This window comes from Bradyrhizobium sp. LA6.1 (assembly GCF_040547805.1).
GTDB lineage: Bacteria > Pseudomonadota > Alphaproteobacteria > Rhizobiales > Xanthobacteraceae > Bradyrhizobium > Bradyrhizobium barranii.
This window is the reverse complement of the sequence record NZ_JBEPQK010000029.1, coordinates 1-55,465: the sequence shown is the minus strand read 5'-3', so window position 1 is coordinate 55,465 and position 55,465 is coordinate 1. Positions and strand designations below refer to the sequence as shown.

At 60.6% G+C, this 55,465-nt stretch carries 54 protein-coding genes and 4 pseudogenes; 31 read left to right on the top strand and 27 right to left on the bottom strand.

All coding sequences use genetic code 11. From position 1 onward, the window contains the following. Positions 1 to 31 precede the first annotated feature (31 nt). Positions 32 to 753: pseudogene (gene phbB, locus ABIB99_RS41530) on the bottom strand (acetoacetyl-CoA reductase). A 127-nt stretch (positions 754 to 880) separates the two neighbouring features. Between phbB and ABIB99_RS41525 the strand changes: the two are divergent. Genes ABIB99_RS41525 through ABIB99_RS41515 form a run of 3 tightly spaced genes read left to right on the top strand, consistent with a single transcriptional unit; the run spans position 881 to position 2,673 of the window. Then, positions 881 to 1,714: a universal stress protein gene (locus tag ABIB99_RS41525; protein WP_354181589.1), complete on the top strand. Its 834-nt coding sequence runs from the start codon at positions 881 to 883 to the stop codon at positions 1,712 to 1,714. Next, on the top strand, positions 1,714 to 2,055 hold the full coding sequence (locus ABIB99_RS41520; RefSeq protein ID WP_354181587.1) for a c-type cytochrome: 342 nt from the start codon (positions 1,714 to 1,716) through the stop codon (positions 2,053 to 2,055). The genes ABIB99_RS41525 and ABIB99_RS41520 overlap by 1 nt, the downstream gene beginning before the upstream one ends. Positions 2,056 to 2,061: 6 nt before the next feature. Further along, positions 2,062 to 2,673, top strand: a complete 612-nt coding sequence (locus tag ABIB99_RS41515; RefSeq protein ID WP_354181585.1) for a hypothetical protein — start codon at positions 2,062 to 2,064, stop codon at positions 2,671 to 2,673. Positions 2,674 to 2,806: 133 nt separating this feature from the next. Here ABIB99_RS41515 and ABIB99_RS41510 read toward each other — a convergent pair whose 3' ends face one another. Beyond that, on the bottom strand, positions 2,807 to 3,025 hold the full coding sequence (locus ABIB99_RS41510) for a DUF6894 family protein (RefSeq protein ID WP_354181583.1): 219 nt from the start codon (positions 3,023 to 3,025) through the stop codon (positions 2,807 to 2,809). A 450-nt stretch (positions 3,026 to 3,475) separates the two neighbouring features. On the opposite strand from ABIB99_RS41510, the gene ABIB99_RS41505 reads away from it, so the two are divergent. Continuing rightward, entirely contained in the window at positions 3,476 to 4,003 is a 528-nt protein-coding gene (locus tag ABIB99_RS41505) for a hypothetical protein (RefSeq protein ID WP_354181581.1), read from the top strand. Positions 4,004 to 4,049: 46 nt separating this feature from the next. Here the strand turns inward: ABIB99_RS41505 and ftsH are convergent, their stop codons facing one another. Beyond that, positions 4,050 to 5,855, bottom strand: a complete 1,806-nt coding sequence (ftsH, locus tag ABIB99_RS41500; protein WP_354181579.1) for an ATP-dependent zinc metalloprotease FtsH — start codon at positions 5,853 to 5,855, stop codon at positions 4,050 to 4,052. Between the two features lie 569 nt (positions 5,856 to 6,424). Between ftsH and ABIB99_RS41495 the strand changes: the two genes are divergently transcribed. The 3 genes from ABIB99_RS41495 (at position 6,425) to ABIB99_RS41485 (ending at position 7,948) form a co-directional block, all read left to right on the top strand. Beyond that, on the top strand, positions 6,425 to 6,946 hold the full coding sequence (locus ABIB99_RS41495; RefSeq protein ID WP_354181577.1) for an Hsp20/alpha crystallin family protein: 522 nt from the start codon (positions 6,425 to 6,427) through the stop codon (positions 6,944 to 6,946). Positions 6,947 to 7,032: 86 nt separating this feature from the next. Next, entirely contained in the window at positions 7,033 to 7,755 is a 723-nt protein-coding gene (locus tag ABIB99_RS41490) for a CBS domain-containing protein (RefSeq protein WP_354181575.1), read from the top strand. Positions 7,756 to 7,777: 22 nt separating this feature from the next. Next, entirely contained in the window at positions 7,778 to 7,948 is a 171-nt protein-coding gene (locus tag ABIB99_RS41485; protein ID WP_354181573.1) for a hypothetical protein, read from the top strand. 48 nt (positions 7,949 to 7,996) lie between these two features. On the opposite strand, the gene ABIB99_RS41480 is transcribed toward ABIB99_RS41485, so the two are convergent. Continuing rightward, positions 7,997 to 8,632 (bottom strand): trypsin-like peptidase domain-containing protein, encoded by a 636-nt coding sequence (locus tag ABIB99_RS41480; protein ID WP_354181571.1) that lies wholly within the window; start codon positions 8,630 to 8,632, stop codon positions 7,997 to 7,999. Positions 8,633 to 8,922: 290 nt separating this feature from the next. Here ABIB99_RS41480 and ABIB99_RS41475 point away from each other — a divergent pair, with 290 nt between their 5' ends. From ABIB99_RS41475 to ABIB99_RS41465, 3 genes are all read left to right on the top strand, one after another. Beyond that, positions 8,923 to 9,138 carry a hypothetical protein gene (locus ABIB99_RS41475; RefSeq protein WP_354181569.1) on the top strand — a complete coding sequence of 72 codons (216 nt, stop codon included), beginning with the start codon at positions 8,923 to 8,925 and terminating at the stop codon, positions 9,136 to 9,138. A gap of 20 nt (positions 9,139 to 9,158) precedes the next feature. Then, positions 9,159 to 9,317: a hypothetical protein gene (locus ABIB99_RS41470; protein ID WP_354181568.1), complete on the top strand. Its 159-nt coding sequence runs from the start codon at positions 9,159 to 9,161 to the stop codon at positions 9,315 to 9,317. A 112-nt stretch (positions 9,318 to 9,429) separates the two neighbouring features. Beyond that, on the top strand, positions 9,430 to 10,479 hold the full coding sequence (locus tag ABIB99_RS41465) for an Acg family FMN-binding oxidoreductase (RefSeq protein WP_354181566.1): 1,050 nt from the start codon (positions 9,430 to 9,432) through the stop codon (positions 10,477 to 10,479). A 114-nt stretch (positions 10,480 to 10,593) separates the two neighbouring features. Here ABIB99_RS41465 and ABIB99_RS41460 read toward each other — a convergent pair whose 3' ends face one another. From ABIB99_RS41460 to ABIB99_RS41450, 3 genes are read right to left on the bottom strand one after another with little or no spacing between them, the layout of a single operon-like run. After that, positions 10,594 to 11,373 carry a sulfite exporter TauE/SafE family protein gene (locus tag ABIB99_RS41460; protein ID WP_354181564.1) on the bottom strand — a complete coding sequence of 260 codons (780 nt, stop codon included), beginning with the start codon at positions 11,371 to 11,373 and terminating at the stop codon, positions 10,594 to 10,596. 28 nt (positions 11,374 to 11,401) lie between these two features. After that, the gene (locus ABIB99_RS41455) at positions 11,402 to 11,950 is read right to left on the bottom strand and encodes a rhodanese family protein (RefSeq protein WP_354181562.1); all 549 of its coding nucleotides are present in this window, start codon (positions 11,948 to 11,950) and stop codon (positions 11,402 to 11,404) included. A 24-nt stretch (positions 11,951 to 11,974) separates the two neighbouring features. Continuing rightward, positions 11,975 to 12,304 (bottom strand): ArsR/SmtB family transcription factor, encoded by a 330-nt coding sequence (locus ABIB99_RS41450; RefSeq protein ID WP_354181560.1) that lies wholly within the window; start codon positions 12,302 to 12,304, stop codon positions 11,975 to 11,977. Positions 12,305 to 12,396: 92 nt separating this feature from the next. On the opposite strand from ABIB99_RS41450, the gene ABIB99_RS41445 reads away from it, so the two are divergent. Further along, complete coding sequence (locus ABIB99_RS41445) at positions 12,397 to 13,284, top strand: MBL fold metallo-hydrolase (RefSeq protein ID WP_354181558.1); 888 nt, start codon at positions 12,397 to 12,399, stop codon at positions 13,282 to 13,284. A 199-nt stretch (positions 13,285 to 13,483) separates the two neighbouring features. On the opposite strand, the gene ABIB99_RS41440 is transcribed toward ABIB99_RS41445, so the two are convergent. Further along, positions 13,484 to 13,996: a DUF6064 family protein gene (locus ABIB99_RS41440; protein ID WP_354181556.1), complete on the bottom strand. Its 513-nt coding sequence runs from the start codon at positions 13,994 to 13,996 to the stop codon at positions 13,484 to 13,486. A gap of 282 nt (positions 13,997 to 14,278) precedes the next feature. Here ABIB99_RS41440 and ABIB99_RS41435 point away from each other — a divergent pair, with 282 nt between their 5' ends. From ABIB99_RS41435 to ABIB99_RS41425, 3 genes are read left to right on the top strand one after another with little or no spacing between them, the layout of a single operon-like run. Then, on the top strand, positions 14,279 to 15,811 hold the full coding sequence (locus ABIB99_RS41435; protein WP_354181638.1) for a thymidine phosphorylase family protein: 1,533 nt from the start codon (positions 14,279 to 14,281) through the stop codon (positions 15,809 to 15,811). Continuing rightward, positions 15,808 to 16,728: a ribose-phosphate diphosphokinase gene (locus tag ABIB99_RS41430; RefSeq protein ID WP_354181554.1), complete on the top strand. Its 921-nt coding sequence runs from the start codon at positions 15,808 to 15,810 to the stop codon at positions 16,726 to 16,728. Before ABIB99_RS41435 ends, ABIB99_RS41430 begins: the two co-directional genes overlap by 4 nt. Then, on the top strand, positions 16,725 to 18,320 hold the full coding sequence (locus ABIB99_RS41425; protein ID WP_354181552.1) for an MBL fold metallo-hydrolase: 1,596 nt from the start codon (positions 16,725 to 16,727) through the stop codon (positions 18,318 to 18,320). The genes ABIB99_RS41430 and ABIB99_RS41425 overlap by 4 nt, the downstream gene beginning before the upstream one ends. A 29-nt stretch (positions 18,321 to 18,349) precedes the next feature. Here ABIB99_RS41425 and ABIB99_RS41420 read toward each other — a convergent pair whose 3' ends face one another. The 3 genes from ABIB99_RS41420 to ABIB99_RS41410 all read right to left on the bottom strand — a co-directional run bounded on the left by ABIB99_RS41420 (position 18,350) and on the right by ABIB99_RS41410 (position 20,488). Next, positions 18,350 to 19,462, bottom strand: a complete 1,113-nt coding sequence (locus ABIB99_RS41420) for an OpgC domain-containing protein (RefSeq protein ID WP_354181550.1) — start codon at positions 19,460 to 19,462, stop codon at positions 18,350 to 18,352. Positions 19,463 to 19,498: 36 nt separating this feature from the next. Next, positions 19,499 to 19,966, bottom strand: coding sequence for a CBS domain-containing protein (locus ABIB99_RS41415; protein WP_354181548.1), 468 nt, complete (start codon positions 19,964 to 19,966; stop codon positions 19,499 to 19,501). A gap of 75 nt (positions 19,967 to 20,041) precedes the next feature. Beyond that, entirely contained in the window at positions 20,042 to 20,488 is a 447-nt protein-coding gene (locus ABIB99_RS41410) for a host attachment protein (RefSeq protein WP_354181546.1), read from the bottom strand. A 730-nt stretch (positions 20,489 to 21,218) separates the two neighbouring features. On the opposite strand from ABIB99_RS41410, the gene ABIB99_RS41405 reads away from it, so the two are divergent. Further along, positions 21,219 to 21,668 carry a c-type cytochrome gene (locus tag ABIB99_RS41405; protein WP_354181544.1) on the top strand — a complete coding sequence of 150 codons (450 nt, stop codon included), beginning with the start codon at positions 21,219 to 21,221 and terminating at the stop codon, positions 21,666 to 21,668. Positions 21,669 to 22,066: 398 nt separating this feature from the next. Here the strand turns inward: ABIB99_RS41405 and ABIB99_RS41400 are convergent, their stop codons facing one another. The 6 genes from ABIB99_RS41400 to ABIB99_RS41375 form a co-directional block, all read right to left on the bottom strand. Then, positions 22,067 to 22,390, bottom strand: a complete 324-nt coding sequence (locus tag ABIB99_RS41400; RefSeq protein WP_354181542.1) for a DUF3240 family protein — start codon at positions 22,388 to 22,390, stop codon at positions 22,067 to 22,069. Next, positions 22,387 to 25,464: an efflux RND transporter permease subunit gene (locus ABIB99_RS41395; RefSeq protein ID WP_354181540.1), complete on the bottom strand. Its 3,078-nt coding sequence runs from the start codon at positions 25,462 to 25,464 to the stop codon at positions 22,387 to 22,389. Before ABIB99_RS41395 ends, ABIB99_RS41400 begins: the two co-directional genes overlap by 4 nt. Positions 25,465 to 25,466: 2 nt before the next feature. Then, positions 25,467 to 26,591 (bottom strand): efflux RND transporter periplasmic adaptor subunit, encoded by a 1,125-nt coding sequence (locus ABIB99_RS41390; RefSeq protein WP_354181636.1) that lies wholly within the window; start codon positions 26,589 to 26,591, stop codon positions 25,467 to 25,469. Between the two features lie 449 nt (positions 26,592 to 27,040). After that, positions 27,041 to 28,456 (bottom strand): sensor histidine kinase, encoded by a 1,416-nt coding sequence (locus ABIB99_RS41385; protein WP_354181538.1) that lies wholly within the window; start codon positions 28,454 to 28,456, stop codon positions 27,041 to 27,043. After that, positions 28,453 to 29,118, bottom strand: a complete 666-nt coding sequence (locus ABIB99_RS41380) for a response regulator transcription factor (RefSeq protein ID WP_354181536.1) — start codon at positions 29,116 to 29,118, stop codon at positions 28,453 to 28,455. The genes ABIB99_RS41385 and ABIB99_RS41380 overlap by 4 nt, the downstream gene beginning before the upstream one ends. Continuing rightward, positions 29,118 to 29,447, bottom strand: coding sequence for a PepSY domain-containing protein (locus tag ABIB99_RS41375; protein WP_354181534.1), 330 nt, complete (start codon positions 29,445 to 29,447; stop codon positions 29,118 to 29,120). The genes ABIB99_RS41380 and ABIB99_RS41375 overlap by 1 nt, the downstream gene beginning before the upstream one ends. 132 nt (positions 29,448 to 29,579) lie before the next feature. Between ABIB99_RS41375 and ABIB99_RS41370 the strand changes: the two genes are divergently transcribed. The 3 genes from ABIB99_RS41370 to ABIB99_RS41360 are packed head-to-tail and all read left to right on the top strand — an operon-like array spanning position 29,580 to position 31,166. Beyond that, complete coding sequence (locus ABIB99_RS41370) at positions 29,580 to 29,852, top strand: PepSY domain-containing protein (protein WP_354181532.1); 273 nt, start codon at positions 29,580 to 29,582, stop codon at positions 29,850 to 29,852. Positions 29,853 to 29,862: 10 nt separating this feature from the next. Beyond that, positions 29,863 to 30,429, top strand: coding sequence for a cytochrome b/b6 domain-containing protein (locus ABIB99_RS41365; protein ID WP_354181530.1), 567 nt, complete (start codon positions 29,863 to 29,865; stop codon positions 30,427 to 30,429). A 41-nt stretch (positions 30,430 to 30,470) separates the two neighbouring features. After that, positions 30,471 to 31,166 carry a VIT1/CCC1 transporter family protein gene (locus tag ABIB99_RS41360; RefSeq protein WP_354181528.1) on the top strand — a complete coding sequence of 232 codons (696 nt, stop codon included), beginning with the start codon at positions 30,471 to 30,473 and terminating at the stop codon, positions 31,164 to 31,166. A 152-nt stretch (positions 31,167 to 31,318) separates the two neighbouring features. Here the strand turns inward: ABIB99_RS41360 and ABIB99_RS41355 are convergent, their stop codons facing one another. Genes ABIB99_RS41355 through ABIB99_RS41345 form a run of 3 tightly spaced genes read right to left on the bottom strand, consistent with a single transcriptional unit; the run spans position 31,319 to position 36,695 of the window. Next, entirely contained in the window at positions 31,319 to 34,054 is a 2,736-nt protein-coding gene (locus ABIB99_RS41355; protein WP_354181526.1) for a cation-translocating P-type ATPase, read from the bottom strand. Continuing rightward, positions 34,041 to 36,338, bottom strand: coding sequence for a heavy metal translocating P-type ATPase (locus ABIB99_RS41350; RefSeq protein WP_354181524.1), 2,298 nt, complete (start codon positions 36,336 to 36,338; stop codon positions 34,041 to 34,043). The genes ABIB99_RS41355 and ABIB99_RS41350 overlap by 14 nt, the downstream gene beginning before the upstream one ends. Before the next feature lie 15 nt (positions 36,339 to 36,353). Continuing rightward, positions 36,354 to 36,695, bottom strand: coding sequence for a c-type cytochrome (locus ABIB99_RS41345; protein ID WP_354181634.1), 342 nt, complete (start codon positions 36,693 to 36,695; stop codon positions 36,354 to 36,356). Between the two features lie 452 nt (positions 36,696 to 37,147). Between ABIB99_RS41345 and ABIB99_RS41340 the strand changes: the two genes are divergently transcribed. The 4 genes from ABIB99_RS41340 to ABIB99_RS41325 all read left to right on the top strand — a co-directional run bounded on the left by ABIB99_RS41340 (position 37,148) and on the right by ABIB99_RS41325 (position 39,917). After that, entirely contained in the window at positions 37,148 to 37,600 is a 453-nt protein-coding gene (locus ABIB99_RS41340) for a pyridoxamine 5'-phosphate oxidase family protein (protein WP_354181522.1), read from the top strand. A 446-nt stretch (positions 37,601 to 38,046) separates the two neighbouring features. Next, positions 38,047 to 38,610: a hemerythrin domain-containing protein gene (locus ABIB99_RS41335; protein WP_354181520.1), complete on the top strand. Its 564-nt coding sequence runs from the start codon at positions 38,047 to 38,049 to the stop codon at positions 38,608 to 38,610. 154 nt (positions 38,611 to 38,764) lie between these two features. After that, a complete protein-coding gene (locus ABIB99_RS41330; RefSeq protein WP_354181518.1) occupies positions 38,765 to 39,076 on the top strand; it encodes a c-type cytochrome in 312 nt (103 codons plus the stop codon). A gap of 559 nt (positions 39,077 to 39,635) precedes the next feature. Then, entirely contained in the window at positions 39,636 to 39,917 is a 282-nt protein-coding gene (locus ABIB99_RS41325; protein WP_354181516.1) for a hypothetical protein, read from the top strand. Positions 39,918 to 40,248: 331 nt separating this feature from the next. Here ABIB99_RS41325 and ABIB99_RS41320 read toward each other — a convergent pair. Then, positions 40,249 to 41,084 (bottom strand): annotated as a pseudogene (locus ABIB99_RS41320) (universal stress protein). A gap of 141 nt (positions 41,085 to 41,225) precedes the next feature. Between ABIB99_RS41320 and ABIB99_RS41315 the strand changes: the two are divergent. The 5 genes from ABIB99_RS41315 to ABIB99_RS41295 all read left to right on the top strand — a co-directional run bounded on the left by ABIB99_RS41315 (position 41,226) and on the right by ABIB99_RS41295 (position 45,171). Continuing rightward, complete coding sequence (locus tag ABIB99_RS41315; protein ID WP_354181514.1) at positions 41,226 to 41,582, top strand: hypothetical protein; 357 nt, start codon at positions 41,226 to 41,228, stop codon at positions 41,580 to 41,582. A gap of 64 nt (positions 41,583 to 41,646) precedes the next feature. Next, positions 41,647 to 42,702 (top strand): AI-2E family transporter, encoded by a 1,056-nt coding sequence (locus tag ABIB99_RS41310; protein WP_354181512.1) that lies wholly within the window; start codon positions 41,647 to 41,649, stop codon positions 42,700 to 42,702. A 111-nt stretch (positions 42,703 to 42,813) separates the two neighbouring features. Then, the gene (locus tag ABIB99_RS41305) at positions 42,814 to 43,341 is read left to right on the top strand and encodes a Spy/CpxP family protein refolding chaperone (protein ID WP_354181510.1); all 528 of its coding nucleotides are present in this window, start codon (positions 42,814 to 42,816) and stop codon (positions 43,339 to 43,341) included. Positions 43,342 to 43,426: 85 nt separating this feature from the next. After that, positions 43,427 to 43,813, top strand: a complete 387-nt coding sequence (locus tag ABIB99_RS41300; RefSeq protein WP_354181508.1) for a DUF302 domain-containing protein — start codon at positions 43,427 to 43,429, stop codon at positions 43,811 to 43,813. 392 nt (positions 43,814 to 44,205) lie between these two features. Beyond that, positions 44,206 to 45,171, top strand: coding sequence for a metallophosphoesterase (locus tag ABIB99_RS41295; protein WP_354181506.1), 966 nt, complete (start codon positions 44,206 to 44,208; stop codon positions 45,169 to 45,171). On the opposite strand, the gene ABIB99_RS41290 is transcribed toward ABIB99_RS41295, so the two are convergent. From ABIB99_RS41290 to ABIB99_RS41280, 3 genes are all read right to left on the bottom strand, one after another. Further along, complete coding sequence (locus tag ABIB99_RS41290) at positions 45,152 to 45,640, bottom strand: CDP-archaeol synthase (protein WP_354181504.1); 489 nt, start codon at positions 45,638 to 45,640, stop codon at positions 45,152 to 45,154. The genes ABIB99_RS41295 and ABIB99_RS41290 overlap by 20 nt on opposite strands. 52 nt (positions 45,641 to 45,692) lie before the next feature. Then, entirely contained in the window at positions 45,693 to 46,259 is a 567-nt protein-coding gene (locus ABIB99_RS41285) for a cytochrome b (RefSeq protein ID WP_354181502.1), read from the bottom strand. A 147-nt stretch (positions 46,260 to 46,406) separates the two neighbouring features. After that, a complete protein-coding gene (locus ABIB99_RS41280; RefSeq protein WP_212305282.1) occupies positions 46,407 to 46,670 on the bottom strand; it encodes a helix-turn-helix domain-containing protein in 264 nt (87 codons plus the stop codon). Between the two features lie 262 nt (positions 46,671 to 46,932). Between ABIB99_RS41280 and ABIB99_RS41275 the strand changes: the two genes are divergently transcribed. After that, a complete protein-coding gene (locus ABIB99_RS41275; protein WP_354181500.1) occupies positions 46,933 to 47,403 on the top strand; it encodes a hypothetical protein in 471 nt (156 codons plus the stop codon). 950 nt (positions 47,404 to 48,353) lie between these two features. Here the strand turns inward: ABIB99_RS41275 and ABIB99_RS41270 are convergent. Beyond that, complete coding sequence (locus tag ABIB99_RS41270; protein WP_354181498.1) at positions 48,354 to 48,539, bottom strand: hypothetical protein; 186 nt, start codon at positions 48,537 to 48,539, stop codon at positions 48,354 to 48,356. Here ABIB99_RS41270 and tnpA point away from each other — a divergent pair. From tnpA to tnpC, 3 genes and pseudogenes are all read left to right on the top strand, one after another. Continuing rightward, a complete protein-coding gene (tnpA, locus tag ABIB99_RS41265; protein ID WP_354181496.1) occupies positions 48,538 to 49,422 on the top strand; it encodes an IS66 family insertion sequence element accessory protein TnpA in 885 nt (294 codons plus the stop codon). The genes ABIB99_RS41270 and tnpA overlap by 2 nt on opposite strands. Next, positions 49,419 to 49,772: an IS66 family insertion sequence element accessory protein TnpB gene (gene tnpB / locus ABIB99_RS41260; protein WP_354181494.1), complete on the top strand. Its 354-nt coding sequence runs from the start codon at positions 49,419 to 49,421 to the stop codon at positions 49,770 to 49,772. Before tnpA ends, tnpB begins: the two co-directional genes overlap by 4 nt. Before the next feature lie 69 nt (positions 49,773 to 49,841). Then, a pseudogene (tnpC, locus tag ABIB99_RS41255) lies at positions 49,842 to 51,379 on the top strand (IS66 family transposase). A 925-nt stretch (positions 51,380 to 52,304) separates the two neighbouring features. Here tnpC and ABIB99_RS41250 read toward each other — a convergent pair. Together ABIB99_RS41250 and ABIB99_RS41245 are read right to left on the bottom strand one after the other, a co-directional pair. Further along, positions 52,305 to 52,580, bottom strand: a complete 276-nt coding sequence (locus ABIB99_RS41250) for a DUF736 family protein (RefSeq protein ID WP_354181492.1) — start codon at positions 52,578 to 52,580, stop codon at positions 52,305 to 52,307. Positions 52,581 to 52,969: 389 nt separating this feature from the next. Continuing rightward, a pseudogene (locus ABIB99_RS41245) lies at positions 52,970 to 54,982 on the bottom strand (ParB/RepB/Spo0J family partition protein). Between the last annotated feature and the right edge of the window lie 483 nt (positions 54,983 to 55,465).

The following is a 55,465-nucleotide window of genomic DNA, read 5'->3' as shown; positions in this document are numbered from 1 at the left end:
CGACTTTGAAGCGATAGCAGTCGGTTAAAGCTCAAGTCATGTACTGGCCGCCATTGATCGAAAGTGTCGATCCAGTGATGAAGTCCGCCTCTTCTGCCGCCAAAAACACCACGGCGCGCGCAATCTCTTCGGGGCGACCAAGACGGCCGACCGGAATTTGCGGCAAAATGCTCTTCTCCAGAACATCTCGCGGCACGGCATCCAGCATCTCGGTATGGATATAGCCCGGGCAGATGGCGTTGACGGTGATTCCGAGACGGCCGTTTCCAGCGCCAACGCCTTGGCGAATCCGAGCTCACCGGCTTTCGCCGCAGAATAGTTGGTCTGACCGAACTGGCCCTTTTGTCCGTTGATCGAAGGGATGTTTATGATTCGACCGTATCGTCGCGTGCGCATACCGTCGATGACCTGACGGCACATGTTGAACGCACCGTCGAGATTAGTGCGGATCACAGCCTCCCATTGGGTCCGGCTCATGTGAAGCGTAGCGTCACGAACGATCCCGGCATTGTTGACAAGAACGTCGATCGGTCCGAGCGAGGCCTCAACGGACTTTGCTCCGATGGCGCAAGCATCGAAATCACCGATGTCCCATTGATAGGACGAGATGCCAGTTCGGCTCATGAAGGCTTTGGCCGCCTCGGCGTTTCCGGCGTAGGTGGCAGCTACCCGGTAACCTGCCGCCTGAAGCGCTTGAGATACGGCGGCACCAATACCTCTGGTACCGCCCGTCACCAATGCCACCCGTGCCATTTCTAGCCCTCCCGCTTGTGCGGTCAGGACGATATCCGGCGCTCCTACCGCCGCTTTGAGGTGCGTCAAGACTCTCAATGACGACATGTGCTGCTCTTCGACGGCAAGATCGGAACGGGAGGCACGCATGTTCGAAGATTTACTGGTGCATATTCCAACAGAGCGCTCGCCGCGCCCCGCCATTGATGCATCCATTTCCCTGGCGATGAGTGCTGCCGCGCGTTTGGATGCACTTGCGACAGGATATGCCTCCACGAACGTGCCGTTTGTTGCGGAGGGCGGCGCAGCCATCGCTGCGTCTCTGCAACTCGAATATGAACGTGCGATGGAACGCGCCCAAGCAGCACTGCGCATTTTCGAGATCGAGGCGAAGAACGCCCGAATCAACTACGGCAAATACGCACTGAGCGAGACTACTGCCGAGACCGTTTCGAAAGCTGGGGCAGTGGCTCGCCTCTATGATCTGACCATCGTGTCACAAGGCGATCCGGATTGCGATACGTTCGACAACCAGCTTCCGAAGGAGCTCCTCTTGCAGTCGGGTGGGCCCTTGCTGTTCATTCCTTATACTTTCCGGGGCACGTTCAAGGCGGCACGCATCGGCATCTGCTGGGACGGCAGTCGCCTTGCCGCCCGCGCCTTACGGGACGCGATGCCATTCATCACCGAGGCAGACGCCCTGACAACCATCACCCTCAATGCATCCGAGGTACCATCCGACGCATCGCCCGAACGCCTGATGACGCACCTCGCGCGGAAGGGCTTGCCGGCAAAGACCGTTTCGCTTCAATCCGACCGCAGTAGTCTGCAAGCGAGCATCCTGTCGATCGCTGCGGATGAAAGCCTCGACCTGCTGGTCATGGGCGGTTACGGCCATTCTCGATTCCAGGAAGCGGTGTTCGGCGGTGTCACGCAGGAGACATTCCGCAGTATGACCGTTCCTGTCATGATGTCGCATTGATGGAGCGCGATGTGAGGAGAACTGTACGTGCCATCGCAGGCGCCACACTTGCTGCAAATTTGCTTCTCCCCTTGAGCCCAGCTACGGCTTCAAGCGTCGAACAAGGCCGGCGTCTTGCGCTGCTATATTGTGCGAAGTGCCACTCGGCCGACAAAGTCAGCCCCAGCCCCCTCAAGATCGCTCCCCCATTCAGGACGTTACACGAACGATATCCAATCGAGATGCTGCAAGAGGCCCTGGCCGAGGGTATCGTCACGGGGCATCCGACAATGCCGGAATTTCGTTTCGAGGCCGATCAGGTCGGCGATTTCATGGCGTTTTTGAAGACGTTGGAGCAATGAGGGCTCGTGGTGCGGCTCGACCCACAAGCCCTGATCGGAATCGGCCCGGCATCTCCGACCCTACTTGATGGGGGCTTCGGCGAGCACCACACCAACCGCCTCAGGAAAACGACATTTCTGGAGACCAACAAAATGACTCTACGGAATTCGTGCTTGGCTCTTGCGATCTTGGCAAGCGCTGGCACGTCCGCAACTGCCCAATCGGGCTTCGAACCTTCCACAACCGTCAAACAATACGCGCCTCGCCTGGTCGAGGTTATGAACGCGGCCCAGCTTCAGCACCTGAAACTTTGGTTCGCGGGCAAGTCGAAGAACTGGGAATTGGCCGCGTACGAATTGCGCCAGTTGACAGATAGTCTGGCCCAAGCCGCCGTATTCTACCCCGGCATTCCCGTAACCAACGCAGCCACGATGAAGGATCCGCTGCTCTCAATCGCAGATGCGATCGACGCTGGGGATGGTCGCAGGTTCACCGCCTCCATGCGCGCACTGACCGACGGCTGCAACGCCTGCCACACCTCGCTGGAACGCAGCTTTATCGCGATAGGCCTGCCTACCGACCAGCTGCCGCCCGCCAATCAGATATTCGCGCCAGTCGGAAAGGGCCCGAAGAAATGACGAGTTAGCGCAAACTGGGGACCACAAACATCGGTCTCTTGGGCTGGATTTCGCCTGCTGAGATATTGTTCGCTGCAGCGGCGTCCGAAAGAAGGCAATCTCGCTGACAACACCGGCGTGAACACGAAATTGATCAAGCTTCTTTTGGATAGATTCGCTCACGATGAACTTCCCGACCGCTCTCGTCGAGAACGACGATACGAAGCTCCGGGTGGCCTTTCGGATTCTCTCTGCGCATCTTGTCCGCAAGGCTCTTGCTGTACGCTATGGCAGCGCCATCACTCACAAACTCCAGGCCCGATTTGTCCCGGATGGGCACTCGGTCCTTTATGTCGAAATAGTAGGTGCGCATCGGCTCATTCCCGCGCGGTCCGTCCATTCGGGTCGATTAAGCTCATTGGCCCGGAAGAAAGGGAGCCGCCGAGTCCCGGGGGATGGATCTCGGCGGCGACTTGGGGACGTAACCCTGGGTCGAGTTACGCAAGATGAAAACTAGCAGCCTCGTTCAGCACGGACTTGATCCGGATCAAGCGCTGCCCTGCCAACCTACCTTCTTTCGCGGCTGGGATCGCGTGCGAGCTCGCCCGTCGTCATGTTGACGAGGTGAATCCTCGCGCTGGCCGGGCATTGCACGACCACAACCTCATTGGCACTCGCCGGCGGCTTTTGCACTCGGCGCATTCAAACATCCAGAGCGCTGTTGAAAGGCGCCTCGTTTGGCGTCACCGTTTCCCTCTGATTGATCGGCATCAACATCGTTTCCAGGCGACCTCCTATACTGTGAGAAACAAGAGGCATCGCCATGATCGGAATTACGTTGACCGCAGATCAGATTTGCAATGCACCCATTGAGGTGCGACGGTGGATTGAACATGAGCTCATTGCCGGCCTCCGCCTGGCGCCGCGAGCTCCCGCCTCGTCGCCTCAACACTCCGCCCGTCCAGCCATCTGCAATGAGGACGAAATCGCCGCGATGTTCGGCCAATTGCGGGGAATGCCTGTCGCGATCAGCGTCCTATTCGAGTTCAGGCAGCCCGGCATCGCCTTCGGAAGCCCACCCCTCAAGAGCTACCGGCTGATGGACATCCTGCACAACACCAAGCTGGAGAGCATCGAGCAGGTGATGACCGGCCTCGACGCCATCAACGCCGCCCTTGCTCAACTGCGTGGCGATCCACGCGCTCGCTTCTGTGACTTCGATAACGAAGGTCACTGTTTCCTGACGATCGAAACGCAAGCGAGCATCGCAAAGCTGTGGCACGACATCGTCGTTCGGCAGGAGCCGCCAGCCACCCCCCGCCGGGAGCCGCTGCTGCGCTCCACGGGCTGAACTCAAGCTACTCCGAACCCGGCTCTGGGGCCGATCCACGCAGCAATCATGCGGCGACCGGCTCCCTTTCCTTGCTGTACGTGCCGCGCAGCGGAGCAAACTGATCCGACGTTACCGTTTCATTTGCGATGAGCAGTTCAACACCGGCTTCGAGCTCGGTGCGTCGTCGTAGCAGGATTTCCCGGGCGCAACGATCGCCCTCCTCGATCAGGTTACGCACAGCGAGATCGATCTCGCGGCCCGTCTCTTCCGCAGCGGCAACGACCGCATCCTGGGCCGCCGCGAGGAACGCTTGCGGCTTGGGGGCATAGGTGCGCTGCCCCACTGTCTCATCCCTGCCGTACTTAGTTACCATCTCGATCGCGACTTCGGTCGCACGTTGAAGATCATCGGCCGCGCCGGTCGAAATGGCTCCGTCGAAGATCATGCGCTCCGACGCGCGTCCTCCCATCAGCACGGCAATGCGGTTCTTCAGCTCCTCAACCGTAAGCAAGAACCTGTCCTCGGTCGGGCGCTGGATGGTGTACCCCAGTGCGCCGATCCCCCGTGGAATGATCGATACCTTCTGGACAGGGTCGACGCCGGGCAGGCTGGCCGCAACGAGGGCATGGCCCATCTCGTGATAGGCAACCCTCCGCCGTTCGTCCTTGCTGAGCACCCTGCTCTTCTTCTCAATCCCGGCCACGATCCGTTCGATCGCCGTAACAAAATCGGTGAACGTGACCTCGGTGCCGCTCCGCCTCGTCGCGGCGATCGCGGCCTCGTTGATGAGATTTGCAAGGTCAGCACCCGTGAACCCGGTCGTAAGGGCCGCCACCTTGTCCAGGTCGACATCCTTGCCCATACGGATCTTGCGGACGTGCACCTTGAGAATGGCAACGCGCCTGATCTTGTCGGGACGGTCAACGAGAACCTGTCGATCGAACCTCCCCGCCCGGAGCAGCGCGGGATCCAGAATCTCGGGGCGGTTGGTCGCAGCCAGCAATATGACGCCGGCGCTCGGATCGAAGCCATCGAGTTCCGATAGGAGCTGATTGAGGGTCTGCTCCTTCTCGTCGTGGCTTCCGAACGACATCGGTCCGCGGCTGCGTCCCAGCGCGTCGAGTTCGTCGACGAAAATGATGCAAGGTGCCGTTTTACGGGCCTGCTCAAACAAGTCCCGAACGCGCGCAGCACCAACCCCAACGAACATCTCGACGAACTCGGATCCCGCGACCGAGAAGAATGGCACTCCGGCCTCGCCCGCCACGGCGCGGGCAAGCAGGGTCTTCCCCGTCCCTGGCGGCCCCACCAGCAAGATTCCCTTCGGCACATGTGCGCCCAACCGGCCATAACTACCGGGGTCTCTAAGGAACGAAACCACTTCCTGGAGCTCGAACTTCGCCTCCTCCACGCCGGCCACGTCGGCGAAGGTGACCCCGAGATCCTTCTCGACGTAGACCTTAGCACGGGACTTACCGATCGCCATGAGCCCTCCAAAGCCCTGTCGACCGGTCATGCCGCGACCAAGCCAGAACCAGATCACGAAGAAGACGACGATCGGAAAGATCCAGGATAGCAATGTTTGCAAAAGGCCATTTCCGGGAACGCCAGTAACACTTACTCCCTTTGCTCCAATCCGTTCAGCCAAGGCCATATCGACCCGCGCGGTAGCGAACGCAGATTTTCCGCTGGGGAGAGGCTCCTTCAATTTTCCATTTATGGCATCTGGCCCAACGGAAACCTCGGCGATCTTTTCCTGGGCGAGCAGCTGCTCAAATTGACTATAGGGAATTGTCTCGATTGAATTGTACGTCGACAAGACAAACTGCAGAACCGCGAGCAGCATACCGCCCGCGAAAATAATGCCCATCGCTATAGCCTGCTTTCGCGATACTTGATCGGGCCCCAATTGCTCCTCCCATCGACGTCGGCTGTAATGTGAATGGTAGTCTTGGACGGCGCGCTTCGCTTGATTCAGGTCAACACCGACAGCCGCGAACGATCGCTTAATGACCTTAGCGCAATCGCAAAAACTGGTACCCAGCCTGCATTGGTAAGCCTTCAACGCCTCCTTTATCTCGCATATCTCGGGGACCTCCCGCAGGAAGTGATCGCACACCGAACGGCTTGGGCCGCTGTGAAGCGCTCCTACGTGAAACTTGGCGGTCAACGGGTGCCAAGGGAAGCGGATGCATAGCCGGCTATGTGCGCCCGACGGTCAAGAAGCGTCTGTCTCAGCCTCATTTGGTCGGATGAACGCGGATTAACGAGCTCGCACCGCGTCGAACAGGCACAACTCGCCCCCCTTTTCCATCGCCTCCAAGATCAGAAAAGTTTTTGAGGCGTCGTTTTCGAGTTGAGCGAAATCAAATCCGGCTCGATGGCCGAGACTATTCTTCCCGGCGACCGAGATGGTCACACCTCGAAGGAGACATGATCATGGCAACCGAGACAAAATTGCCTGTCACAAAATCGTCCACCACGCCCGCAACCGCTGGTGAGACGTGGCGGCCGTTTCAAGCGTTGAGAAACGAAATCGACCAGATCTTCGACGATTTCGGCAACGGCTTCTGGAATCGACCGTTCCGATCACTCGCGCGGCTCGAACGCGACCTCTCCAAGTCGATTTCAGCGCCTGCCGTCGACGTCGCCGAAAGCGACAAGGCCTACGAGATCACCGCTGAGCTTCCTGGCCTCGACGAAAAGAACATCAACATCACCCTCGCGAATGGCGGCCTCACCATTAAAGGCGAGAAGCGGGAGGAGACGGAGGAGAAGAAGAAGGACTACTACGTCTCCGAACGCCGTTACGGCACCTTCGAGCGCTATTTCACCCTGCCGGACGGCGTCAACGCCGACAAGATCGAGGCGACCTTCAAGAACGGCGTACTCAAGCTCACGCTTCCGAAGACGGAGGAAGCCCAAAAGCCGGCCAAGACGATCAACGTGAAAGCCGCCTGATAAGGTCGCCGGTGCGAGGCTGCGTTAGTCGCAGCCTTGCGCCGATGCCGGACCCAACCCCACCATCTTCTTTCGGAGGGCACACAATGCACGCAATTCATGTCATGACGAGAGACGTCGTCGCCGTAACGCCGCACACCACAATTGAAGAAGCCGCGAAAATCATGCTTCGGATGCATATCAGCGGGCTGCCCGTCATCGACGACGCTGGCAATCTCGTCGGCGTCGTCTCGGAGAGCGATTTTATCCGCCGCAGCGAGATCGGCACTGGACGCCGCCATGCGGCCTGGTTGAGATTTTTCATGGGGCCAGGGCGGGCGGCTGCGGAGTTCATTCACGAGCGCGGCCGAAAAGTCGAAGATGTCATGACGCGGAAGGTCATCACTGTCCAGGAGGAGACTTCCTTGGCGGAGATCGTTGCTCTGATGGAGAAGCACGACATCAAGCGAGTTCCCGTGATGCGCGGCAAGAGTACGATCGGGATCGTGACGAGAAGCAATCTCCTGCAAGCCATGGCAAGTCTGGTGCACGAAATCCCGGACCCGACTGCTGACGATGAGCACATTTGTCAGCGCGTTACGCGTGCTGTGGACGCCACCGACTGGCGTCCCATCGGTTTCAGGGTGACTTGCCGCCGAGGGGTTGTCCAACTGCACGGCCTGATCACGACCGATGAGGCGCGCCGCGCGACGATCGTCGCCGCCGAGAACACCAATGGCGTCAAGGAAGTTCACGATCATCTCTGCTTCGTTGATACCTACTCCGGCTATTATGTGGAGTCCCCGGAAGATATGAAGGCGGCCGGCTGAGCATCCGCAGATCAGAGCAATCATGCTCGGATGGATCGTCCGCATTCTATTTGTCCTAGCAGCGCCGGTCACGGCGCTGTTCATTGCGCGCGACGCGCTGAACAGCGACCGAAGCGAACTGCTTGGACTGAGTGCCGAGATGGATGCTGAGACGCACTCTCTTTCTATTGGGCAGCCACAAAAAGCCTCGTGATCGCCTCGACCGAAGCCGCAAAAGCAAATCCGTCTCTTCGCGCAACGATCACGCCGATGAGCTTGCCATGTAGATCACGAGCGCACCTCCCGAGCTTCCCTGACCCACAAGTACGTCCGATTGGATCAGATTGCGATTGGCGATGCCCGGACAGGCACGATGCAGCGCCGAAACGATTCCGAAGGTCACGCTCTGTCCCCAATCGTGGGGATCATCGATGGCCAGAACTGGCTCTCCCACGTCAAGCGCGCCGGGCTTCTCCAGATCCAGCGCATGAAGGTTGACGGCGTCGATCCGGAGGAGCGCAACGTCGTCTCGATCGGATCGGACAAGCACGACGGCGTCCAGTACTCGTCCATCCTGGACCAACGCCTCTACAGTCGTTGCGTTTGCAATCAGGTGATTTGCGGTCACGATCAGGCCTGCCATGGCATCCACGATGACGCCCGCTCCTTGCCACTCTCGAGGCGTGGGAGGATCTGGGAAGCCAGCTTCCGGGTCGAATATTCGCGGCTCTGACGGCACGCCCCAGCCTCGTATCCGCACCACAGCCGGCGAGACGCGCTTCACCAGGAGAGCAAGGCTCGTCGTCGGGTAAGTCTCGGCTTGTTCTCTATAAAGCTCGTTGCCCCAACAGGCACCGGACCCGAGGACGAGCGCCAGACTCCAGGCCGAGACGCCCATCCATCTTAGACATCGGCAGGAGATGCTGCGTGGCATAGGACACCCGTCCGGCGGTCAGAGCTACATTGGCTAAAGAGCTTAATGCTCTGGATCGGGTGCTATTTGAGGATTCTCAAATATATCGCCATCCTCGCTCTCCCGGTGAATGCTGGATGACCGCAAGCCACGCGATCTCTCTTCTTGCCCTACGGATACTTCCTTAGGTGAAGCCCCCGCATTTCGGCTGTTCGGCCGATGCTCTAGAACGATTTCACCAGCACGCATCTGGCTCGTTTACAAAGGGGCCTGCAATGAACCACTCGATTTACTCGGCTGACAGGGCAACGCACCTGAAGGTGGTCATCTCTGTGCTGCTCACCGGCATCGCCATCGTGGCGATCACACTGACCGCCCGCCTGACCCATCCGGAAATAGACGCGCAGAAGGCGACGGCCCAGACTGTCTACGAAGCCCGGTCAAACCAAGCTCTTACAGAGATCGTACAACGTGACAGGCATCCGATTTAGATCGCCTGGAGGATCGTGAGATGACTAGCGAAGCAATGAAGGCGCTGATGATATTGGCGCTGTATGGCGTGCTCGAAATCACGCTCTTCTATTCGTCGATTGGACGGCTTGCCAAGCGCTCCGCCCGCGCTCGTCGAGCGGAAACCCGCGAGTTTTTCAGTCGACCACCGGAAGACTAGCGCGTGCGCTCGAAAAGGCGCGGCGCGCCGAAACGCAAAGCCCGCCGCCGCGGAGCTGGCTGTCTGCGAGGTATGAATGAATCGTAGATCTCTGCTTTTCGGAACGGTTGCCATGTACGCAGCTCGCATGCCAATGGCCCGCGCCTCTCAGCCGTCGACCTACGAGGAGGCGGTGCACCTTGTGTGGCGTCCGCTCGACCCCGCGCGCGGAGTTCGCGAGCTCGTGCGTGCAGCGACGCTGGCTGCGAACAGCCACAACACGCAGCCTTGGCGGTTCGTCCTCTCCGACAACGTAATCACCATCCGCCCGGACCTCGTCCGTCGTTGCCCCGTGGTCGATCCCGACGATCATCATCTTTTTGCTTCACTTGGTTGCGCAGCTGAGAACGTCGTGCAGGCTGCCCGGATGCTCGGTTTGAATGCCAATGTTGCAGTCGATGCCGCCAATCTGGGCTCGGTCTCAATCGCTCTCGACCGCACTGCACCGTCGCGCCACGCGCTCGCAGATGCGATCGTGCAGCGCCAATGCACGCGCGCCAAGTATGATGGCCGTGCCGTGAGCTCGGAGGACCTGCGCACGCTCGAGACTGCCGGCGCGCTAGGTGGCGTCGAGTGTTTCATTGTGACCGAGCGATCGCGAATGGATGCAATTCTCGAGTACATCATTCAGGGTAACACGATCCAGATGCGCGATCCCGCGTTCATGGCAGAGCTCATCTCCTGGATCCGCTTCAATGATTCCATGGCGATCGAGCGATTGGACGGGCTTGCCGCCCGGAGTTCCGGCAATCCGGCGCTGCCGGCTTGGCTTGCGCGTCGCCTCCTTAAATTCGCTCTCACCGAGAAGGGAGAGAATGACAAGTATGCCGAGCATGTTCGCTCGTCAGCGGGCATTGCCGTCTTCATCAGTCCGCGTAACGACAAGGCAGGCTGGGTTGCAGCCGGACGCGCCTACCAGCGCTTCGCGCTGCAAGCGACGATGCTCGGAATTCGGAATGCTCTTCTCAATCAGCCGGTCGAAGTCTCTCCTCTGCGTCCGCAGATTGCAGATTATCTGGGGCTTGGCGTCCGGCGCCCGGATCTGATTGTGCGATTTGGCCGCGGCGAATCACTGCCACCCTCACTACGTCGGCCGGTGACCGCTGTGATTGATGCCTCCTGAAGCCCGAGCGAAACTTTACTGGGGTTTATACTAGCTCGTGGGCGGCGCGTAAAAAACACCTGCGCCATAGTCGTCCTCAAGGTGACCTTCGACCGCTTGTTTCGAAGTCTCCAATCACGTGAAACCGAGATTGCGGACCAGCATATAGATCGCCACCGCGAATATCAGGGCCGCGAATACGGTGTTCAATGCACCTTTGCGCGCGGCGAGCGAGCTTGCCGAGCCGGCGCCGAGCATCCCGCCAACAACTCCGCCGGAGATAAACAGCGCAGCGAGATACCAATCCACCAAACCAGACAGGGCGTAGTTGGCGGCCGTCGTCATCCCGAAGGCGGACACCGCCACAAGAGAGGAGCCGACCGCATAGAGGATCGGCATGCCGGTGGCGGCGATGAGCGCCGGCACGATCAGGAAACCGCCGCCGATCCCGAAGAAGCCAGACAAAGCTCCCGTAGCGAGCCCCAAGGCGAGAAGTTTCGGCAGATTTCCCCGGTTGAGCCGGACGGATGGCTCGCCCTCGCCGGAGCGGCCCTTCAGCATCAATGCGCCCACCACCATCATAACGATCGCGAACAATGCCAGCAGCTTCTGGCCATCGACGATCTTGCCGAGGGTGGAGCCGAGGAAGGCGCCGGCCACCCCTGCGAGTGCGAATACGGAAGCGCAACGCCACTTCACGTTGCCGGCACGGGCGTGGTTGACGAGGTTCGCGGCAGCGTTCGCCGCGACGGCGATCGCGCTGGTGCCGATCGCCACGTGCGGATCCGACACCCCGACTAGATAGACGAGGAGCGGCACGGCCAAAATCGAGCCGCCACCTCCGACCAACCCCAGCGAAAATCCGACCAACGAGCCGGAGGCGAGACCGAGCGCACCTTGGGTCAGCGCCAGCATAGTGGACGACTCCTGATTTCAAGCCCCGTCACGCGGCTCGCGCGGGCGAGCCGTACACGCTACGGTTCCAGGGCGCGCGCATGAGAATACGGGCCATGCCGCAAAAGCCGGTGACACCGGCTGTGATCAGCCCGGCGCCGACGAAGGCCGGCACCGCGAAGAACCACGGCGACACGAAGAGGCCGAGGAGCGTACCCGTGACAGCAAGACTGCCGGCGCCGATCTGCACCTGGCGCTGAAGCTCCAGCGGCTGGCGCCGGTCGGTCACGACCGGCAGGCCAGCCTTGCGCCAGGCGTCGAGCCCGCCTTCGACGATGAAGGCTTCACAGGCGTCGCCGAGCTTCCGGGCGAGCCGCGGCGCGTTGGCCTGAGTGCGAGCGCCGCTTTTACAGTGGAAGATGACCGGCTTGCCCTGATGCACGGCGAGGTCGATCTCGTCGAGCTTCGACAGGGGGAGATGCCGCGCGCCTGGGATCTTCTCGCGGGCGTGCTCATCGACTTCGCGGATGTCGATCAGGAGGGCGCCGCTGTCGAGAAGGCGGCGCGCGTCGGCTGGCTTGATTGCGGGTAGTGACATGATTAGCTCCTCTACTTTCCCAAGTTAGTTCTTCGCCTTGGTGGGCTTGCAAAACAGCCTGTGCAGCGTGGCAAAGAGTTGCTCGATGCGCGGATCGGCGATGCGGTACCAGAGTGTCTGGCTTTCGCGCCGAAAGGTGACGAGGCCCTCCTCGCGCATCCTTGCGAGATGCTGCGACAGTGCCGATTGCGACACACCCACGGCTTCCGCGAGCGCATTCACGTTGCTCTCGCCGCATTCGACGAGTTGGCACAGGATCATCAGCCGACGCTCGTTGGCGAGCGCGCGCAGAATGCCGGCGACTTCAACCGCTTGCTTTTCGAAAGTCTCCAGATCGAATGCTGGGGAGGCCATCGGCCAACTCCATATATTAGATCTTGCTTATTTAGTTCTTACTAATATATATGTCAAGTTCAAAGAGCCGGTGACTTCAGGAGGTTCGAGCCATGTCAGGACAAGCCATCATCCGAGCGTTTTTCGACGAGCCGACCAACACGGTGAGCTATCTGGTCGCCGATCCGGCGACCAAGAAGGCCGCTATCATCGATCCCGTATTTGACTACGACCACAACTCGGGCGAGGTGGACACGGGATCGGTTGCGTCCATGCTGAAGACCGCCGAAGAGGCGGGCTACACGATCGAATGGGTCCTCGAGACGCATGCCCATGCCGACCACCTCTCGGGCGCCCCTTTCATCAAGGCGAAGACCGGCACCAAAATCGGCATCGGCGAGCACATCAAGGACGTGCAGCGCATTTTTCGACCCATATTCAACGCCACGGACCTGAAGACCGACGGCAGCGACTTCGACCGTCTCTTCCGGGACGGCGAGCGCTTCAAGATCGGCGAACTCGACGTGGAGGTGATCTACACGCCGGGGCACACGCCTGCCGACGTCTCTTACAAGATCGCGGATGCCGTGTTCGTCGGCGACACCCTGTTCATGCCGGACTACGGCACGGCTCGCGCCGATTTCCCCGGCGGCAACGCGCACAAGCTCTACCGGTCAATCAAGCGGATCCTGGCGCTGCCGCCCGAGACGCGGCTGTTCATGTGTCATGACTACAAGGCTCCGGGCCGCGACACCTACGCTTGGGAGACAACGGTGCGCGAAGAACGCGAGAAGAACGTTCAAGTCAAGGAAGGCGTCACCGAGGATGAGTTTGTGGCCATTCGCCAGGCACGCGATGCCAAGCTCTCGGCGCCGAGATTGCTGCTGCCCTCAATCCAGGTCAACATTCGCGCCGGCAAATTTCCGCCAGCCGAAGCCAACGGCGTCCGCTATCTCAGCATTCCCGTGACGCTGAAGGGAGGAGCGGAACGGTGCGTTTAAGCGCAAGCCTCTCCGTCTGCGACTCTCATCATTGCGATGAGCTTTCGCTCGCTCTAGTTTTCGGCGGGCGCCCAAGAAAGAAGGATATCGTCTTCGCGATCCAAGGAGACGGGCCGTGAAGCAAGATTGCAAAATACTTGCGCTCACCGTGACGAGGCTGACACCAGCCTCTGGTCGCGGCCAGCGAGCAAAGCGACTGTCACGATCCACTCGCGAGCAACAGCCAGTCTTGCGGCACTCCGAGCAGGATTGCCGCGCTGCCGCCGATGAGCGACCAGAGGATAGGAATAATCAGCAGCGGGCGGGGAAACGGCCGGATTGTAAGCAGCAGGATGCCCAACGTGAAGATCGTAACGGGGCATGGCGTCACACCGAATGCAGGCAGTTCCGCAGGCTCGTGGCCGGCCGCGACTCCAAGAAGCGGGTAAATGACAGCAGCATAGAGAACCAATGCAATGCCGATCCATGCTTCTGGACAATTGCTCCTGCCGAAAGTCATCCGACGCTGTATGACACCAACATATCCAAACGCCTCCACCTGAATTGCGAACAGGGCAGCGAAGGCATAGGCCATTTTGTTGATAGGAGCGAAAAACATCAGGTGATAGATCAGCCCCGTCCACGCCCGCATCGCAGCAAGAACACCCGCGATGATCTCATCAGACCGCTTTCTCCTGCCGAATACTAGTGCGAACGCCAGGCCTCCTATCATGACGGCAACAATCTGCGCCGGCCAGATTGCTCTATTATAGCTTGCGAAGACCCCAAAGAATTAGTCGGCAGAAAACGGCAACATAATCGCTGCTCCGCTTGCGATCTATGTTAGCTGCTTCCCGTGCTTTTCATTTGACGCGGATCAAGTCGGAGGAGGCAGCCGCATCGTCAGAGCCCGCGACAGCGCCGTATGGAGGACAGGCGGCGGGTTGATCTGTCGCAAATCGGTCTCCTCGGCGAGCCTTATCCTCGCTTCACCGCGACAAAAAAGTCTTCCTTGATGAACGCGATTCCGCCCGGCCGCGCCCAGCTCAAATCCTGTCGTGTCAATCTCGACACCGGCCGGGAGAACGTCGTTGTGATCTCCCGTCGTTCAACGGCGCTGCGGCCGGACCTGTTTCGCGGCTTTTCCAGGGTCGAGCTGCGCAGCGGCTCGCAGACACAACTGGCGACGGTGCTTCTCACCGATGATGACGGCCTGGTCGGGCCCGACCAGCTTGGTATGGCGGAGCCGGCGTTTCGGCGCTTTGGACAGCCGGCAGGCACCTACGTGGCAGTCACCCCTGCTCCCTCCCCGCCGAGCCTGGACGCGGTTCGCGCCAAGATTCAGGGCAAGACACTCGAGGCTCCCGAGATCGGCGCAATTATCGACGATCTCGTGCACTATCGTTATTCGGACATGGAAATCGCTGCATTCCTCGTCAGCTCTGCAAATTTCATGACATCCGGAGAGCTGATCGCGCTGACGGAGGCCATGGCGGGAGCCGGGACGCAGCTCAGATGGAATACGAAGACGGTCGTCGACAAGCATTGCATTGGTGGCATTCCCGGCAATCGCACGTCGATGATCGTGGTACCGATTGTAGCCGCGCATGGGCTGACAATCCCGAAGACGTCGTCACGCGCGATCACGTCGCCAGCCGGAACGGCCGATACCATGGAGGTGCTGGCCCGGGTCGACCTCAGCGTCGAAGCCATGAAAGAGGTCGTCGCGTCGTGCAACGGCTGCCTTGCATGGGGCGGGCACGTCAATCTGTCTCCGGCAGACGACATCCTGATCAGCGTCGAGCGACCGCTCGCACTCGATACGTACGAGCAGATGGTTGCCTCCATCATGTCGAAGAAGCTGGCCGCCGGATCGACCCATCTTCTGATCGACCTTCCCGTCGGTCCCAACGCCAAGCTTACGACAGCGTCGCAGGCTATGCGACTTCGCAAACTGTTTCAGTTCGTCGGCGATCGGTTTGGCCTCGAGGTGGAGGTCGTGACCACCGATGGACGGCAGCCAATCGGCGGCGGTATCGGCCCGGCACTTGAGGCACAGGACGTGATGGCAGTCCTCTCTAATGAGCCCCAAGCCCCGCGCGATCTTCGTGAGAAGTCGCTACGCCTTGCCGCGCACCTTTTGGAACATGACCCTGATTTACGCGGAGGCACAGGCTATGCGCGCGCAAGCGAGCTCCTGGAGAGCGGGGCTGCGCTTCGACAGATGGTGAAGATCATTGAGGCCCAGGGCCCCGCGCCTTCCGCGACCAAGATCGGCAGCCTCACCATCGATGTTCGCGCCGAACGAGATGGTGTCGTCGCAGCGATCGATTGCTTGCATCTCAACCGGCTGGCGCGGACGGCCGGCGCGCCGCTCGACAAAGGCGCAGGCATCAAGTTGTTCAAGAAGATTGGCAATCGGGTCGAGCAAGGAGAGCCGCTCTACCGCATTCACGCCTTCGAGCCCTCGGGATTTGACCTTGCTGTCGGCATGGCCAAGCTGGACTCTGCTTACCGGATCGAAGCGCAAGCCGGGACCGCACCATGATCCCAACTGCAGTTCAATGGTTGCCCACTTCAGCTCATTTTGGGCCTCAGCTTGCCGAGACCCTCAGTATCCCAGGCCATGCGATCAACTTGCACCGATTTCCGGATGGAGAGCTGCGGGCAACTGTAGGCCCGGCGGCAACCACCACAATAGTCTGTTGCTCGCTCGATCACCCCAATGACAAGCTGATTGCGCTGCTGTTCGCGGCGGAAGCTTTACGGCGCAACGGCGCGAGGCGACTGGTGCTCGTTGCGCCCTATCTCGGATATATGCGCCAGGATGCGGCGTTCCAGCCGGGTGAGGCGATAAGCCAGCGCGCAGTCGGTGCTCTTCTCGCGAGTACCTTCGATCGCGTTATAACTGTTGATGCACATCTCCATCGCACGCCCAGCCTCGCCGGCGTTTTCCCTGGAATAGATGCGGACAATCTGTCGACCGCTCCTGCGATCGAGGCCAAGCTCCGTGCCGAGACAGTCGCGCCCACGACCGTCGTGGTCGGTCCCGATGAAGAATCGCGATCTTGGGTGGCCGGCATTGCTGGCCGTCTCGGGCTTGCCTGCAGCGTGGCGCGAAAAGTACGCCAGAGCGATCAATCGGTGCAGATCGCATTCCCGGACGCGACGCTGTTCGCTGGCCGTCCGGTGCTTTTCATCGACGACATCGTGTCGTCCGGTGGGACGCTTACCGCCTGCGCGGAAGCTCTTGCCGCGTCAGGAGCCTCTTCTATCGAGGCCATCATCCTCCACGCACTATTTCCGCCGGAGCTTATGACCGCGTTCGGTCGCGCCGGCATTCGCTCGGTCCGATCCACCAACAGCGTGCCACATCCAACCAACGCCATCCGCCTCGACGATCTTCTCGCTCCCGCATTGCGGCGAGAGGTGATTGGCACACCGGAAAGTGGGAGCCCCCCTTGAGCATTACCGTCCAATTCTGCGGCGCGGCCCGCACCGTTACCGGCTCCTGCTACCTCTTCGAAACGCCCACAGGACGATTCCTGGTGGACTGCGGCCTGTTCCAGGGACAAAAGACGCTGAAAGCGCTGAACTACGGTGCATTCCCGTTCCGCCCGGCGGATGTCGATGCCGTTTTGCTGACGCATGCTCACATCGACCACAGCGGCCTCCTGCCGAAGCTCCAGCGCGAAGGCTTTTCAGGCCCGATCCTGGCGACGCGCGGCACCATCGACCTCTGCTCCTACATGCTTCCCGACGCAGGCAACATCCAGGAAACGGAGGTTGCCGCCCTGAACCGCCGAAACGCCGCCCGAGGGCGGGGCGCTGTAACGGCCATCTACACGCAAGCCGCTGCGATTGCGACCCTGGATGCCTTTCGGCCCGTCGAATACCAGGCGTGGTACACGGTGATACCCGGCGTCCGCGCTCGCTATTGGAATGCCGGACATTTGCTCGGCTCGGCTTCGATCGAGCTGGAATTCGTCGAGCAAGGCAGAAACGGAGGGCCGCTGCGTGTCCTGATGTCGGGTGACATCGGCCCAGATGCCAAACTGCTGGAGCCTGATCCGGAGGGCCCAACCAATGTCGATTACGTGTTTTGCGAGTCGACCTACGGCGATAGCGACCGCCCGCCGACAACGCACGTCCTGCGTCGCGCACATCTGGCCCAGGAAGTGCGCGATGCCGCCAGCGCACGCGGGGCGCTGGTGATCCCCGCCTTCGCGGTCGAACGGACCCAGGAGTTGATCGTCGACCTCGCCGACTTGATGAACCGCGGCGCGATTCCGACTGCGCCGATCTTTCTCGATTCACCCTTGGCGATCCGTGCGACCGAGGTCTTCCGGAACAATGCGGTCAGCCTCGATCCGGCCGTCGATCTTGACCGGCTGCTTAGTTCCAGTCAGTTGCGCTTCACAGAGACCGTTGACGAAAGCAAATCGATCGCCAGGCTCTCCGGCTTCCACATCATCATTGCCGCAAGCGGCATGTGCGACGCAGGTCGCATCCGCCATCATCTGAAGCGATGGTTGTGGCGCAGGGAGTGCACGGTCCTGCTGACGGGATTCCAGGCCCAAGGCACCCTGGGCCGATTCTTGCGCGATGGCGCGAAGGCGGTAAGGATCCAGGGCGAGGAGATCAAGGTTGCCGCGAGAATTCGGTATATCGACGAATACTCGGGGCACGCCGACGGCCCCGAACTCGCGCGCTGGATAGCCTCGCGGCGTCCCATTCATTGTGGCCTCTTCATCGTGCATGGGGAAGAGCACGCGCTCGGAGGCCTTCTGCACCGGGTTGCCGAGCGAACCGTTCCTAGCGCTCAGATCTTTACGCCAATGCTGGACGACGTCTACGAATTATCGACAGCCGCACCGACACCGATCGACGCTGCTCGCCGCCGCAGGCTCGCTCCGGACGCAGTCGTCAACCTCGATTGGCATAACGATATGTCCAAACTGCTTCTCGATATCAATGACCAGATCGAAGCGGCCGCAGACGATCGATCACGCGGCGTCATCATCCGGAAACTGCGCAGAGCGCTTGAAGGGATGTGAACGGTCCGAAATGTCGAAGATGTACTTGATCAAAGTAGCCTTATTCGAGGCGCGGCAAGGCCAGCGAACCCGGTCAGCAAGGTGGCAAAGACGGTAAGAAGAGCGATGCCTGTGCCGCTGACGATGACTTGAGCGAGCACGCCGTCAGATACGGCTCTCAGAACGAGATATGCCGCAAGGGACAACAAGACCCCCACACAATAGATCTCAAGCGAATTCTCTCCGCAACGAACAGCCCCCAAGAGCATGCGTGACCTCGTGACGCTCCAATGCGCCGGCGCGAGGTTGGCGACGCAGACCGCAAGCGCAAGGAAATGCAGAAGCCGCAGCGGATCAAGATCCGATTTGTCTATCGGATAGACCAAGGCTTTCAGGAATTGAGGAACTACGAGCTCAAGAGCCGGATTGATCCAACTCATTGTAACAGCCAGTGACCAAATCAGGTATGCGGCCGAAAGCATGATCGCCGGACGCGACATCACGAATGGCGCCAACCGCCCATGCCCCACCACCGCCCACCATCCACCGATCGTGACGAGGAACTGCCAGGCGAGCGGGTTGAAATACCAGTCGTTCGCTGGCCATCCCCGAAGGTTCCAGCCGAAAATCTGGACCAATCCGTACAGCAGAGCCGAAACGGCCAAGGCCGCATTTGGCCATCTGAGCAGCAGCAAGAGGCACGGCGCAAACAGCAAATGGAAGAGCACAAAAGTCGGCAGCACGTCCGTGTTGACGGGCCGGTATTCCAGGATCGCCGCGCGCAGCAGCGCTTCTCCCGGCTTCTGCAGGACGATCGCCACATTTGCCTCGTCTGCGAGGTCGGCATCCATCCAATGAACGGTCACGACCAAAAATAGCGTCAACAGCAGGAATGCCGCATAAATCTCCCAGCTCCGCCGAACCGTATGACAGATCATCGCCCAAGTCCCGGCGCTTCTGAACACGTGTCCATATGCCATCGTGCACGTCAGCCCCGAGACAAACATGAAGACTTCAGTGGTGTCGCTGAATCCATAATGGCTCAACGTAAGCCAGCTACAGATATTACCCGGGATGTGGTTGATGAAGACGAACCAGAGTGCAATGCCTCTGCAGGCATCGAGCCGAATGTCTCGGTCTGGTATCTTGTCGACTGGACCCATCGCAGATGCTCGAAATACCCCGCTCGGCAGATCCTATTACCTTGTGCCTTGTCCAGGATTTCTGAGACAGCTCTCCAAAGCTGTGAGCATCTGTACCCGGCCGACGATACCCACGACCTGCCCGTTGCGAAGCGCCAGAACCTGCGAGATCTGGTGCATATCCATTTCCTTGACGACCGCATCGATCGTGGCGTTCTCATCGACGCAAACGGGACGGTGGCTCATGACTTCTTCGACCTTCAGTCCCCTCGTTCGCTCGCGGGCGACCTCACCTTCCTGCCTCCCCAGAAGCCATTCGAGCCAAAACCCCTCGGGATAATCGACGCCCAACTCCCGACGGTGGAGGAAGTCCCCTTCGGCAATGATGCCGACCAAAACCCCTCCATGATCGAGAACAGGAAGCCCACGTTGATTGGTCTCAAGCAGGAGGTGGAGGGCCTCCAGCAGCGGTGCTTCCGGCCTCACAGTTGCGAACGAGGTCCGCATGATATCTGACGCCCGCATTGCTTCTCTCCAATCGGAATCGCATCGCCGGTAGTCGGAGCTGCTAATCACGCAGGCTGCTCCAACGCGGCCTGCCTACTCGTCCAGCAAGTGCCTTTCGATGTCGCCGACCGGGTGCCTAGTGAGATCCTTCGCAAGCTCCGCCACGAGCCGGCGCTTCACATCAGGATGGAAGTCCGACCGAAGCGCCGCCAGAGTGCGCGGCGGTGCGACGACGATCAGCGCCGTCGATGGCTCGCCGCGTACAAAACGTTCCGCGGCAACCGCCACCTGCTTCACAAAGCGACGCTCCTCGAGCTCATGCCAGTCGCTCGTCCCCACGGCGCTTCTCTGCCCGCTATGCGCGGCTTTGCTCACCCGGCCCGGCCGGTCGCTTCCCTGGTCATTGGTCGCCGGATTCTGATCCTCGAAGGCGGCTTCCATCTTCAAGTTCGGAAACTTTTCGTCACCTTCGTTGCGGAAGAACAGAGCCTTTCGCCCATCGCCGACGAACACCACGGCGCGATGCGGTATCTTGGTCATTGGGATCTCCTCCTTGCACGGCTTCTATTCTGACCGCTCGCCGCTCCTGTTGCTTGATCCCGATCAATTTCGGCCGCTCTCATCCCGACAAGATGTCGATACCGCGCTGATGCGTCGAGCAAGCATGAGCTGCGCGCATCGACTGTTGCAACGGGGGAAACCATTACGTGTCATGCCTGCATGATACCTTTTCCGTTTAAGCACTAACCGGATTGGCGACGGGCTGCGGCGATCGATACAAGTGACGTGCCGACCAAACCATGCAGCGCCGCAACGATCTGCTCGCTGCTCGTCACCAATCCTATATTCGCGGCTCTAGCTTCTCATCAACCGGGGCGACACGCTTGCGAAACAGTATGGCAGTGTCCGCAAAACTCGCGACGCATTGATGACCGCGGCAGAAATTTCGCAGCCGACCGATCGCCGCATCGTTCAATCCGAACAGGCGCTCGTAGTCATGGCGACTAATCTGAACAAGCGCTCCATCTTGCAGCCTCTTCTCCAAATCGGGCAACGTAAAATTAGAACGCATGGAGGCACCATTTGAAGGGGCGCAGGATTCCAAGGGTCCTGCGCCGTTCCGCTATGCGAGAGCGCCTACTGCCGCCAGCGTGCAGCATTTCAAACCACTTATGAGCTTAAGCCGAAAGCCAGCCTTGATGTTCGTCAAACTGTCGGGATGCGAAACCGCTAATAGTTTACATCTTCCCAACCAGCATCGGAGTGCGACATGGTAAGCTTTGGTCGAAAATGTTTGGTAATGGCCGGTCTGACCGCTGCTTTCGCCGCCGCAGCCCAGGCTGAAGACCTCGACATGGGTAGGTCAGAGTTTCAATCTTCGTGCGCCAGCTGTCATGGTGCGGATGCGAGGGGCAAAGGACCGGTTAGCAACCAACTTAAGATACCGCCTCCCGATTTGACGATGTTAGCCAAGAACAACAACGGCGTATTTCCCACGAACGCTGTTTATGAGACCGTAGAGGGATTGAAGACAATTCCAGCTCACGGCACTCGCGAAATGCCAGTTTGGGGAGAGCGATTCAACCCCGTCGTCAACTTGCCTCACTATGTTGATCCGTATTATTGGAAGATGGCTGGACCGGAGCAAAGCCCGGAAGTCGTCGTGCGAAAACGCATCCTCGCTGTTATCGATTATCTGAGCCGCATTCAGCAAGAGTAGCAAGCGACAGCGCCGCTCATTAGTGGTCTTGGGACGCTTGCTGCGCCGCCTGCCAACCGTGATGTCCGAAGCGGGTAACGCGCGGAAGATCAAATCGTCGCGGCGGTCGCGAGCATCACTCTCAGGCGGGCCTGGGGAGCGTTACCTCGATGCGCACCCGATCCGGAGGAATTGCAGCAAAAAAGCCATCGAGGCCATTGCGATCAGGTCAAACGAGTTTTGCGGAGTGGCTTGATACTAAGCTGCATGAGCCCCCAACCAATACCGCTCGGGTAGGTAAGAAGCATGCGTAGTCACAAGAAAGAACGGCCATACATGGCCTATGGGAGCATGCGGCCCCAGCGGTATCTACATTTTCACGCTGATCTAAAGCGTAGCGTCCAAAGATCAGAAAAGCCTTATCGATTGGGGGCATCGATCACGCCAAATTCTGCGACGGGCATGATCCAGTAGACGATCCTGGATCCGGCGAAGGTCGCCTTCAGCCGTTCGAGCAACTGCGCCGCCTCTTGCACTCCAAGAACGGTCCGCACCATCAACTCGTCGGCATGCCCTTTGACCCGCTCGGTCGACGTCTGCAATCGGACGTCGGGACCATGCCCTGCGGCGTCCGAGGCCGTAAAGCCGGAAACGAGATCGCGCTGCTCGCTGAGGAAGTCGAACAATTCGTCGCGAAGCGCTCGGCCGGCGATCAGCGTGAGACAGACGAATTCGGCACTCATTTGGTCTCCTTCATGATGCCGCCAAATCGGCGATAAAGGATCGGCAAAAGGATCAGCGTCAGGGCTGTCGAGGAGAGCAAGCCGCCGATGACCACGATAGCGAGCGGGCGCTGGATCTCCGATCCCGGACCGGTCGCAAACAGGAGCGGGATCAGGCCCAAGGCCGTGATACTCGCCGTCATTAGAACCGGTCTGAGCCTGCGCATGGCCCCATCGACGACGATGCGACCCTCCGGTACGCCATGGGCACGCAGTTGGTTGAAATAGGAGACCAGAACGACGCCGTTCAGCACCGCAATTCCCAAAAGCGCGATGAACCCAACAGACGCCGGAACCGAAAGGTATTCGCCGGTAAGCACCAGGGCAAACACGCCGCCAATCACGGCGAACGGGATATTGACGAGGACCAATAGCGCTTGTCGGATCGAACCGAAGGTCGTGAAGAGCAACACAAAGATCAGCCCGATCGCCACTGGCACCACGATCGAGAGGCGCGCCGCCGCGCGTTGCTGATTTTCGAACTGACCGCCCCAGGTTAGCCTGTACCCCCCTGGCAAGGGCAATTCCGTGGCGACTTTCTGCCGGGCCGCCTCGACGAAGCCGACCATATCGCGGCCACGCACATTGGCTCGCACAACGCTCATCCTATTCCCATTCTCGCGATTGACCACAACGGGACCGTCGACCCGCTGAATGCGGGCTACTTGCGAGAGCGCCACGTGCTGACCGGAGGCAAGTGTTAGCGGCAGGCTGGCCAGCAGTGTCGGGGCCTCGCGCGTCGTTTCGCTGCCGCGAACGAGGATGGGGGTCCGGCGCCCCTCTTCCAGCACCGTGCCGATCGTGCGTCCCTCGATCTGAGTGCGCAACGAATTGGAGATGGCGTCCACTGTCAGGCCGAGGCGTCCTGCCTCCATCCGATTCACGGCGACCGTGTAATACTGGGCACCCTCGTTGAGTGTGGTGTAGACATCCTCAGCGCCCTCGATGCTGGACAAAATGGCGGATAGCTTGCTCGCGATCTCATTGAGCTTGGCGATATCAGGTCCAAAGATCTTCACTGCGACATCGCCGCGCACGCCGCTGATCATCTCCTGCACGCGCATGTCGATCGGCTGTGTAAAGCTGAGCGATAGTCCCGGAAAGTTGCCGAGCACCTGCCGCAGCTCTTCAATCAGGGCAGATTTGTCGACCGTCTTTCGCTCTGCGGCGGGCTTCAGAACCAGGAATGTGTCGGTCTGGTTAGGTCCCATTGGGTCAAGCCCAAGCTCGTCGGACCCGGTCCGAGCCACGATATTCTTGACGTCAGGGACTTTCGCGAGGATGGCTGACTGAAGTCTGGCATTGATCGCGATCATTTCATCCAGATTGATCGATGGCAGAGCTTCTACGCTGACGATGGTATCGCCTTCGTCCATCGTCGGCATAAACGTCTTGCCGAGTTGGGTGTAGGCATAGCCGGCAGCGACAAGGGCCGCGACTGCCGCGATAACTACCTTGCGCTCGTTTTTCAGCGCCCAAGCAAGAGCAGGAGCATAGAGCCGAGACGCAAGTCGGATTAACCATGGTTCTTGATGCGACGTCGTCTTGAGGAGAAACGACGTTGCTACGGGAATGACCGTGAGCGCCAAGAGCAGCGAGCCGCCGAGCGCAAAGATAATCGCGAGCGCCACAGGGATGAATAACTTCCCTTCAAGCCCCTCCAGCGTCAGCAGCGGCACGAATACGATCATGATAATCAGCACGCCCGAGGCGACCGGCTCGAGCACCTCGGAGACAGAGCGGTAGATGATATGGACTAGCGGCGCAGCATTTCCCTGCGGTTCCTTACTCAGATTTCCGACGACGTTCTCGACAACCACCACCAGCGCGTCGATCAGCATGCCGATGGCGATGGCAAGGCCGCCCAGGCTCATCAAGTTTGCCGACATGCCGACTATGCGCATGACAATAAGGGCGATCACGATCGCGAGCGGCAAGCTTAGGGCGATCACCAGGGAGGCTCGCCAGTTGCCAAGAAATAGCAGGAGAAGGACGACGACAAGGACGGTTGCTTCGCCAAGTGCGCGGATAACGGTGCCAACCGCGCGGTCAACCAGCCGGCCACGGTCGTAAAAGACCTGGATACTGACACTCTGGGGGAGTGATTGCTTAATCTCGTCGAGGCGTGCCTGTACGTCGGCCACGAGTTGACGCGCATTGGCGCCTCGCAGACCAAGCACGAGGCCCTCGACCGTTTCGCCATGACCATCTGCGGTGACAGCGCCGTACCGTGTCAGCGCCCCTAACTGGACGCGGGCAATATCTTTGACCCGGATCGGAACCCCATCTTTGGTATCGACGACGATTTGCCTGATGTCATCGATGGTCCGAATACTGCCTTCGATACGCACAAGAGCGCTGTCTTCGCCCTGATTGACACGGCCCGCGCCGTCATTGCGGCTGTTCGTCTCGATCGCGCGTCGAAACATCTCGTAGGAAATGCCGCGGGCTGCAAGCGCATCGCTTAGCGGCACGATCTCGAAAGCCCGGACATAACCCCCGAGCGCATTGACGTCGGCCACTCCTGGCACCGTCCGTAGCGCCGGACGGATCACCCAATCGAGTAGACTCCGCCGCTCGGCCAGCGAAAGCTCCGCACTTTCGATGGTGAACATGAACATTTCGCCGAGCGGGCTGGTGATCGGGGCAAGTCCACCGGTCACCCCTTCTGGGAAGTCACGGGTGATGTTGGCCAAGCGTTCGGACACTTGGTTGCGCGCCCAGTAGATGTCGGTGCCATCCTCAAAATCGACCGTGACATCGGCGAGGGCGTATTTGGTGGTAGAACGTAGGATCTTCTTGTTCGGCAACCCAAGCAGTTCGAGCTCGATCGGCACCGTGACCCGCTGTTCCACCTCCTCCGGGGTGAGACCCGGCGCCTTCATGATGACCTTGACCTGGACGGGCGAGACATCCGGAAAGGCGTCGATCGGCAGGCTGGGCAACATGACCAGTCCGGCGCCAATCAATAAGAGCACACCAAGAGCAACGAACAGCCGCTGGGAAAGCGCAAATGCGACGAGGCGCTCGAGCATGACTAGCCTGCTCCCAGCTTCAGCAGGATGCCGCGGAGCGCAGAGATGCCGCTGACTGCTACTTCGTCATTGTTCGTGATGGAACCGGAGATCACGACATGATCCTGGTCCTCCTCAAGCAGCGTAACCGGCACTAGGCGGAAGCCGCCTTGCATTGCCACGAATACAGAAGCTTGCTCGCCGCGGCGGAATAGCGCGCTGTAAGGGAGTTCCCAAGCGCTCTCCCGCTTGGAGGCAAAGGAGATTCGAGCAGCAGCAGTTTGACCCGGCCTCAAATCGCCCGAGTTATGGACCTCTGCACGGACCAACACCGTTTGTGTAGCCGGATCGGTCGTTTCAGACACCAGCACGACCTGCCCCGGAGTTTCGTAACCATCGACCTCCACCTTGGCCCCTTGTCGAATGGCTTTGATGTTCAATGCAGGGACCGCGATCTCGACCCATAGTGGAGAAAGCTGCGCGAGTTTGATCAGCGGGGCCGATTGCTCCACGCGTTGACCAGGAGAAACGGCAATATCGACGACAGTCGCCGGCCGCGGCGCGTCAACCGTAAGCGTCGCGCTGATCGCTGCCTCGCTGGTCAGTTTTGAGATTGTCTCATCTGAGAGGCCACTGAGACGAAGCATCTGACGACGCTCCGCGACCGCAATGCTCGCTTGCCGTGCCTCAGCCTGGCTCGCCTCAAGAACGCGCTGCGCTACCGCATTCCCTTGAAACAGCTGGGTGTTGCGGTTGAGTTGCTGAGCTGCCAGGACGTCCTGCGCAACGGCATGGAGGTAGTCGCGCTGCTGCGACACGAAGCCTGGGCTCTCCATGAAAGCGAGCGGCTGCCCGGCGGCGACACGGTCACCTCGCGCCACCGAGAGGTTGATTACCATGCCGGCCACAGGAGCGCTAACAACCCACATTTGCGGCGTAGGGACTACGATCTGTGCCGGATAAGGGAGTGTCTTGTCGGTTGGACTGGCAACGGGATGAACGACGCGAACTCCTAGGCTTATTGCCTGCTCAGGGCTGAGTTTCACTCCATCCTCGGCCATCGATATAGACGGAAAATTCAGGACCGCCGCTGCAATCAGGATGCGAGCCCCGTTCCTCCACGAGAGCGTCGGTGAACTCAGGTGCATTGCTAAAATCCCATCGTGGCGACCGAGACTGGAGAATTGGCCTTTTCTGACCAACTGTCCTCCGATCTGCATGTCAGCGGGTTGATATTCATCAAGCGCGTCAATCGCTGTTTGAACAATAAGACACTCTCGCTGACCGGACGCTGTTGAGCCACGTCAGCGAATTGTAAGGTCCGATCGGCGATAAGGTTGGCTATGAAGCCGAAGTGGTACATCTCCTTCGAACCAGCCGACCGCAAAAAAGACCGCCTTTACCGGCGCGAGACCAAGACCTTTGTCATGGAGGCTGAGGCCAAGGCATTTGCACGAACGATCCTCGAACGCGCCCTACGCATTTCCGCCGGAACAATAAATCCCGTTCAGCCAAAGCGAGTGATTGGATCTCAACGCGAACTTTCGGAGTGGCTTTCAAGGACTTGATCAAAATGCTGGTGCCCGTACCCGCCGCGTCAGGCCTTCCGCGGTGAAGGCGACGACGCGTTTGATCCTTTCGAAGAAGTCGGTAACCTGGAGGCCGCAGATTTCGGAGCGATTGTCGCCTTCAACCCACCGAGCTCCGACTTCGAGAGTTCCAGTCCCCACTCGTACGCGTCCAGAACGTCCTGGACGATGGCAAGACCCAGTCCCGCGGCTCCTCCGCGCTCGTCGAGGCGAGTGCCGCGCTCGATCACGTGTGACAGGTGGGCCGGTTCAATGCCTTCGCCGTCGTCCTCGACAGCAAGGGACGGCCGATTGTCATCGGTGGTAATGCGGACGCATCCTGCAGAATGGCGGGCAGCGTTCTCGATCAGATTACCGAGGATTTCCGCAAGGTCGGTTCTGTCCAGCGGGAGACTAAGATCGTTGGCGACAAGGTTCTCGAATCTCGCTCGCGCGCCCTCGGGCGTGCGGGTCACAGTCGCGATGATAGACCCCACGAGCGGTTTCACGGCAACGGATGTCGCTACGGCGCCTCTGGCGCGCCCACGAACCCTGGCGCGGGCAAGTTCGCGGTCGACGTGGCGCCCCATGGCTTCGCCGACGGCCTCGATGTCCTCGGCGATGTCGTGCTCGCCCCGCTCCCGTAGGCGCGAAGAATCGGCCGCGAGGGCAGCGAGCGGCGTCTTCAGCCCGTGTGCTAAGTCTGCGGCGCGACCGCGGGACCGTTCGATTTCGTGTTCCTGCGCATCGATGAGAGCGTTGACTTCCTCGACCAGGGGATGGACTTCGGACGGGACGGTGGACGGCAGATGGCGAATCCGCCCCGCTCTGATATCGGCCACTCCGCGGCGGAGCGCGATCAGCGGACGCAACCCAACCCCGACCTGGACCCACGTCGCTAGGGCCAGCACACAGCCGAGAACGACGAGCGCAATCGAGAGATCCTTAGCGAACGCCGAGCTCGCGTCCGAAACCCTCGCCAGATCCTCCGCGACGGCAAGGCGGACGGTCACGAGCTTCCCAGCCGCGGAAAACGTGATGGCGCGCTCGGCAACCAGCACTCGCTGACCACCAGGTCCTGCCGCTTCGTGCTGGTGCGTTTCGCCAGGACTCGGCCGATCGGCCGGAAGCTCCATAGCCGAATCCCACAGCGAGCGCGAGCGAAGCAACTGCCCGTGATCATCGCCGACCTGCCAGTAAAGTCCGGAAAGAGGATCCGCGAACCTCGGATCGACGGGGGTCTGTGTCAATATCAGCTTGCCTTGGGGGTCGAGGTCGATATTCGCGAGAAGCTGCTTCAGGTGGACGTCGAGATCCTGGGCCAGAGTGCGCGAGACATGGCGCTCGAAAAGGACGAAGAGCGCGCCGCCGGCGATACCAAGCGCAATGAGGATCGCGACGATACCGCCGGCGACCAGCCGCAGCCTGAGCGAATGCCGGTTCATGCGGGCGTCTCTGGCATCAGATAGCCGAATCCGCGCCGCGTCTCGATCGAGTCCGCGCCCAGCTTCTTGCGCACGCGGCCGATCAGTACCTCAAGCGTGTTCGAATCGTGCTCTTCCCCGTGACCGTAGACGTTCTCGTCGATCTCCTGCTGCGAGACGACTCGTCCTCGATTGCGGAGGAGATGGGCGACTAGCCTGTACTCGAGCGGCGAGAGCGTGACCGGCACGCCGCGGCGCGTCACCTTCATCTGCCGCTCGTCGAGCGTGATCTCCCCCGCCGTGATGACCGACGAGCCGTGCCCCGCCGCACGCCGCACGATGGAGCGGAGCCGAGCCAGCAGCTCCTCCATCCGGAACGGCTTCGGCAGGTAGTCGTCGGCGCCGGCATCGATGCCGTCGACGCGCTCGGCCCAGCTTCCCCGAGCGGTCAGGATGAGGACGGGCATGTGGCGTCCGTTCGCCCGCCAGCGCTTCAGGACGGCAAGGCCGTCCATCCGGGGCAGCCCGAGATCGAGGATGACGGCTCCAAAGTCCTCGGTGTCGCCGAGAAACCAGGCGTCCTCGCCGTTCGCCACCGTCTCGACCACGTAGCCGGAGGCTTCGAGCGTGCGCGCGACGTCAGACGCGATCCGCGGGTCGTCCTCGACAACAAGCACGCGCATCACTTCTCCTTGGTCCGTTCGACTTCGCCGCTCTTGGCGTCGACGTGGACCTCGAAGAGCCGGCCCTTGTCGTCGAGCACGCGGAGTTCGTACATCCAGGCGCCGGCTTCGCGTTCAAGCTTGACGCCGACGACCTCACCCGGAAGCTTCCCTTTCACCACACTGAGAATGTCAGCGTACGGACGGATCTCGCCGGCCTCAACGGCTCGTCTCGCGTCATCATGATCCCGAGCGAACGCCGGCATCCCTCCGCCCGCGGTCACGAGGGCGGCCGCAAGGATCAGGATACGAATTCGGCGCAGTCCTGGACACATGAAGAAGCTCGTCATCCGAAAGATATGGATGACATATATCACCTGACAAATAGCTGACCTGGCTCAACAGGCGTCGGTCAGCCCGCTTCTGGCAGGTTGCGCGCATCGCCGGCGCATGGTGCGGCCGGCCACCGTCAGGAGATACCTATGCGCAAGATCGCCATTCTCGCCATCGTCGCCGTGGCCCTCAGCGCGGCCTCGGCCCAGGCCGGCAGCCTCGGCAAACCGTGCACGTCCGCCCCCGAGGCCCAGTGGCTGCCGATGGCTCAGTTGCAGGCCAAGGTCGAGGCCCAGGGTTACAAGGTCCAGAAGGCCAAGCTCAAGCATGCTTGCGGCGAGCTCTACACGCTCGACAAGAACGGCAACCGGGTCGAGTTGTTCGTGGACCCGACCAACGGCCAGATCGTCGGCCAGATGTGATGGGTCGCAAATGAGAACCGATAGCAACGCGATCGGAGCCAGCGGCGCGATGCCGCCGGCCACGGTCAAGGTTTGGGATCCCTTCGTCCGGATCTTCCACTGGTCGCTGGTGAGCTTGTTCGTTCTAGCCTACGCCACCGGCGACGAGATCGAGCGGGTGCACGTCGCGGCCGGCTACGCCATCGCCGGCCTCCTCGCGTTCCGCATCGTCTGGGGCTTCGTCGGCCCGCGACACGCGAGGTTTTCGAGCTTCGTTCGTCCGCCACGCGAGGTGCTCGCCTATCTCCGCGATGCCGCTCTGCTTAGGGCTCCCCGCTGCATCGGACATAACCCTGCTGGTGGTGCCATGATCATCGCACTCATTGTCGCGCTGGCCGGCACGTGTGCGACGGGCTACATGATGACCACGGATGCCTACTGGGGCTCCAAGCTGATCGAACACGTTCACGAATTCCTGGCCAACCTGACCGTCGGCCTGGTCGTGGCGCATGTCATTGGCGTGTGGATCGCAAGCTTCGAGCATCGCGAGAACCTGGTCGCGTCCATGATCTCCGGCCGCAAGAGAGCTGCTGATTAGGCAGCTCTCTTCCAAATCCAACCGCAACCAGGAGCGTCCCTGTGCCAGCCACTCCTCACGTAGAAAAGCACTTCACCGCCTCCGAAAGCGTCCGTGACGTCGTGATCGGGATGGCCGACGGACTGACGGTCCCGTTCGCGCTGGCGGCTGGTCTTTCCGCGGCCGTCACCAACACGGACGTGATCGTCACTGCCGGATTGGCCGAGGTCGTCGCCGGCGCCATTGCGATGGGCCTCGGCGGGTATCTCGCCGCACGCACCGACGCAGAGCATTACGCCGCGGAAGAACAGCGCGAACACCATGAGATCGATCAGCTTCGCGAGCGGGAGATCGAGGAGGTGGAGCAGATCTTCCGGGATTACGGCCTTGAAGGAGATGCGCTCAAATCGGTCGTCGGCGCGGTGTCGGCGAATCGTCAGCGATGGGTCGACTTCATGATGCGCTTCGAACTGGGATTGGAGCGTCCAGATCCGAAGCGCGCGCCCATCAGTGCCGCGACGATCGGAGGCTCATATGTGGTCGGCGGCCTGATTCCGCTCGTGCCCTACATGTTTACCCAGAACATCGGAACGGCTCTGCAGATCTCGGTCGCCGCGACTGGCGTTGCCCTGCTTTGCTTCGGAGCCGTCAAAGGACACTTCACCGGCGTCAACAAGATCAAGTCGGCGCTGCAAACGCTGCTCGTGGGCGGATTGGCCGCCGGAGCGGCGTATTGGCTCGCGCATCTGTTCGGATAGCTTAGCAGCGTCTTCATCCCAACCTCCCGGCCGCCCCTGTTTTGCGAGTTAGCCGCGGCTGCGCTGTAGTGGGCGCGGTTTCGGCGAGCAATTATACGCTTCCGTGCAGCCGAAGCAGTCGACAACGCGAAGGACAATAGCTTCCCTCGTCGTCACCGCACTCGCGCAAGCCATCCCCCGACGGCTCCGCTGGCTGTCTGCGTGGCGATCAGCGGCCCCACACTAAAGATAATCACGATCGACCACATCTCAGCGGTGGGGGCCGCAAGCTGCAATAGATGCGCAGCCGACGGTAGGTATGGTGGCACAGCGAGCAGCGTTGCACATAGCAAAAGCGCGCCCCACAACCAGCCGTTCCGCGTCACCTCGTTGACGAAGAGCGGCGAGCGCTGATCACGCATGTTGAACGTGTGCCAGAGCTGGGCGAAGGCGAGCGTGAGGAACGTGGTGGTGACCGTTGATCGGGCATCAAGAGCGAGCCAGGACGACGCAGCCAGCGCCCCGAAAGTGCCGGCCGTCAGCGCCGCCCCGTGCAGGACGATCGTGATCCATTGCCGGCGGCCCAGGATGGGCTCTTTTGGATCGCGAGGCGGCCGCTTGAGGATGCCCTCCTCGCCCTCACCCATGGCAAGCGCGAAAGCGGGGAATACGTCTGTCACCAGATTGAGATACAGAATTTGCAGCGGCAGGAGCGGCAAAGGAAGCGCCAGCGACACGGCGAGGCCGACCGCCAACACCTCACTGAGGTTGCAGGACAGGAGGTAGGCGGCGAAACGACGAATATTGGCGAAGATCACGCGCCCCTCGCCGATCGCCCTGATGATGGTTGGAAACGCATCGTCGAGCAGGATCATGGCGGCCGCTTCGCGAGCGACATCGGTGCCGCGCAATCCCATTGCCACGCCGATATCGGCCTGCCGCAGAGCAGGCGCGTCATTGACCCCGTCCCCCGTCATCGCGACGATCTCGCCCGCTGCCTGATACGTCCGGACGAGGGCGAGTTTTTCATCTGGAGTTACTCTCGCGAAAATTCCGATGTCCCGGAGCGCAGGCTGCCCGGTTTCAATCATCTGCCTGATATTCTTGCCCTCCACGACATTCGCAACGTTCTCCCCAAGACCGACGGCTCGGCCGATACTTTTCGCCGTTACCACGTGATCGCCAGTGACCATGACGACGCGAATCCCCGATTGCCGGCAGTCCTGGATGGCCGGTGGCACGTCGGCCCGCGCGGGGTCTTCCAGGCCAACAAGACCAGCAAGCACCAGCCTGTCATAGGGCGCGGCATCGGCCATCCGGTCGGTTCTCGTCGCGCAGGCGAGCACCCGCAGGCCCTGATGGCCGAGCCGATCGGCTCGGCTGAGCCACTCCGCTCGCATGGCGTCATCAAGCGCGACCTCGCTATTACCGACGGCTACGCGCGTCGTAGCCGCCAGGACCGCCTCGGGCGCCCCCTTCACGGCGATCAGCACACCCTCCCCATGCTCATGAACGGTCGCCATCATCTTGGCGACGGGATCAAAAGCATGATTGCGTACGACGCCGCGCCCTTCCAGCAAGGCTGTCCGCCTGAGGCCAGCGCGTAGCCCGGCGCGCAGAAGCGCGATCTCCGTGGGATCGCCGCTGCCGCGCTCCTCGGAACCATCGAGATGCGCGTCGTTGCATAGGATCGCGATCCGCAGCAATTCGGCCGCCTGCGGATCGTCGGCGACCTGCGGACCCTCGCCTCCCTCTGGAGCGCCGGTCCCGAGCTCGATCTCGCCTGAGGATGTGCAGAGCCGTCGCACCGTCATCCGGTTTTCGGTCAAAGTACCGGTCTTGTCGGTGAGAATGACCGTGGTCGCCCCGAGCGTCTCGACCGCCGAGAGACGTTCGATTAGTGCATTTTGCTGCGCCATGCGCCACATGCCACGAGCGAGCGCAAGCGTCGCGACGATGGGGAGGCCTTCTGGAATGGCGGCTACGGCGAGCGCGATAGCCGCCTCGATCATCAGGAGAGGGTCTTTGCCACTCAATAGACCAATAGCACCGATGACGGCGGCAACAGCAATAGTCGCCCAGACGAGCTGCACCGACAGGCCCTCGAGCTTGCGCTCAAGGGGCGAATGGCCCGGATCGGCTTCGAGAACTAGCCGCGTCACCCGGCCGAGTTCTGTAAGGAAGCCGGTCGCGACTACGACACCAGCGCCGGTGCCGCGCGTAATCGCGGTGCCCTTGAACGCCATCGACGCGCGATCGCCAAGACGGGTATCTGTGCTGACGCGCTCGATCTGCTTGTCGACGGCGACTGATTCTCCGGTCAGCGATGACTCGTCCGCTGAAAGACGGGATGTCTCAATGAGGCGCAGGTCTGCCGAAACGGCATCACCAGCCTCCAAGACCACGACATCGCCCGGAACCAGTTCCTCGGCCGGGATCACATGAACCCGCCCCTCGCGTCGGACTCGGGCGGTCCGCGTTCCAAGCGCGCGCAAAGCCTCGATCGATCGGACCGCCTTCAACTCGGTCACGAAGCCGATCAGCGTGTTGATGGCAAGCACCGCAAAGATGGCGCTGCCCTCCTCGAGTTCGCCGAAATAGAACGCCAGACCGGCCGCGCCGCTGAGGAGATAGACGACTGGACTCCTGAACTGGTGCAGCAGCAGGCGCATCACGCCGGCTGGGCGTCGCGAGGCGATGGTGTTCGCGCCGAAATGCTTTAGCCGTGCGCTGACCTCAGCTTCGGACAACCCTTCGGCGCCTGACACGCGCAACTGTCCCAGTAGCTCCGCGACGGGCAGCGCGTGCGGAAACTCGGGAAATTTCAGCGGGTCAACAACTTCCTGCTTCGCGATAGCTTTACGTCCTTTACACCGGAATGGAGAGATCGTGTCGTTAGGCCGGGGCATGAGCCGACACGGCTTCGTAGATGTCCTCTTCCTGGGCGGTGTGCATGCGCACCAGCGTCTCGATCGCCTCGATCACGCGTTGTGCGTCCCGCACGATATAGCGGTCGATTTTCTCCGACGGCATGTCCTCGACGATCCGGCTGAGCAGCCGGGCAAGATGCAGGATCTCGCGATGGGCGCGGCTCATGGCAGAGAGGCCATGGCGCTCGCGCAGTACCTCCGCAAGCTTAGGATAGACGCTGTCTTCGTCGTCACGCTCGTGTTTCACGATGCTGCCCTGAACCAGCCGCTGGGCCTCTTCGATCAATGTCCCGGCGGCTTCGGGCGTCACGTCGTCCAGGGCATCGACGATCTTGCGCAGCCGGTCCAGGTCCCTGAACAAGGTCTGATGATCGTGACGCAATGTCAGCCCCTGCTCCGGGGTGATGCGACGGCCACCAGCGCCGAGGGCCGGAGTGAGCGCGCGCAGCGCGTTCAGGATAACGGCGACATCGATCACCTCCTGCGCGATCGCCGCCGGCACCGGGGCGAGCCAACCCAGAGTGGCAGCGACCATCGCGACGAGCGAGAGCCCCATGCCGACGACAATACTTTGCAGGGCAATCCGCCGCGCCCGCTGCGCAATTATGATCGCTTCGCCCACACGGTCGAGGCGGTCGGCCAGGATCACCACATCAGCGGCTTCAGACGAAGCGCTGGCGCCCCGCGCCCCGAGCGCGACCCCGACGTCGGCTACGGCCAGCGCCGGGGCGTCGTTGATACCATCGCCGACCATGATGGTCGGATGCAGTCGTTGCTCGCCTCGCACAGCCTCGACTTTGTCCGAAGGGACGCGGTCGGCCAGCACGGCATCGAGGTCGAGTGCCGCACCGATGGCCTGCGCCGCCGCGGCGCGGTCGCCGGTGACCATCACCATGCGCGCGACGCCCGCATCGCGCAGCAGCCGAATCGCCCGCGGCGTATCGGCCCGCAGCTCGTCCGCCAGAAGCAACGCGCCGATCGTACGCCGATCCACGGCGACAAAGACAATCAGCGCCGAGCGCCACGAAGCCCGCCGAATTGCCCGTAGCTCCCATGGCGACAGCTCGGTATTCGAGGGAAGCATCTGCCGTGAACCGGCGGTGACGTGCCGTCCATCGACAAGGCCGCTCAGACCCGAGCCCATCGCCTCCTTAACCCGTTCCGGTGCTTTCAGCTGGAGGCCGCGCTCGACGGCCGCCGCCACCACGGTTTTGGCAAGCACGTGATGTGAGGCCTGCTCCAGCGATGCCCCGAGCCTGAGAACCTCATCCGGGTCCTCTCCCGGTGCAACCTCGATCGAAAGCAGCCGCGCCCCTCCGACGGTCAGGGTGCCTGTTTTGTCAAACAACACTGTGTGCGCGCGCGCCAGCGCCTCGAGCGCCCCACTGCCCTTGGCCAGGATGCCCCGGCGCGCCGCTTGCGCGACGCCGGCAATGAAAGCGACCGGTGCAGCCAGAATCAGCGGGCAAGGCGTCGCCGCCACCAGCACGGCGAGACTGCGGGTCAGATCACCTGAGATCCGCCACGCCACGAAGGCGATCGCAATCGTCACCGGCAGAAGGATCAGAGCATAACGATCGGCCATTCGCACAAAGGGAGCCTTTGCCGTCTGCGCCGCCGTCACCATCCGCACGATGCCAGCGTAGGTGCTCTCGCCGGCCGGCGCAGTCACGGTCAACTCGAAAGTCTCACCCGCGTTCAGCGAACCTGACAGAACGGCACTCCCACGCGCTTTTTCGACCGGGATTGGTTCGCCAGTAACGGCGGACTCGTCGATGGTGGCCAAGGCCGAGCCAACGATCCCGTCGACCGGAATGATCTCACCGGCCCGGACCAGGAGTCCTTCGCCGACCGAGATTGCATCAACCGGAACATCTTCAATCCGTTCGCCGCTCTTGCGATGGGCCTGGCGCGGAGCACGATCCACCAGCGACCGCAGGTCGCGCTCCGCGCGAGCGACCGCGATGTCTTCCAGCGCGTTGCCACCGGAATACATCAACGCGACCACGGCCCCTGCAAGCGGTTGGCCAAGCGCCAACGCCGCGCTCATGGATAGCAGCGCAATCGCGTCCACACCGAGCCGGCCGCTGAGAAAATCCCTGACGATCGAGACCGCCAGCCCTCCGATTACGGGCGCCGTGCCGAGCTCCCATGCGAGATCGGCCCAGTCAGGCCGGTCAATGGCTCGTGCGAGAATACCCGCGGTCAATCCCGCGATTGCGATCGCAACCAAGGCCCATCGCAGAACCCGCTCAAACGACATGGTCTCATTCCGCAGCTACTTGCGTACCGATTTAGGTGGTTCCTGAATTGATTTCATGTAGTTCAGGGCTGCTACCGCATCATCCCTGTTGAAGCGGAAGGTCGGCATCGAGGGATGAATGCTGCTGTAGCCCTCCTGTAGTCGCTCCAGGAAGTCGCTATCGTAGAGCTTGGTTTCGCTAAAGCTGCGAAAGGGCGGCGCTCGCCTGTTAGGACTTGCGCCGGTCCTGCCAACAGAGTGACAGCGTGCGCACATTCTTTGTAACAACTCTTTGCCATGTTGCTGTTCCTCGTCGAGCGCGCGGGCGCCGGTGCTCGACCATAGACCTATTGTCGCAAGTATCAGCAAGCATCGCATCATCGCAGTCGTTCCCGCGAAACAGTTCACCAGCGTGAGGCTGCCTTGCCGTAGACATAGAGAGCAACCAACCCGACGGTCACTGCCGTCGAGAGGATCAAGATGTTTCGATCCCAATCGACTCGCTCCTTCTCGGCTCTTCTGAAAGCCAGAGCCGAGAATAGAGCTTTCATGGCAAATCGGCGCATCGAAGCAGCCCTCCTACCCACATGATGTCGCTGCCTTTGAAAGCCAGCTTGATACAGCTCAAAGGGTGAGCCCGGTTGGTGATCGGGCTCGCTATAGGGACAAGCCAAATGGCACCGCGCCTGCCGAAAGCGATTGGCGCGATTGCCCCGGGCGTATGGGCACGCCGACTGCGCCCAGGCTTCGCGGCCGTTCCTCCACACTTGACCTGCCTCAAAACGTGCCCGCTACGACGGGGCTAAACTGACTGAAATCGGAGGCAGCCAATGGACGAAATGTTCAGGCGGAAAATCCTTCGGCTTCTGGATCAGCACCGGACCACCAGGATCGCTACCGTACGACCTGACGGCTGGCCCCAGGTGACGACCGTCGGCTACGCCAACGATGGACTCGTCATCTATTTTCTTTGCGGAGCGGACAGCCAGAAGGCCGCCAACCTTGCGAGGGACGATCGGGTCTCGCTAACGGTGGACGACGATCCCGCCCAGGTGATGGACATCGCGGGTCTATCGATGGCGGCACGTGCGAAGCTTGTAACGGATCCTGCCGAATTCGAAAAAGCCTTGCGGCTCTTGATCTCGCGATATCCGAACCAGAAAAGCCTCGATCTCCCCATGCCGAAAACTTCGGAGGTCTGCGTCTTTCGCCTGACACCCACGATCGTCTCGCTGCTCGACTACTCAAGGGGATTTGGACATACCGACCTTATCGCGTGCTAAAGAGCTGCGCTTCCATTAGCGCGCGCGGTTGCTCTCTCATTCTGCTTTCCGTCGCCGGAACTGCTGATCGGCCTGCGGTTTTGGCGATGAAGATGCCCGCATGCGCTTGCGCGGTGTTCCCGTGAGTGCCCGACCGCGAGTTGGGACGGAAACATGTTACGCAGCATCCGAGTTGATGTCAGTCTTGCGATTCTGATCGCGTTAGCAGCATTGCCTCTCACAGTCCTCGACCACATGAGGTCGATTCAGGAAGAATCTAAGCCGAAGCAATCGATCTCGGCTTCGTGCGGCCCCCTGATGGCGTGCGGCTGGTCGCCGAGCCTGCCCGGGCGAAGCTCATTTCAGCGCGTGGCTGCATGCTAAATCTGACCAGATTTGATCTGTCGCAAAGCAGAGACAGGCCAGAGGATCATTCTTCAAAACGGTTCACTCAGTGGAGTGTTGCCATGATCATTGAACGCCTATCCCAAGAGCATCGCAATATCGAGACACTGCTCGCCATCCTCGAGCGGGAACTTGAGGTGTTCGACCGCGGAGACCGTCCCGACTACGAAGTCATTCGCGCCGTACTCAGCTATTTCGAAGTCTACCCGGAGGTATATCACCATCCCCAGGAAGATTGCGTCTTTGCCAAGCTAAAAGCTCGTGATCCAGCTGCGGCTGCGAAGATCGGCGATCTAGCTCGCGAGCATCAAAAAGGGGCCGAACGCTTGCGTCGCGTCGCTCACGCGATTGACAGCGTGCTCGCGGATCGTGAGGTGCTCCGCCAAAATGTGGATACCATCGTTCGCGATTTCATCGAGCAGGAGCGCCGTCATATGATGATGGAAGATCGCGATTTCTTTCCCGCTGCGCTTAAGGCGCTCAAACCACAGGATTGGACCGAGATCGCCTCGACGGTAACCGGTCTTAAGGATCCGTTGTTCAGCGATGTTGCCGAAGAGCGGTTCGATGCGCTACGCGCACATATTTTGCGACTGGAGCAGGAGGCTGCAGCCGAGCGGAAGTAACGGGAGGCGGAGCGAAAGGCCATGGCGAGATTCCCGGTTATCAACGGACCCCACACTGTTCTCTGCATGTAGATCGCCACAAGGTGGGTCCGACTTTCCATCGTAGTCGTCGTGCCGTCTACTATCCTCGAGCCAAAGCGCTTAGAGACCTACCATGTCAAAAGCACTCAAATGCTCCTTCTTCGCATTTCTTTTGTTCGCGATTCTGGCGCAATCCGCGGTGGCCGATCCCCAACACGGCAAGGACATCGCAAAACGCTGGTGCTCGAACTGTCATGTCGTCGAGTCCGGCCAGACGAATGCCATCGACCATGCGCCACCATTCAGCCAAATCGCGCGAACGCCCGAGTTCGATCAGAACCAGCTCGCGTTCCTGCTGCTCAAGCCGCACCCCAATATGCCAAGCCTGTCCCTCCAGCGATCAGAAATATCGGATTTGGCCGAATACATCCGCTCACTCAAGTAAGAAAAGCCGAAACGCATCGGCGTGCTTGAGGTATGCTGCGCATTGAGTTGATCAGGGACCTCGCGACCGAGCTCCAAAAGAGGGAGCTATTTGCAAGGCGTTCCCTCTTTCGACTTGGCAGCACAGTTCGTGTTTCTGTCCGCCGGCAACGCAAGGACGATCTTGTTTGCGTGGTCCTGCCGTCTTCATCGTGGCTTGAGGCAGGTCAAAGCTAACCGCCTGCTCGAGCCTATACTTAGATTGCACCGAATGGCATTCGCGCGCGCCGGTGCCGTTACGGTTGCGGAGCCTCGGACTCCTTGGGTCCTCGACCGCGACCATGGGTCGGCTCCTAGAGCAGCTCCGCCGGCCCGTTCGGTAGCACTACGGTCGGCCCTGCCGGTTGGACCGCCGAAGCCCTGAACTGAACGGAAAGTGGAAACCGGCCTCGGCGCTCCTTCTGGAAGCCGGGGCTGATTTGCGTCCGGCCCATTCAAGCCGGGGCAGCGGGCTGTCGGAGGCTAGGCCCGTCTGCCGACCGAGAAAGGCGCGTTCGGGGGCACTCGAGCAGGAGAGCCATATGATGTCCGCCAACCTTCACACAGAAGACCTCGCCGCGGTCGTGCGTTATGCACTCGATACCACCCGGGCCACGATGGTCTGCCCTTTCCACGAGGAGGTGGTCATCCGCGTGGGTGACGATGCCGCCGAGAGCCATGCCTTTGAACGCGCCAAACGAATCGTTAGGAGCGACGGCGAGGGCTGGCCATCGGACGCTCTCAGGGAAGAGTTCGGCCGTCAGCTCGGCACCGCCGAGGACGGTCGATGCCCGGAATGCGATCGGCACGATCCGCACGACTAGCTGCATGCGGAGCAGGCGCTGTCGCGGAGCCACCGCTCGTTTCAGGTCGCCGAGAGCGAGCGCAGCCAGGCCAGTCTCAAGATCGCCCTCTCGGCGAATGGCTGCAGGATTCGACGCGCTCGGCATAGTGCGACCAGTGACGGCCACCGGACCGGATGCGGCGTTCTGCGTGCACGATGGCGCCGAGCAACGTCCCCATTCGATAGGTCTTCGAAAGTGCCCTGGCGTGAAACACCGGGGATCCGGTGCTATCCGTCTTGGGCGGATGGACGTCCATGAGCATAGCCCGCTTACGGCCACTCTTCAGTAATTTGGCCGGTTACTGATCGGTTCAGTGCGACAGCAGCACGGGAATTGGCGGCCTCGTCAGAATGCTGCGGGTCGCACCTCCCAATATGAACTCTTGCAAGCGGGAATGACCATACGCCCCCATGACGAGCAGATCCGCCCTGCGGGAAGCTAACTGAGCCGCGAGAACATCGCCGATACCCCGTCCTGCAGCGTCGACCTCCTCGACGACCACATCGATACCATGACGCGAGAGATTCTTCGCAAGTTCGGACGACGAGCGCCGGCTCGAAATCGCCTTCTCATTGGTCACTGTGAGAATAAACACCTCTCGCGCCTTCTCCAGGATCGGGATCGCATCAGAGACGGCACGCGCCGCAGCGCGGCTAAAATCCCACGCAACGATCACCCTGTTGAGTTCGGCTTCCTTCGAGGCGGTGGCCTCCGGCAACACCAGCGTCGGTCTGCCCGAACCGAAGATGATCGCTTCAGCATACCATTGGTCATAGGATTGCGGCACCGGCACGATTGTGAGATCACACAGCCGAGCATAGTCTACCAGGAGGTCCGGGACCTCGGACGTCAGGCAACGCTCGAGAATGATCTCGTTCAGCAGCCCCGATTTCGTGGCGGCCGCTTCAAAAGTCGCCAGCAGGTCCTGCGCATTTTTCCTGCTCTTGTGGGCCTCGCTGGCCACGATTGATCCGACCTTGCCGACCCCGCACAGGAAAGTCCCGGGTATCTGCACATGGACTTCACAAGAGATCGCCGCGATGTGCGCGGCAAATGGTGAGATCAGCGCTACGGCGCGGTCGATGACCGAAACCGGCGTCGGTTCGGATAGCTGGTCAAGGTGAGCAGAACGTCCCTGACGGCCATCGCGTGTCTCCGAAATTGCAATTTTGAGACGATACCAGCGCCGGGTCCGGGCCGATTGATCTAGGTCAGAAGGTCTCCGGCCCGAGCCCTGCCGTCAAATTTCCGATCGCCGGCCCACGCCACGACCAGGGCTCCGCCGAGTTGACCCAAATCAAGGGTCCGTACCTAGGATTGCCCGATATAGACTCCAGTCGTCAGTCCCTCCTCGCAAAATGGCTAAAAGTGGAATCCGTGCCGGAATATCTGATCGCACCTCCGGCACGCCTGCTGCGGCGTATCGGACTGCCCCTCCTCGTTCTTTACGGCACCGGAGTGACCATAGGAGCCGGGATCTACGTTCTGACCGGCGCGGTCGCTGATAACGCGCAGACGTACTCGTCTTGGGCGTTCGCATTGGCGGCCGTGGTCATGGCTCTCACGGCCGCCTCCTATGCCGAACTCGCCACCCGCTATGCCGGAGAGGATGCTCGTGTCCACGCCTCGCCGCATGCATCCTGATGATCGCTTACGCGCTCGTCTTGCGATAGCGCGTTCAATGGAAAATTGAGGCAAGACCCAATCAATGCTTCCAGGCCCCAAATCTCCCGATCGAGCACCGGCTTCGGTCCCTCTCGCGGTCGCCATCGTGCTAGGAGTTGTCATCTCTGCCGTCATGGCGGCGCCATTCCTGGGAGCGCTCGTCTGGTCGACGACGATCGCGGTCCTGTTCACACCATTCGACCGCGCTGTGAGCAGCCGCGTCAAGTCTCGCAACCTTTCGGCATTGATCACGGTCATAGTAACCGCCTTTATCGTGGTCGTTCCTGCCATCCTGGTGGCAGGCACCTTGCTCAACGAGGCCGTCCGCAGCGGAGCGATTGTCGTGCCGATGTTCGACGTCGATGACTGGACGCGTCTCATGGACGAGCATCGCTGGCTTGCCCCAGCGCTGCAGTGGGTCCATGACAAGGTGGATTTTCCGGATCTGATGCAAACGGCGACTTCCGCGCTCGCGACGTGGAGCGGCTCCGTGCTCCGCGCGTCCTTTTCCGGAATGGCCAACTTTCTGCTCACCTTCTATTTTCTGTTTTATCTCTTGCGCGACCGGGAGGCGATTGCGGAGGCGGCGCGGCTCCATCTGCCGCTTTCGGAGCCGGAATTCGCGCTGATCGTCGGGCGCTTTACCGATACCATCTTCGCGACCGTCTTCGGTACCGTCGCCGTCGCGGCGCTGCAGGGCGGGCTGGGAGGCCTAATGTTCTGGTGGCTGGGCCTGCCCGCTCCGGTGTTCTGGGGCGTATTGATGGGCCTTCTGGCTATCGTTCCGTTTCTCGGCGCCTTCGTCATCTGGGCACCGGCCGCCGTCTATCTCTCGTTGAGCGGCGCCTACACATCAGCAATCATTCTAGCGGTGTGGGGGACCTTCGTCGTCGGTCTCGTCGACAACATCGTGTACCCGATCCTGGTCGGCAGCAGGCTTCGGATGAACACGATGCTGTCTTTCATCGCCGTCGTTGGCGGGCTGGTGTTCATGGGGACACCGGGCGTGGTGCTCGGTCCATTGCTGCTTGCCCTCACCTTGACCCTGCTGCAAATTCGGTGCGACCGGGCGGCAACTGCGATGGGCGTTACACCATAGCGGCGGGATACGCCCGATCAGGATCTCTGTTGATGTATCTCAATGAGATGACGGGCATACCCAGTTAAGCTTTCAAGTATATCGACGTTTACGACTCTGAGATTGACGGCGATGGAGGACAACGCCATGCGCAAACTCAATCAACTCGTCGCGGTCGCCTCAGTAGCGATCGCGACCGCAACGCTTGCCGCGACCGCCACCGCGCAACCCTTCGGACCTGGAGGTGCGGGATCGGGACGCGACATGATGGGACCCGGCATGATGATGGGGCCGGGATTCATGGGCCGAGGAGGCTTCGCGGGCACCTGCAGCCCCGCGGCTGCCGGCTTTCTCGGATGGCGCATCGATCGGATCGAGCAGGTCATCAAGCCGACAGAAGCTCAGCGCGCCAAATTTGATGACTTGAAGGCAGCATCGGACAAAGCCTCTGAAGCTCTCCGTGTGGCTTGTCCAACCGAGGTACCAACCACCGCGATCGGCCGAATGGAATTCATGGAGAAGCGCATGGAAGCCATGCTGCAGTCCGTCAAGACCATGCGCCCCGCGTTCGAGGCCTTCTACGCGACGCTCAGCGACGAGCAGAAGGCTCGACTGGATTCGCCCTCCGAACGCGGCCGCTTCTGGCGAGACCTTTGGTGAGGCGCCAATCGGGCTGAGACGATGCGCGTGCCGATTCGCCCAGGCAGCGATCCGATTCATGCTGGTGACGAGGAGGAATTGCAAGATGGCCTACTATTTCAGCAAGACCCTTCTGGTTGGCTTCGACGAAGCCTCTCGGCGCGCTACGGAAGCGCTCAAGCAGGGCGGCTTCGGCATCATCACGGAAATCGACGTCAAGCGAACGTTCAAGGAAAAGCTTGGAACCGATTTTCGAAACTATTGTATCCTCGGAGCATGTAATCCGAAGCTCGCTTACGAGGTCCTGAAACTTGAGGACAAGGTCGGCACGATGCTGCCGTGTAATGTCGTGGTGCAGGAGATCGCTCAAGATCGCACCGAGATCGCGGCCATTGATCCCGTCGCATCGATGCAAGCAATCGATAATCCCGAACTCAAAGCATCAGCCCAGCACGTCCAGACGCTGCTACGGAAGGTCATCGAGAGTTTGTAGGAAGCCCTCCCAAGCCGTTGGAAGGCTTGACCTGCTTCAAGCGTAAAAAGCCGTCACCTGATCTGCTCCTTCCATGTATATAGATCGTTCCTTGAAATCGGCTTGGGCGACGTCGGCCTGGTCGACGGCAAGACTGCTTCGCTGGGCGAACTTTACTCCGCCCTCACCTCACAAGGGATTTCGGTCCCCGTATTGTCCAGGCGGCAGCAGCCTTCGTTATGGTCCAGGGCGCCTGCAGCTGGTTTACGGACAACTATCCGGGACTGGCGGAATGGGCCGCTCCGGCCAACCTCGTCGCTTCTTCTTGCGCTGGATAAGCTCGTTCGATGCGGAGAGGACGACGAACCGGCGCGTATTCGCGGTTGATTGCCACGAACCGAAAGGCGTAGCAGGTGGAAGACGAACTGCTTTCGAAACTGGAGCAACGTTTGGGGCGGATAGTCGCCCGGCAGCGGCTCGGCATCGAAAACGATCATGAAGCGCAGATCTTCGGCCAGGGCCTCAACTTCTTTCATATCGAGAACTGGTATTCCGTTCATTCATTGATACGAAATGTTCTGAAGCTGTCGGGGCTTTACTGGCGCGGGCGCCGAAACGCCGAGCGCGTTACCGTGAAGTACAACAGTATCAAATGCATAAATTTGCCGAACCTGTTCGACGGCTTCACGATTCTTCACATCAGCGATACCCACGTCGATATGAGCCAGCGTGCCATGCGGCGTCTGGTGAAGCTAGTCTCAAGCCTGGACTATGATTTGTGCGTCCTAACCGGCGACTATCGTGGCAAGACCTTCGGACCGTTCGACGCCGCGCTGGAAGGCATGGCACGGGTAATAGCCCACCTGAAGCAACCCGTTCTCGGCGTGCTCGGCAATCACGACACCATCAGGATGCTCCCCGGTCTGGAGGCGATGGGCATACGCATGCTCCAGAACGAATGCGCGACGATCACGCGCGGCGATCAGGAGATATTCGTCGCAGGCGTCGATGACGCGCACTATTTCAGGGTCGACAACATCGAGAAGGTCGGGTCAGATGTCCCCGACGGCGCCTTCTCGATCCTGCTGTCTCACACACCGGAAATCTACCGACAAGCGGCGCATGCCGGCTTTGATGTGCTACTGAGCGGACATACGCACGGAGGACAGATCTGCCTTCCCGGTTCGATCCCCATTACGCTCGACTCCGTGCTGCCACGTCGGTTGGGAGCCGGCGCCTGGCGCTATCACGATATGGCCGGCTATACGTCCGTGGGTGCGGGATCGAGCGTTGTGGCCGTCCGCTTCAACTGCCCGCCGGAAATTACGCTGCATCGATTGTGCCGGCCCGCCGACCGTTTCAATATGGCTGATCCCTAACACGCAACGTGTACAGCACCCGCGAGATCGCGAGCTCGCCTAAAAAGAACATCAAAACAACCACGAAGATGTCGGCGAAGCTCAGCCCAAGGCTCTCCCGGCAAACCAAGAGTGGAAACAGCGATTCCGGAACCTGGTCCAAACCCAGCGCCTGGCTATTTGGCGGCATGTTCATACGCCGCTTCAAGAAGCTGGAAAACAAGTCTCCCGCCATCGCTACGATGGCCATGAGAGCTCCCAATTCGTAACCCAGTCCAACAAAGATGCCGCCAACCGTGGTCACGACGATCGAGGCAACGATGCCGCGGACGGTCTTCGAGCCGCCGAATATCGGTCGGCCATCGAAGAGCAGAAACCCTCCATCCACAGAGAACGCGAAGCTAGAGCCGAACAGCTTCTTGGCCACAACCGGCGACCCGTTTGCGAGTGTCAAAAGAAAAAGCGAATATAAGATTGGCATCGCGGCCATCAAGCATCTCGAAGTATAAGCAAGCAGACAGGTCGGCAGGTCGCAAGCCGCGTCAATCCTTGGAGCGAGGTAGCATCCGAGTGAGAGTGCGGTCCTGGAATACCCAATGATGAATGAGCGCGGCTATAGCGTGGAAGCCTGCGATGACCACCAGCGCATGCGCAAGAACTTCGTGCATTTCTTTCACATTATGGGCAAAGGCCGCATCCTTGAGCCACGGTGACGGAATGGCGGCAAGACCGAACAAGGGTAATGCATCCCCTCGCGCGAACTGAAGCACAATGCCGGCGACGGGCACTGCGACGAGCAACGCGTAAAGAGTATAGTGCGCGATCGCGGCGGCAGGATCGCCCCACTTCCCGAGCCATGTCCCGAATTCGGTCGCTTCCGATCCAGGAGGTGGATTGATCGACCGCCAGATCAGGCGAGCCACAAGCAGGACGAGAATTGCGATTCCGGCGGCAACATGGACGGCAAGGCCGATCTGACGGAATTCGCCCTTCGGCAGATCATCGCCAAAAATGCCCAGCATCCAAGCAACAATGACAAGAACAACGGTCGCCCAGTGCAGGGTCTGCGCAATAGCGCCGTAGTCCTTGTCTGAATTGAGTAGCTGCATATCAAAGCCTCCCAATCACAATAAACTAAACGCGGGCCAATTCGTTGACGTGAATCAAGCAGGTCGAGCGCAGGCCTCACCGATCGGCACACCCTTAAAAAACGCCGCCTGCTTATCGTCGCAGGCGGCTGCATTTTGAAGGCGAGATCAGCTCTTTGGCCGCCGCCCGGCCCTAAGCGGACGCGGCGGCAGATCTCCCTTCCCAGGAACAACAAAGAGATCAGGAATAGACGCCTTCAGCGCGATCGCCAGCTTCTCAAGAACTGCCACCGATGGGTTTTCGAGCCCGCGCTCAAGGCGGCTGACATAAGTTCTGTCTATCCCCGCGTCGACCGCAAGGGCCTCCTGCGAAAGTCCCTGGCCGACGCGCAATCGCCGGATATTTCTCGCAACCAAGGCTTGCGCTTTCATGCGCGCAAGCGACCATTCGTAGGTCTATCAAACCACGGACAATAGTGCTACTAATTATCCATCCTTTCCTAAGCGGAAGGACCAACAAGTGATGCGACCCGGATCCGAGCGGCTCCCGGGTAAGGCGAAGCATCTACACGACCGTGCAGCGGGCGAACGTATCTGACGGCAGCGAGGAAGCTCAAAAGAAACCTGCCTGGCTCCTTTACGGACAGCAGGAAAGACCGCAGCGGCGCGGACCGGCATTTCGAGAGAGATTCAAGTGTCGAAACAGAATGCCAAACCTTTTGCTCTTATCGACAAACCATCGTCCCTGATGCCGGCTGATCTCGAAGCTTTCGTTGAATTCCCTGGGCACCAGAGCTTTGAGTGCGCGAGCGACGCGCTCCGCTTCGGATACCGATCCAAGCAAACCGGCGAAGTCTTCGCTGTGCTTCAATTCCCGGTTTCAACGGTCACCCGGCTCGTTCCATGGCGGACTTTAGTTCGAATGACGATCGACGGAAAGGTCGTCGTTGAGACTGAGATGTCAAACGATCATAGCGCGCTCGGCTGCAGTTCTGAGGGAGTTCACTTGGTCCAGTTAATTGAAGAAACCTTGCACATTGACAACCTGCGCATGGAGGAGGCTAGCCCGCGCGAACTGAACAGCTTGCTCCAACAACTCGAGACTTCCATGCAGCGGGTAAAGGCCGCCCTCGCTGCCATGCGCGTTCAAGGGCTCACGACGTAGACCTCGGGATCGGAGGAAGACGATCCCGGCTCACAAGTTTCCCAGCACCCGGTAGCGGCGGAGTGGCGATATGCCCGTCCGTGAACTGCGCATCACCGCTTTGCGCTGCACAGCTCATTGAGGTGCAAATTGCTCCGGCTGCGATCCTCTGCGCTTGCGAGCGGCCTTGATCCCGCGTCTAAGTCCGGACCGCGAGATGGAAGGTCTGTGCCCAACCGTGTCCGCATACCGCCGGCGATGTAGTCACGGGCAAGCACGCGGTCATGCCCGCATCGTCCCTGCGGTGGAGCATAGCTTGGCTGTGCGGTCTCGACCGGTGTTGAAGTGATCAGCTACTGGCTAGCCGAGCCTGTTGGCGAGGTCCTGCTCCGCTTGCCTCATCCGGTCGCGGAGAAGGGCTTCGGGTCGGAGAACTTTCCGCGCCATCCTCAGGCACCACCATAATCCAGAAATGGTGGTCGCCTTTCGCGACGTTCGGTGAAGAGCTTGCCTCTGGCACGGTCCCGGCCTCACAGAGTTCGTCTGGCTCTCGTGACACCGTCGCACTGCATAGCTCAGACGCGCGCGGATGGAACCGGCGCCACCCGCCTTGATGCGCACAAGGCGCGCTTAGTTCACAACCCGGCGCTCACCTCTGGTACTCCCCCCGCCCGGCAAGCACCGCAGTTTGTGCATATCCGCGGCCAATCCAGTCGCCTGGGACGGCGCCCGATAAGCCGTTGCGGCAGCCTTCACCGCGGCGTGCCGAATTCGCCGAAGATATCCAGTCGCCTTCCAGGCTCTGCGGTCCCGATCCAACCGAGCTTCGCTTCGAACTAGTCGTCGTCGACGCCGTGCACGTGGGCTTCTCGACTGAGAAGACCGCGAATATGTAAAGCCAATGAACTATTGCCCAGTCGCTGACGTAATCGGCGAACAAGAGCATTTCCTTAGGTCCCCACTGGCGCCATCTAGATCCCGGTTGGTGACATCGCGGCCTGCGCTATCTCCAAATCTTGGATGTGCAGACAACCACTTAGCCGCTCTTCGGCGCCATTGCTTTTATCTTGCCATCGCTCGCCCTCCTCGTAAGCGTCCGGTCGTCGCACGTCTTTCGAGTATGCCTCGTCGTTCCATATTGGATTTTCCTGCAGCATGGAGAATCTCGTGGGGCGGAAACAATATGAGAACAGAGCGCGCCGAACCTGGTGGTCGGTGCACATCGAGGCGTGGCAAAAGAGTGGTCTCAGCAGGCGCAGTTACTGCCGTCAGCATCGCCTTGACCAGGGCAGTTTTGCGCGCTGGCTGAACGTCCTGTCCGACGCGGAAGCCATTAGAGTACAAGCCGAATTGAAGCGTGAGGAGCGCCGTTTGCGGCCTCTCAAGCTGTCCAGCGACGCGCGCAGCCGTGCCGTCCAAGCGTTCTGGGCGATGCATGTTGAGGCGATGACATGGTCCGGAATGAGCGTGCGGGCGTACGCCAAGGCCCATGGAATATCGCGTTTTGGCCTGCAGCGGTGGCGCGATCTGATCGATGCCAACGAGGTCAAAATCGACTGGCGAGCGCAGCTTCACCCCAGTGCCCGCGCGCAAATAAGCACTAGTGCTAGCAGCGCTGCTAAGGAGTTCACCATCGAAAGCAGCTTGACAGAGGCGTCCGGCGTCGATCCATCGGAAGACGGACGCGCCAACCGACGTCGCTTCAGCGACGAGGAGAAACTTGCGATCCTACGCGAAGCCGAGACTCCAGGTGCCAGGGCCGCCGAGGTCTGCCGGCGCCACGGGATCGTCACCAGCATGCTGTTCCGGTGGCGCGTTCAGTTCGGATTTGGCCGACGCGCGCGGGGGGAATTGGCCCGGGTCGAGGTCGCAAACACAGGGGTGGACGCTCCTTCGCCCCTCGTTCTGCATGATCTGTTGCAGCCACCGGATGGCATGGTGACGGTCGAACTGCCCGACGGACGGCGCGTCTTCGCACCCGCTGATGCTGATCCGGACGTCGTCCGGCGACACGTCGCCGACCGGGAGATCGCATCATGATGATCGTTCCCGCGGGCGTGAAGGTGCACCTGGCTCTGGGCTACACCGACATGAGAAAGGGGCTCGACGGGCTCGCAATCATCGTCCAGGAAACATTGAAGAGGGACCCGTTCTCCGGCCACCTATTTGCCTTCCGAGGCAAGCGGGCCAGCATGCTGAAGATCCTGTTCTGGGACGGCAACGGGCTTTGTCTGTTCACCAAAAAGCTCGATCAGGGCGGCTTCATCTGGCCCAGAATGAGCGATCCAGGCGGCACGGTCACGTTGTCGCCGGCGCAACTGGCAATGCTGATCGAAGGCATCGACTGGCGCACACCGGAGCGTCGTTGGCGACCGGCAATCGCGGGCTGAGAGCGCCAAAACCCCTTATAATATAGCGAATCCGCTTCATCGAATCGGCGTATCCGAGTAGAATCGGATATGCAGCTTGACCTCAACAATCTGCCGTCTGACCCAGCGCTTTTGCACCGCCTGGTGCGCGACATCGCCTCGTTGATCGAGCATCGAAACAGTGAGATCGAGCGCCTTCGTCTGATCATCAAGCAGCTTCAGCGCGCGCAATATGGGCGTCGTTCCGAGCGTCTCGACACCGACCAGTTCGCGCTGGGACTTGAAGATCTCGACACCGATGTTGCGGTTGCCGAGACCAATCCAGACGCGTTTGAAGCAGCTGCGCCGTCTCCAACCGCGCCGCCGAAACGCAAATCATTACCCGATCATCTGCCACGCGAAGAGGTCGTTCTCGGCACCGGTAGCGAGGCTTGCGCGTGCTGTGGCGGCGCCCTGCATGCCATCGGCGAGAGCGTCAGCGAGATGCTGGATTGGGTGCCGGCCGAGATGCGCGTGGTTCGTATCCGCCGCCCGAAATTTGCCTGCCGAGCGTGTGGAACCATCACTCAAGCCCCTGCTCCCGAGCGACCCATCGCGGGCGGATTGGCCACGCCGGCCCTACTCGCTCAGGTGCTGGTGAGCAAGTATTGTGACCACACGCCGCTATATCGCCAGGCGCAGATTTTTGCGCGTCACGGTGTCGACCTGGAGCGCTCGACACTCGCTGGCTGGGTCGGCGGCGCCTGCTGGTGGTTCGAGGCTTTGCACGAACGGCTATGCAAAAACGTGTTCGCTTCCGACCATCTCTTTGCTGATGACACGCCTATCCCGGTGCTGGATCCAGGCCGAGGACGGACGAAAACAGGGCGCTTGTGGGTCTATGCCCGCGATCCGCGCGGCTGGGGTGGACCGGCGCCGCCGGCAGCAGTTTACCTGTTCGAGCCGGATCGAAAAGCCGAGCGACCCGCCTCGCATCTCGAGCATTTTAGGGGCGTCCTGCACGTCGATGGCTATGCCGGCTTCGAGCGGCTGACCGCTAACGGTGACATCATTCTTGCCGCCTGTTGGGCCCATACAAGGCGCAAGTTTTACGAAATTGCAGAGGCCGACGGTGCGCCGTTGGCGCTGGAAGCCCTGCGTCGGATCGGCGAAATCTACGCCGTCGAGAGCAGAATCCGCGGTCAATCGCCAGCGCATCGACTGGCCGCACGGCGCTCATTATCGAGGTCGCTCGTCGATAACTTCCGGCTCTGGATCGAGACGCAGCTGCCCCTGTTACCCGGTCGCGCCAAGCTCGCCGAGGCGATGCGTTACGCGCTCTCTCGCGATGGGATGGGCTGACGCGCTTCCTGCATGACGGCCGCGTCGAGCTCGACACAAATCCGGTCGAACGCGCGATCCGTCCCGTAGCGCTGGGGCGTAAAAACCACCTCTTTGCCGGCAGCGACGGCGGCGGAAAGCGCTGGGCGGTGCTCTGTTCGCTGATCGAATCCTGCAAATTGAACGGCGTCGAGCCCTACACTTATCTTCGCGATGTGCTCACGCGGATGGTCGATGGACACCCCGTCAACCGCCTCGACGAGTTGCTACCGTGGGCCTGGAAAGTCGAAAATCCTGTCAAGGGATGAGCGCAGGTGCAAGCTCCGGACGCTTACCCCTCCTCTTTGTTGCTCGCTAGCCCTTCTTCATCTTGCCGCAGTCGCATCTGCCGATCTAAGCGACACGCAAAAAAATCGACCGCTCGGCACGTGTCATGGCCATCAATTGTAGCCTCTCGGCGGCCTATAGAGCGGCCCAAACTCTAGTGGCAATGGAGCGATCTTCGGCATCGGAATGAAGAGAAAAGCCGTCGAGCGACCTTCAACTCCGGGCAAAATTCTACTCCGCGCAAGAGCCGCTGCGGCTTCACAGTTGACGAGCGAACCCCACTGCTTGCGCGCTTGCGATAGCGATCGTGACCCGAAGGGCCGAGACACCCCTGGGGTGGCTCGGTGAGGAGCGAAGCGACGAGTAGAGCGCGGGCCGAAGGCATCGCCCATATGCCAACAGCACGCGATTATAACACTCCTCCGCGAACTCTTGCCCGCGTGAGCGAGGGTCCTTTCAACACAGAACTAAGTCCCTTTTGTCTGCAAAAGAGAGCGATCTCTGGTGCAGAAAATACCAGCTGTGGCACGCCGAACGCACCAGCTTAAGCAAGGGATCTGAGGCAGAACGCTAAAAGCTCGGCCGCTCGGCACACGTCCAAGCCATCAATTCCAATCTTTCGGCTGTCCAAAGATTGGCATAAATTCCAATCGCGCCGGAGCGATTTTCTGCATCGAAACGAACAGAAAAAGCCATCGAACGACTTCAGCTCGAGGCAGAATTCCGCTCCGTGCGAGTGCATTTCTTGGATCATGATGAGATGTTTCGCAGGCAGTTCGGTCGCCGCTCGCTCTTCGACGTGCCCCAGTTGGAAGCGCTCTTACACTGGTCTGCGATCCTCAAAACCTTGTAGCCGCGACATAAGAATGGGCTCCCGCGCGATGCGCGGGAGCCCAGCTTTTCGACCTAATCGACAGGATTCCAGATCAGGAAAAAGCTGCCGTCACCGTAAAGGCCAGCCGTTCGACCAAGGTTGGCACAGAGCTTACGGCCTCCGAGGCCAGGTGCTGCAAATGACAAGCTGAGGTAGTCCGCTCCGCGGCCCTCGCAGGTCAAAATCCGGCCGGATCCGACCTCAAGCCCGTGGGTGAAGATGCGGAAGTCCGGTGATGTATCGCCGGACTTGTCGCGGTTGACCGGACTGACGGAGATGAACGTGGCAGCCAGAGCCCGCCACGGCATCGGAAAGCGGCGGGATCGATCAAGTAAAGCGACGTCCAGACATCAAATTCAAAGACGATGTGCCGGACAAATCAAAGCGTACTGGCGGCATTTTCGCATGAGGAAGCGACGGCGCCGGCCAGGATTGTGCGCACGATTGCGCGTCGGATACGCGAGGTCCAGACACGATCAGAACCCCGATTTGATAGCTCGCCGCGGCCAAAAGGAAGGCTGGCGCAGCCTCACTGGCCGCTACGAATGGCGCAGATCGGAGGGATCGTGGCCCCCGTTTGGAGACGGGCTAACGGGCGTTATCGCCGCTTCACCTCAACTGAACCGGCCGCGCACCGACACGAGCGCGGCCGGAATTTGATGAGCGCCGGCGCCGCTCCTGCGACGCCGGCTCACTTCTACTCAGCCGCTTGCGAGCAGAAATCAGCTCCCTGCGCTCCGTCTGGCGCACGAGCCTGCACCTCCGTCTTGGCCGTGCGGAGCACGGCGGGCAACCAGTCGGTTGGCGCCAACAGCTGCTCGGCAGCAGCGGCCATCTCGACCTTTTTCATGCTCGACAAGCGTTCGGCGGCCTCACCGCTGACGGCTTCGCGGACGGCTTCAAGGATGACCGCCTTGGTGACGCGGCCGAGATAGCTTTGCACTGTCGACCTCCAATATCCGGTCATGTCGAGGGCCACAGCTCCAGCCAAACAGTTGGCCGCCACCAACGCGCGCGGCCGGAGGTCAAAGGGCAATTTGACGGCATTGACTGTCAATGCCGTGCAATGCGCGAACAACGCCATGCGGCTGTCGTGATCGAGTTCGGCCACGAAGTCCCACAGCGCAGCGACGTCACGAGGCATCTGCCTCGCCCAATTGGCATGGCGATCCGACCACGCTTTGCCGGCCGGGATGTCCTCGATTCCGGCCGCATGCGCGGCCAAATCCGTCTTCACCGGTTGAATGCCGACCACATGGGAATTGGCCCCGACATAGAAGATTTGCGCGGCGAGCGCGTGGGTGGCGGCCACGATGGCGACGTCTGGCTGTTCACTCAGATTGAGACGCAGCCCCAAAGTGCGATGCGCGGTGAGGTCACGAACGAGCGTGTCGGACAACCGTTGCTCCTCGTCTTCCTCTTCATTCTCTTCGTCCTCTCCTTCGTCATCGCGCGTGGCTTGATCGCCCTTTTCGGCCTCCTCATCCGGCGCCTTGCCGTCGCCGTCCGTCCCGGTTTCGGTATCGGATTTGTCGTCCTCGGGGCGGATAAAACCGCGCTCGACCCCTGATGGTGCCGTCGTAATTGAGGATGACGAAAGCACCGCCCCGAGCGATGTCATTGGGATCGTAGGCCTGCCTTTTGCTTCCAGCTGCTCGATTTTGGTCTCCAGTTCACCGAACCGGGCATCGACCTCATCAGACAGTTCTTCGACCGTTTGATGCTGTTCGGTCAGTTGGTCGAACTCGCCTTGAGCCACATCAAGAGCGGCCTGATCTTCAACCGAAAGCTCGACAGGGTGCGGGTAGGCGCGGCGCATGCCGTGGGCATGGGGGAAGTCCAAACGAGGTTCAGTCCACCTCCACCCCTCGGCCGCCCGTAAGGCATCCGCCTCGCGGCCAAGCCGGGCCGTCACCAGCAAATCGAGTAGTACCACGTCTTCGAGATAGCCGCCGCGATCCTCAGTGAAGAGGTCGCGCAGGATCGTACCGCCCGCATCGATATAGGCCTCGAGCCCGACAAAGCGGGCGCGGCGATCGGTTGCAGCGACATGGGTTTCGGTCAGGAGGCGGAGGATAGTGCTTGCATCGCGGTCGTAGGACAGGCGCTCATAGACGCTCTCTTGCCGGGCCTGATCGTCGGTGATGGCAAAGGCCATCAATTGCTCAAGGGTCAGACCGCCATCGCGATACAGCTGGATCAATTTGGGGGAAACTGCCCCCAACCGGAGGCGTTGCCGCACCACATGCGGCGTCACCCCGAAGCGCGCGGCGATCTCCTCCGCACCAAAGCCACGCTCGTCCGCAAGCTTCCGGAACGCCTCGAACTGGTCGGCGGGATGCATGTTTTCCCGGGTGACGTTCTCGTCCAGGCTGATTTCGTGGGGGTCATTCGCGGTGTCGATGATGCAGCGGATCGGCTCGGTCTTCTTGATCTCCTTCCGCTTCACTCGCAGCAGTTGGGCAAGCCGCCTGCCCTCCCCGATGGTCACTAGATAGAAACCGGTAGCGGCTCCCTTTCCATCCAACTCCGGCTCGACCACCAGATTTTGGAGGATGCCCTTGGCGGCAATACTCGCCGCATACCCCTCGATCGCCGCCTCGCTATGCGGCGTCTTGCGCGCATTGTTCGGAGACTTCTTCAGCTTGTTGAGCGGAATAAAGGTCTCCGTCCCGCTCGCAGAAACGATTTCAACTTGCGTTGCCGACATGATCATTCTTCCTTTTGCTTCCATGGGTGCAAGGCGCACCACGCGCCTGCACCCCTGCCCGTCGGCGAGACCGGGGGTAGCAAGCGCCGGGGCGACCCGAGCGGAGGGGTATCTCCCGCCCGATAGGGGCCGCTCGAAGAGCGGGTCTGCACAAGCGTGTGTGCATGCAGTCCAAAGTCGACAGGAGGAGCAAAGCGCGGAAGACCGGGGAGACCGCTTGGGTCGGCGCCGGCGCAGCCGGCGCTTCACCCTGGCGCGCGCGAGGGGCGGAGCCCCATAGATCTCGAACGTTGGAATGTTGGACAAGTCAGCGCAGGTGAGAACACAAGCAAGAGTGAGAAAATCAAAAGAGGCACCCGCAGGAGGGTCAGCATAGCGCCGACGCGGAACGCGGCGGGACCCGGGACCGAGTGCAGTCGCGAGACCGGTTAACAAGGCACCCGCGCGACGGGCAGTGATAGCGGTGCCGCGAAGCGGCAGCCC

Bases quoted from the DNA above. Each gene is read 5' to 3' on its own strand.
- ABIB99_RS41525 (WP_354181589.1), top strand. From the start codon at position 881: ATGTTCGAAGATTTACTGGTGCATATTCCAACAGAGCGCTCGCCGCGC.
- ABIB99_RS41520 (WP_354181587.1), top strand. From the start codon at position 1,714: ATGGAGCGCGATGTGAGGAGAACTGTACGTGCCATCGCAGGCGCCACA.
- ABIB99_RS41510 (WP_354181583.1), bottom strand. From the start codon at position 3,025: ATGCGCACCTACTATTTCGACATAAAGGACCGAGTGCCCATCCGGGAC.
- ABIB99_RS41505 (WP_354181581.1), top strand. From the start codon at position 3,476: ATGATCGGAATTACGTTGACCGCAGATCAGATTTGCAATGCACCCATT.
- ftsH (WP_354181579.1), bottom strand. From the start codon at position 5,855: ATGGGCATTATTTTCGCGGGCGGTATGCTGCTCGCGGTTCTGCAGTTT.
- ABIB99_RS41495 (WP_354181577.1), top strand. From the start codon at position 6,425: ATGGCAACCGAGACAAAATTGCCTGTCACAAAATCGTCCACCACGCCC.
- ABIB99_RS41490 (WP_354181575.1), top strand. From the start codon at position 7,033: ATGCACGCAATTCATGTCATGACGAGAGACGTCGTCGCCGTAACGCCG.
- ABIB99_RS41485 (WP_354181573.1), top strand. From the start codon at position 7,778: ATGCTCGGATGGATCGTCCGCATTCTATTTGTCCTAGCAGCGCCGGTC.
- ABIB99_RS41480 (WP_354181571.1), bottom strand. From the start codon at position 8,632: ATGGGCGTCTCGGCCTGGAGTCTGGCGCTCGTCCTCGGGTCCGGTGCC.
- ABIB99_RS41475 (WP_354181569.1), top strand. From the start codon at position 8,923: ATGAACCACTCGATTTACTCGGCTGACAGGGCAACGCACCTGAAGGTG.
- ABIB99_RS41470 (WP_354181568.1), top strand. From the start codon at position 9,159: ATGACTAGCGAAGCAATGAAGGCGCTGATGATATTGGCGCTGTATGGC.
- ABIB99_RS41465 (WP_354181566.1), top strand. From the start codon at position 9,430: ATGTACGCAGCTCGCATGCCAATGGCCCGCGCCTCTCAGCCGTCGACC.
- ABIB99_RS41460 (WP_354181564.1), bottom strand. From the start codon at position 11,373: ATGCTGGCGCTGACCCAAGGTGCGCTCGGTCTCGCCTCCGGCTCGTTG.
- ABIB99_RS41455 (WP_354181562.1), bottom strand. From the start codon at position 11,950: ATGTCACTACCCGCAATCAAGCCAGCCGACGCGCGCCGCCTTCTCGAC.
- ABIB99_RS41450 (WP_354181560.1), bottom strand. From the start codon at position 12,304: ATGGCCTCCCCAGCATTCGATCTGGAGACTTTCGAAAAGCAAGCGGTT.
- ABIB99_RS41445 (WP_354181558.1), top strand. From the start codon at position 12,397: ATGTCAGGACAAGCCATCATCCGAGCGTTTTTCGACGAGCCGACCAAC.
- ABIB99_RS41440 (WP_354181556.1), bottom strand. From the start codon at position 13,996: ATGATAGGAGGCCTGGCGTTCGCACTAGTATTCGGCAGGAGAAAGCGG.
- ABIB99_RS41435 (WP_354181638.1), top strand. From the start codon at position 14,279: ATGAACGCGATTCCGCCCGGCCGCGCCCAGCTCAAATCCTGTCGTGTC.
- ABIB99_RS41430 (WP_354181554.1), top strand. From the start codon at position 15,808: ATGATCCCAACTGCAGTTCAATGGTTGCCCACTTCAGCTCATTTTGGG.
- ABIB99_RS41420 (WP_354181550.1), bottom strand. From the start codon at position 19,462: ATGGGTCCAGTCGACAAGATACCAGACCGAGACATTCGGCTCGATGCC.
- ABIB99_RS41415 (WP_354181548.1), bottom strand. From the start codon at position 19,966: ATGCGGGCGTCAGATATCATGCGGACCTCGTTCGCAACTGTGAGGCCG.
- ABIB99_RS41410 (WP_354181546.1), bottom strand. From the start codon at position 20,488: ATGACCAAGATACCGCATCGCGCCGTGGTGTTCGTCGGCGATGGGCGA.
- ABIB99_RS41405 (WP_354181544.1), top strand. From the start codon at position 21,219: ATGGTAAGCTTTGGTCGAAAATGTTTGGTAATGGCCGGTCTGACCGCT.
- ABIB99_RS41400 (WP_354181542.1), bottom strand. From the start codon at position 22,390: ATGAGTGCCGAATTCGTCTGTCTCACGCTGATCGCCGGCCGAGCGCTT.
- ABIB99_RS41395 (WP_354181540.1), bottom strand. From the start codon at position 25,464: ATGCTCGAGCGCCTCGTCGCATTTGCGCTTTCCCAGCGGCTGTTCGTT.
- ABIB99_RS41390 (WP_354181636.1), bottom strand. From the start codon at position 26,591: ATGCACCTGAGTTCACCGACGCTCTCGTGGAGGAACGGGGCTCGCATC.
- ABIB99_RS41385 (WP_354181538.1), bottom strand. From the start codon at position 28,456: ATGAACCGGCATTCGCTCAGGCTGCGGCTGGTCGCCGGCGGTATCGTC.
- ABIB99_RS41380 (WP_354181536.1), bottom strand. From the start codon at position 29,118: ATGCGCGTGCTTGTTGTCGAGGACGACCCGCGGATCGCGTCTGACGTC.
- ABIB99_RS41375 (WP_354181534.1), bottom strand. From the start codon at position 29,447: ATGACGAGCTTCTTCATGTGTCCAGGACTGCGCCGAATTCGTATCCTG.
- ABIB99_RS41370 (WP_354181532.1), top strand. From the start codon at position 29,580: ATGCGCAAGATCGCCATTCTCGCCATCGTCGCCGTGGCCCTCAGCGCG.
- ABIB99_RS41365 (WP_354181530.1), top strand. From the start codon at position 29,863: ATGAGAACCGATAGCAACGCGATCGGAGCCAGCGGCGCGATGCCGCCG.
- ABIB99_RS41355 (WP_354181526.1), bottom strand. From the start codon at position 34,054: ATGCCCCGGCCTAACGACACGATCTCTCCATTCCGGTGTAAAGGACGT.
- ABIB99_RS41350 (WP_354181524.1), bottom strand. From the start codon at position 36,338: ATGTCGTTTGAGCGGGTTCTGCGATGGGCCTTGGTTGCGATCGCAATC.
- ABIB99_RS41345 (WP_354181634.1), bottom strand. From the start codon at position 36,695: ATGCGATGCTTGCTGATACTTGCGACAATAGGTCTATGGTCGAGCACC.
- ABIB99_RS41340 (WP_354181522.1), top strand. From the start codon at position 37,148: ATGGACGAAATGTTCAGGCGGAAAATCCTTCGGCTTCTGGATCAGCAC.
- ABIB99_RS41335 (WP_354181520.1), top strand. From the start codon at position 38,047: ATGATCATTGAACGCCTATCCCAAGAGCATCGCAATATCGAGACACTG.
- ABIB99_RS41330 (WP_354181518.1), top strand. From the start codon at position 38,765: ATGTCAAAAGCACTCAAATGCTCCTTCTTCGCATTTCTTTTGTTCGCG.
- ABIB99_RS41325 (WP_354181516.1), top strand. From the start codon at position 39,636: ATGATGTCCGCCAACCTTCACACAGAAGACCTCGCCGCGGTCGTGCGT.
- ABIB99_RS41310 (WP_354181512.1), top strand. From the start codon at position 41,647: ATGCTTCCAGGCCCCAAATCTCCCGATCGAGCACCGGCTTCGGTCCCT.
- ABIB99_RS41305 (WP_354181510.1), top strand. From the start codon at position 42,814: ATGGAGGACAACGCCATGCGCAAACTCAATCAACTCGTCGCGGTCGCC.
- ABIB99_RS41300 (WP_354181508.1), top strand. From the start codon at position 43,427: ATGGCCTACTATTTCAGCAAGACCCTTCTGGTTGGCTTCGACGAAGCC.
- ABIB99_RS41290 (WP_354181504.1), bottom strand. From the start codon at position 45,640: ATGGCCGCGATGCCAATCTTATATTCGCTTTTTCTTTTGACACTCGCA.
- ABIB99_RS41285 (WP_354181502.1), bottom strand. From the start codon at position 46,259: ATGCAGCTACTCAATTCAGACAAGGACTACGGCGCTATTGCGCAGACC.
- ABIB99_RS41280 (WP_212305282.1), bottom strand. From the start codon at position 46,670: ATGAAAGCGCAAGCCTTGGTTGCGAGAAATATCCGGCGATTGCGCGTC.
- tnpA (WP_354181496.1), top strand. From the start codon at position 48,538: ATGGAGAATCTCGTGGGGCGGAAACAATATGAGAACAGAGCGCGCCGA.
- ABIB99_RS41270 (WP_354181498.1), bottom strand. From the start codon at position 48,539: ATGCTGCAGGAAAATCCAATATGGAACGACGAGGCATACTCGAAAGAC.
- tnpB (WP_354181494.1), top strand. From the start codon at position 49,419: ATGATGATCGTTCCCGCGGGCGTGAAGGTGCACCTGGCTCTGGGCTAC.
- ABIB99_RS41250 (WP_354181492.1), bottom strand. From the start codon at position 52,580: ATGCCGTGGCGGGCTCTGGCTGCCACGTTCATCTCCGTCAGTCCGGTC.